Consider the following 57,671-nt stretch of genomic DNA (forward strand, 5'->3'; position numbering starts at 1 on the left):
CAATATTTATATCATAAATTCCAGTTACTGTAAATAATCTTACATATTTTTCTGAAACTTCATAAGGCGCTAATTGTCCATTTACCAATTCACTAGCATCATAAAACAGTTTTAATTTATCGTTTTCAACATAAAATATTTGTCCGTAAATATTAATACACCACAATCGGTTTTTTTTATCTAAAAGTAATTGAAATAAGGAATTTGATTTTTGCTCAGGATGACTAAAACGCTCATAAATAGTACCATTATACCTAAAAAGTCCTTTATCAGCAGCCAACCAAATATATTGCTGGTGGTCTTCAATAATATCATAAAACTCTACATCAGGCAATGGTGACACTGCAGACATGTTTACTGAAACAGGGTTTTGAGCCTTCAATAAAAAGCCAAAACAAAAAAATAATATGTATATAAAATAACGCCACATAGTTACCAATAGGCAAACTTACTATTTATGCACACAAAACATGTTATAATTTTCTGTAACTGCTTTATTTTTTTCTGAATAAAAAAACGCCTACAAAAATTGCAGGCGTTTTAATTATTTATCTCATACTAAATAAACTAACTAATAAAATTAAGAGATAAAGGATATTTTGGAATTTCGCCATTACTTGCTTTTATGGCATTAATAATAGGGAAAATAAATGAAAATATACCTAAAATTAAAAATCCTAAAAGACCTAAACCAAATAGTAAAATTAAAGGAATACAAACAATAAAATACACTATTAAACTCAATTGGAAATTAATAATGCTTTTTCCGTGATTATCCATTTGGTAAACGCGTTCTTTTTGGGTTGCCCATAAAATTAAAGGAACAATTAAACTGCCAAAGCCTGTTACAAAAAGTACCAATTGGCTTAAGTGCGTAATTACAATAAGTTGATTATCTTGTCGCATAATATCTTGTTTTTTTGATTGATACTAATACGACGCTTAAAATTAAAAAATGTTACATTCTTGCTATTTTAAACATCCTCTTTTGTTAAAATTAACAACGGAAATTTGCAGGAATATGCAATTTCTTCTTCAGTAAAATTATTGAGTAAATACTCTAAAAACGAATGATTTTTTTTAATTATTGTTAATAAATCAAATCCATCGTAATTCTTATTGTTTTTTATAGCTTTTAAAAGGCAAGTTTCGTAATCGCTTAATACTTTATGTGTAGCTGCATCAAAATATAAATTAAAAAAAGTTTGGTTGTGCCTGTATTCTTTAGAATTTTTATTGGCCGTAAAATGTAACACCGTTAAACTTGCTTGATGGTTATAAATTATAGTGTTTAAAGCTGCTAAGGTTTCTTGGTTATACAGTGTAATATGGTTGGTTAAAAAGCTAATTTTTTTAGGAACTTTAAACTTACAATCTTTTGGCACCACTAATAATGGTGTTGTACATTGTTTCATTACTCTAACGGTATTACTACCAAATAAAAAACGTTGTAAACCACTAGCGCCTTTAGTACCCATTACAATTAAATCTATATTATGTTTATCTATAATTTGCTTAATAGAATCTATAAAATTATCATAATCAACTATAGCATGAAACGTATGTTTTTCATTCTGTTTAGTTGAAATTATATTCGTTATAATATTTGAAATAGATTTTTTAGCAGCCTTAATAATGGTTGAATATACAGTTGTGGTTGTTGATACTACCATCATATCATCAGAAATAAACGATGAAGCTTTTTGTACATTTAAAACATAAAAATTACAAACCTCATTTTTAAATAGCTCGGTAGCATAATTAATAGCGTTGATAGAATTTTTTGAAAAATCTGTGGGTAAAAGTATAGATTTCATGACTCTAAAGTTTTAAATACACGTAAACTTAACCTTAAAAACGCATAATAACTATGACAATTATCAGTCAAACAAATAGTTACAAACACCTAACAATAAAAATTAGTATAATAATGTAAAGCATTGTATTTTCGGCACAATAAATGTTTATCAATACGTTATAACCATAAACTAATTTTTATGATGCGTTTTTTGCTTCTATCTATTTCGCTTTTATTTATAAACTCTAGTTTAAAAGCGCAAAACAATGCTGTTGCTGCCGGAGAAAAACTGGTTTACACAGCCTCTTACAACATGTCTGGTTTACTTAATGACATTGCTCAGGTAACTTTAGAAACCAGCAACGTACAAACATCTAAAGCCGTTTTATTGCGCCTAAAATGTACCGCCGCCACTTATAGCAAATGGGATAATTTTTTTAAAATTAGAGATTTATATGAAAGCTACGTAAGCCCTAAAACACTTACACCCTATTTATATAAACGTAATATAAATGAAGGCGACTATTTTAAGGCCATGAAGTATACGTATAGCCATAAAACAGGCACTGTAAAATCTGTTCAAACTAAAAAAAATAACAAAGTTGAAAATAAAACCTTTAAAATAAACGCAGGCTCAAAAGATATTGTATCGGCTATTTACAGCCTCAGATTATTAAATTTTGATGCTATGACTAAAGGGCAAAAAAAAACCATTACTATTGTTTTTGATAGAAAAGAAACCAAGGCGTACATAACCTATTTAGGTAAAGAAACTATAGCTACAAATATTGGCACAAAAACATGTCATAAAATTTCAATAGGTAGTCAATCTAACGTATTACAAGGTAGCAATAATAACCAATTATGGTTAACTGCCGATGAAAACAAAATTATGGTTTATGGTAAGTTTAAAATACCTGTTGGTAATGGCGAGCTTAAAATTAAATCGGCTTCAGGCTTAAAACACTAAAATAATTATGAAAAAACTCTTTACAATTTTAGCCGTAATTGCATCTATTTTAGCAATTATTCTTGCTGTTTTACCTGTATCAAAGCTAGCAATAATTCCCTCAGTTTGTGCCTTAATATTTGGTTTATTAGCATTTTATCTTTCAAAAAAAACAGGTGAAGTAAAAAAAATAATTCAGTTTACATTCTTTTTAACCATTATAGCTTTAGCGTTAACAACTTACAAAGCTGTATTTACTAAAACCGAAGTAGCTAATACTGAAGAACTAGAAGCTACTGAAACAAAATCTGAAGAAGATGCTATTGAAGAGTTAGAAGAATTAGAAATTGACGAAGCTGAATTAGAAGACATAGAATTATAACGTCATTTTTAACCAATTACTTAATATTTATAACACTTTAATAATAAATACTTTACTTTTGCAATTATTTTACAAAAAGATATGCAAAAATTATTAGTACTTATGTATACTGCAGCTGTAATTACAGCTTGTAGTTCATCAAAAAACAAAAAAAATATTGAGGTTGAGGCGGCTAATCCTGCTGAGTATGCTAAAACTATTACTTCTGAAGAATTAAAAAACATGCTTTACACCTTTGCCTCCGATGAATTTGAAGGCAGAAAAACAGGCGAACCAGGACAAAAAAAAGCTATAGAATTTATTAAAAACCATTACATAGCTAATAACATAGAGTCTCCAATTGGTGAAGGGGAATATTTTCAAAAAATAACCGCTACTTTTTTTAGAAGCAACATGAAACCATCTGAAAATGTTGTAGCCTACATAAAAGGTGCTGAAAAACCTGATGAAGTTTTAGTAATTTCAGCACATTTAGATCATATTGGAATTTCTAAAAATGGTGAAATTAACAATGGTGCTGATGATGACGGTTCAGGCACAGTAGCTTTATTAGAAATTGCTGAAGCTTTTAAAACAGCTGAAAAAAATGGACATGCGCCTAAACGTTCTATTTTATTTTTACATGTAACTGCCGAAGAAATAGGTTTATTTGGCTCTAGATATTACACAGATTTTGCTCCAATTTTTCCTTTAGAAAATACCATTGCCAATTTAAATATTGATATGGTTGGCCGCATAGACCCAAAGCATGAAAAAAATCCAAATTATTTATATTTAATAGGTGCAGATAAACTAAGTAAAGAGCTCCATAATATTTCTGAAGAAGTAAATAAAAAATACTTTAACATGGAATTTGATTACACGTACAATGACGATAATGATCCTAATAGGTTTTATTACAGATCAGATCATTACAACTTTGCAAAACACAATGTTCCTGTAATATTTTATTTTAATGGTACTCATGCCGATTATCACAGACCTACTGATACACCTGACAAAATTGAATATGATCTTTTAGCAACAAGAGCTCAATTAATTTTTCATACAGCCTGGGAGTTAGCCAACAGAGAAGAACGTGTTAAGCTAGATAAAACAGAGAAAAGCAGTTAGAATTTCTTTTCAAAAAATATCAATAAAAATTGAATACTAAATAAACGCATGTTATTGCGGCTATAAACAAAAGAAGCCCCTCCAAAAAAGGAGAGGCTTTTATTTTGGGTGGAAGATCGGTCTCGAACCGACGACCTCCTGAACCACAATCAGGCGCTCTAACCAACTGAGCTACAACCACCGTGTTGAAAAGCATTTTTGTAATGCGAGTGCAAATGTAATTCATTTCACTTTTACTACAAAGCGTTTTTTAATATTTTAAATAAAATATTTTAAATTATTTTAAATCATATAAACTATTAACCGCTACATAGCGTTCAGTTGTAAAACCTTCAGCATATTCTACACCAATTAATCGGCCTAAATCTCTAGCTCTATATTTTACACTATCGGTAAAGTTTTTACTAGAAATGGGTGTTTCTGGCTCTTTGCTGTTAGCATCAAAAAACTGTGTTTTATAGGCTAAAACAGCTTCCATTTTTTTATCAATAAAACCTGTAACATCAACTACAAAATCTGGTTCTAAATTTTTCCATTGTATATAATGGTAAACATGTTTTGGGCGCCATTGCTTTTGTAAAAGGTTATCAACTTCAGTTTCAATTTTTATTAATCCGCTTAAAAAACAAGCGTCGCTAACTAACTTGCTACCTTTTCCGTGGTCTATATGCCTATCATCAATGGCGTTACATAAAACTACATCGGGTTGATATTTTCGTATTATTTTTATTATTGCTAATTGATGTTCTTTATCATTAGTAAAAAAACCGTCTGCAAATTTTAAATTTTCTCTAACAGCAACTCCTAAAATGTTTTTTGCATCATTTGCTTCGGTAGCTCTGGTTTGTGCTGTACCGCGGGTACCTAATTCGCCTTGCGTTAAATCTAAAATACCAACTTTTTTTCCGTTAGCAATTTCTTTAGCTATAGTAGCACCACAACCTAATTCTACATCATCAGGATGCGCACCAATGGCTAAAATATCTAGTTTCATAACATTAATTTTTGAGCTAAAGAAATAAAATAGTAGCAATAATTACACGTATTTTTCAAAATTTTAAAATTTATTATTAATCTTTATAATTGTATTCTTCTAAATAATTAATAATTACTTAAAAAGTATAATTACGCAAACGTATTCGTTAGTTGTTTCTTCATTTTTTATAAGCTAAATATAACAATAATTAAAAAATTAACAGAATATGCAAAGTATGACTTTAGTCATGATAGATGCCTTATACGGATAGTAATTTTACCTCATAATTAATACTAAAAAAATTCAGGTATGTATTTAATGTTATTCATTTTAGTTGTAACCATCGGGTTATTTGTATGGGGCAAGTTTACGCCAGATATTGTTGCGCTTATATCAATGATTAGTTTGTACTTAACGGGTATTTTAACTGCTTCTGAAACCTTAAGCGGTTTTAGCAACCCAACAGTAATTATGATTGCTGCACTTTTTATTATTGGTGAAGGTATTGCTCAAACCGGTTGGACTGCCATGGCTGGTAAAAAGTTTGTGGAATGGGCAGGTAAAAGTGTTCCAAAATTGTTAGTTATTGTTAGTTTGGGCGCTGGTGTATTATCTGGCTTTGTTAGTAATACTGGTACTGTTGCTACGTTAATGCCTTTAACAATATCATCTGCTTGGAGTATTGGTACATTGCCATCAAAAATGCTAATGCCTGTTGCTTTTGGCTCTAACACTGGTGGTTTATTAACACTTACTGGTACACCACCAAATATTATTGCTAGTAATGCTTTAGTTGAAAATGGTTTTGAAGGATTTTCATTTTTTGAATTTGCACTTATTGGTATACCTCTTTTAATTATTGCTTTGGTGTATTTTAGATATGTTGCTTATAAACTATTACCTAAAAATAAAACTAATAACAAACCTGTCAATATTGATTCTACTTTACACAACTGGATTGAGGCTTACAAAATTAACGACGATTATTACAGATTACGCATCAGGTCTATTTCACCCATGATTAATACAAAACTTAAAAAATGGGATTTAGAAAAAAAATATAATATTACGGTTATTAGACTGAAACGCAGACACCCAAACATGCTTAAAGGTATTCCTCAGTTTGAAGAATTTCCAGATTTAAACACCAAACTTAAATACCATGACATCATTACAGTAAAAGGTAGCACTGAAGCTATTAACAAATTAATGATAGCCTTTAGATTAGGTTTATTACCACTAGAACCCGTTACCGATGAATTAAAACACAACCTTATTAACCAAGAAGTTGGTATGACCGAGGTTATTGTAAACCCTAACTCTATTTTTGTTGGAAGAAAATATAAACTTGGTGATTATTTTAAACGTTTTGGCATTCAATTACTGGCTGCATCTAGAAATAACAAACCACTTTTAGAAAAAGAAATTACAGTTAAAGCTGGTGATGCCTTTTTACTTAGAGGTAGCTGGAGCAGTATTGAAGACTTAAAAAACCAACACGAAAACCTTGTTATTATTGGTAGCCCCGAAGGAATGGCTAAAAATGTTGAAAATTTAAACCATAAATCATACATCGCTTTAGGCTCATTATTACTCATGATTGTTTTTATGGTATTTAAAATAGTTCCGGGCTCTATTGCAGCTTTAATTTCTGCTGGTATTATATTATTAACAGGTTGTATTCCTATGGCTAAAGCCTATAAAGGTATTAGCTGGATAAGCGTTATAATGATAGCCGCAATGATACCAATGGGTATTGCATTACAAAAAACGGGTACTGCCCAAGTAATTGCCAACGCTTTAGTTGATTATTTAGGCTCAATACACCCCATAATGCTGCTAGCTGGTGTGTTTTTATTAACCACAACCTTTAGTCAGGTTATAAATAATTCGGCTACGGCAGTGTTAATGGCTCCTATTGCAATACTTGCTGCAAACTCTTTAAACCTTTCACCCGAACCTTTTATGATTGTAGTAGCTATTAGTGCTTCAACCGCATTTTTAACACCTATTGGTACTACAACAAACGCTATGGTAATGACGGCTGGTGGTTACAAATTTATGGATTACCTAAAAGTTGGCGCACCACTTTTACTCCTATTCTTAATTGTAACGCTTTTATTAGTACCTGTTATTTGGCCATTTTAAATGAATGAATTATGAAAAAATTAAGTTCTATAATTGTTATTATTGTTATTTGTAGTAATGCTTTTTCTCAATCTCCAATTGAAGATAAAATGGGGTCTTGGTTTACTTACGGTGCAAGCTACAGAGTTTCAGATAAAATAAGTATAAGTAACGTTGTTCAATCTTGGCATTATGAAGTGGCAGACAACTTTAATTTCTTATTCACTAGTTTAACATTAAATTACCATGTATCACCAAAATTAACAACATCAGTAGCTTATGGGTGGATGGATATTGATAGTGGATTTAACAAAAATGGTCCGCATACGTTTGAAAACAGAACTTATGAGCAATTGGGGTATAAACACAAATTAGCAAAACTTCCTTTTGATCATAGATTACGCTTAGAGCAGCGTTTTTTAAACAAACCCGCTCCTAAAGACAATATTTTTAATAACCGTATGCGCTACAGATTAGGTACCAAAATTACATTAAACAACACCTTTTTTATACGGTTGAATAATGAGTTTATTTGGACTATTCAAACAAAAGAAAATGATGCCTTTACAGAAAATAGAGCTTACGGGGCTTTGGGTATTAATGTATTTAAAAGCTCCAACATACAGGTAGGTTATTTAAACCGAAAAATTAAAGGTTTAGACCTCCACAGATTGCAACTTGGATTTTTTTACAAATTAGATTTTAGAAAGAAAAATATTTAGTTAGAATTTAGTTTATTCTTGGTAAGACCAGGCAATAAAACGTACTGTTTTATTGCCTGTTTGCATGTTTACAACTTTTACTGTTGTTGCTCCTAATTTTTTTAATGATACTTTTAAACCTCGTATTAAATCTTTTTTTGAAACTAATGATGTATACCAAACACATTGCGTTTTAAACAAAGAACTTTCGTAAATATAATTATGAAGAAATGCTTTTTCACCACCTTCAAACCAAAGTTCGTTATGTGTTCCTGAAAAATTTCTTACAACTTTATCTTCAACAGCAATATCAAGCCCTTTTAACTTTCGTGCGGTAGCTCCAACAGCTTCTTTTTCAGATTTATAAAATGGCGGATTACACATAGAAATCTCAAACTTATCGGTTTCTTTCAAAATTCCTTTTAAAATATGTGTTTTATGTTTTTGAAGTCGCAGTTTAATACACGCATTCAAATTATTTTTATCAATAATTACCTGTGCATTTTTTAAAGATGCTTCATCAATATCTGTGGCCACAAATTGCCAATTATAAACTGCATTTCCAAGTAATGGATAAATACACGTAGCGCCTGTACCAATATCTAAAACTTTAATATCACCGGTAATTTTAGTTTCAAATAACAAATCGTTTAAGTGATGAATATAATCTACTCTACCCGGAATTGGCGGGCATAAATTACCATCAGGAAATTCCCAAAACGTTACATTGTAATGCATAAACAGCAAAGCCGTATTAAGCGCTTTAACCGCCTTAGGGTTTGAAAAATCTAGTGTTTTATTTTGGTATTGATTTTTAAAAACAAACGCACCCAAAGCAGGATACACATTGCATAAAGCCTCTAAATTATAACCATTGTTGTGCTTATTTTGTAAGTGCAATTTCGTTTTCATTTAAATAATTACTTTTTTCAGATACCTCTTTTAAACCAAATACTAGTTTTAATTATCTTGAAATTTTGGCTAGTTAATAGGCATACTCCTCAATATTCCTATAGATGCAAACACCAAATATGGTATTATTAATTGGAAAACACAACACCTTTTTTAGGCTGAAACCAACAATTAAATTATATTCGTTGCTTAAAATTAAAAACATGCTGAAAGCCGTTATTTTTGATATGGATGGCGTTATTATTGATAGCGAACCATTGCACAATAAAGCCTATAACGATATGTTTAATGAAGTTGGTATTGAAGTTTCTAAAGAACTTTATGAATCCTTTACAGGGCAATCTACCATTAATATTTGCAAGCGTTTGGTTGATCATTTTAATTTAAAACAGTCTCCTGAAGCACTTGTTGCATTAAAAAGAAAACATTACAAACAGTTTTTTGAAAACGATTCTGACTTAGAATTAATTGATGGTGTTTTAGATTTAATAAAAGATTACCACAACAATGGTTTAACCTTGGTTTTAGGTTCATCAGCTTCTATGGGTGGCATTAATCAAATTTTTGAACGTTTTAATTTAAACCAATATTTTAAAGCCAAATTAAGTGGTGCCGATTTAAAAGAATCTAAACCCAACCCAGAAATATTTATTAAAGCTGCCGAAGCCGCCGGTGTTAAAAGAAATGAATGCTTTGTTATTGAAGACTCCACAAATGGTGTAAAAGCTGCTCATGCTGCAGGTATTTACTGTGTGGGTTATGATAGTTTCCACTCTAAAAACCAAGATTATTCAAAAGCTAATAAGGTAATTAGCAACTTTAAGGATATTAGTTTTGAAAAGATTAGCAATGAATTAGTATTTGCTAATTCTAATTAGGTTATAATTATGTACTTAACCTTTTCAGACACATGAAACAAAAAAGCAACCTAATCAGGTTGCTTTTTAAATTTATATACAAGTTTGTGTTTTAAACATGCAACGCCCTATCATCAGTTGCAGCTAAAGCCGCTTCTTTAATAGCTTCAGTAAATGTTGGGTGTGCATGAGACATTCTAGAAACATCTTCGGCACTAGCCCTATATTCCATAGCAACAACAGCTTCGGCAATCATATCGGCAGCACGTGCACCAACCATGTGTACACCTAAAATTTCATCGGTGGTTTTATCTGCTAATACTTTCACAAAGCCATCAATATCCATACTTGCTCTACTTCTTCCTAAAGCACGCATTGGAAATTGACCTGTTTTATATGCTACACCAGCTTCTTTTAATTGCTCTTCGGTTTTACCAACAGCTGCAACTTCTGGCCATGTGTAAACTACTCCTGGAATTAAATTATAATCAATATGCGGTTTTTGGCCTGCTAAAGTTTCAGCAACAAACACACCTTCTTCTTCAGCTTTATGGGCTAACATAGCTCCTTTTACAACATCGCCAATAGCATAAATGTTTGAAGCACTAGTTTGTAAATGATCATTTACTTCTACTCTACCTCTATCATCTAATTTAACACCTGCTGCTTCTACATTTAAACCGTCAGTATATGGACGACGTCCAACAGATACTAAACAATAATCTCCTTTAAATTCTACTTCTTCTCCTTTTTTATTATCGGCTTTAACAATAACCTCATCACCAACACGCTCAACAGATTTTACTTTGTGAGAAGCATTAATTTTGAATTTTTGTTTCTTAAGAACTTTATTCAATTCCTTAGAAACACCTGCATCCATAGTTGGTACAATTCTATCAGCATACTCAACTACAGAAACTTCAGCTCCTAAACGTTTGTATACTTGACCAAGCTCTAAACCAATAACACCGCCACCAATAACTATTAAATGCTTTGGAATTTCTTTAAGTTTTAAAGCTTCGGTTGATGTTATGACTCTCTCTTTATCTATACTAATGAAAGGTAAGCTAGATGGCTTACTTCCTGTTGCTATAATGGTGTTTTTAGCTCCAATTTCAGTAGTTTCTTCACCTGAAATTGTAATATGCGTAGCATCTTTAAAGCTTCCTAAGCCTTGATAAACATCAATCTTATTCTTCTTCATTAAAAAGTCTATTCCGCTTGTTGTTTGATCTACAACAGACTGCTTACGCGCAATCATTTTTTCTAAATTTATTTTTACATCACCCGGAATTTCAATACCGTGCTCTTCAAAGTGTTTTATAGCATCTTCATAATGGTGTGAAGAATCTAAAAGTGCTTTACTTGGTATACATCCTACATTTAAACATGTACCACCTAAAGTTGCATATTTTTCAATTATGGCGGTTTTCATTCCTAATTGTGCGCATCTAATAGCAGCAACATATCCACCAGGACCAGAACCAATAACGGCTACATCATATGAATTCATAAACTAATTTTTCTATTTAAAAATTGGTATACCAAAAGTACAAATGTTTTACGGTAAGGCAATGAAAAAGTGCTTTTAAAACACTTTTATGTTTTTTGTTATGTTTGAAACATATAGCAGGCTTGAAAAAAAATTACTCAACTTTTTCTAATTCATTTAAAACCCATTGCAATTCTGCATCTATGTTTTGTTGCCTATGTTGTATGGTTGGTGAAATTTCAACATCGGGCTTAATACCAAAGCCATCGGGTTTTTGTTTGTAAGGTGCCTCAATTTGCATTAATCCCATACGCACTTTTAACTGTGTATTTGGTAGTTTATAATTTTTATAAATGCCGGCTACTGTACCGTTATAGGCGCCTCCAGTTTCTTCGCCAACAAATATTGCTCTTTTTGTGGCTTGCAAATGTGTTGATAGTAATGATGATGCTGAAAACGAATTACCATTAATTAACACATACATATTACCAGTGTAATTAAGCGGATTTGGTTTACCCTTTTTTGCCCACTTAAACTTATAATAAATTTTACCGTTTTCTTTTTTAGTACGTAATAAATTTTGCACCAAAATAACTGGCGATAATAGTCCGCTAAAAACTTTTAACCCAACTGACGATGTATTACTGAATGCATACTTAAAAAAAGGCGTGCGACTTTTTACTTCACTTTTTAAAATAAACTGGTACTCTTTATCAGTTAAATATGAATATAGCTTATTAATTTCTGCAATGCGTCCGCCACCATTATCGCGCAAATCTAAAATGAAATTTTCTGTTTGCAAACTATCCATTTTTGCAAAACTTTCTTGGTAGAATTTTTTATAATTGCCGTTGGTAAAACTTCTAATTTTCATGTATGCTACAGAACTATCTTTACCTATAAAATTAAAATTACGTGTGTATTGTTTTCTCTTTGAAATATAACCATGCTTTTTATTATATTTTTTACGTTTTCTTTTGGCAATTTTTCGTGATTTTTTTTCTGCTTTAGTAAGTTTTGTAGGTGTTTCTTTTTTAAGAGAATCGGTTATTGTTTTTTTATTTTTTTCGTTTTTAGCAATACGTTTTAAGGTTTTAGTAAACACTGAATCGTTTTTTTTAAATGTAACTTGTAAACTATCTAAAAACCCTTTTTCTTTATAATAAAACGTTGTAAAACCTTTACTTACAAACCTGTTATGCAAGGTGGTGTTAAAACCATCGGAAGCAAAACGCGTTTTTAATGTTTTTACTATGTTTTCTGCTGGTTCATTTGCAATACTTAATACTTCGCTACCAACTAATAAGGTGTCTTTTCCGCGGTTTGCCTTTACCCAAAGTTTATTATTTAAATATTCAAAATCTAAATTATAAAACTCAAATTTTTGTTTAAGTAATGCCTTACGCTGTTTTCGTTTAAACCGTTTTGAAACAGAACTCACAGATACATGCCCTTGCTTTACATTAGCCACTACAGGTGCCAATATTTTATAAAACTCACGCGAACTCATAGGTGATTTTATACTGTTTTTTAAGCTATCAAACTTATAACTCAATACTTTTTTGGGCGTATATTGGTATAATCTTGGGTGATGTTTTTGCAGTTGATTGTATAGTTTATCAATATCACTGTGCAAATCTTCAACAGTGTGTAATTTTGTTATTTGTGCGTTATAACTATCAACACTTTTACAAGCATTTAGTTGACAAAAAATAAGGACTAAAAAAAGGAGTTTTCGCATAAATGTATTAATAATATGTGCTAAAAATAATTGTTTAGCTTTTCTTATTAATTATTTTAATAAGATTTTATCATACTTCAAATTAAAAAATTGGTGTATTTTTGTGCCCCATGCAAAAAACGGTAAACATATTAAATAAAAAGGCACGCTTTCAGTATGAAATACTAGATAAGTACACGGCTGGTATTGTACTTAGTGGTACCGAAATTAAATCTATTAGAAACAGTAAAGCATCAATTGCCGAAAGTTTTTGTGAATTTAATGATAGAGGTGAACTTTTTGTAGTTAATATGACTATTGAAGAATACAGTTTTGGCACACATTACAACCATAAACCTAAAGCCACAAGAAAGCTTCTTTTAAACAAAAAAGAATTAAAAAAACTTGAAAAAGAAGTGCAAAATTCTGGTTTAACCATTATTCCTATAAAGCTTTTTATTAATGATAAAGGCTTTGCTAAACTTAACATAGCTCTAGCAAAAGGTAAAAAATTGTATGACAAACGCGAAACTATAAAAGACCGCGACAACAAACGAAACCTAGACCGCATTAAAAAGAGTTTTAAGTAATTATTGGTTAAAATAAAATCAGTATTTTTCGTGTTTGTAATTACAACTTAATACACCATGAAAAATACAGCGTTACTCCTATTATTTTTATTTTCAATTTGTAGTGTAAATGCTCAAAAAAAGGATTCAGAAAAAGAAGGTCCTAAAGTTTTTGGAATTGATACCACAAAGGCGTTTACAATTGATAGTACTATAAAAACATTATATAAAACAATTTCTGGTGAAAAAGGCGAAGCAAGAAACTGGGGCCAATTTAAGTTTTTGTTTTATAAAGATGCCAAGTTAATTCCGTCTGGTAGAAATATAGAACGTGTTTATAAAGCACGCTATTTATCTGCTAATGACTACGTTAAAAACTCAGGAAAATGGTTGGTACAAAACGGATTTATAGAAAAAGAAATAAAACGTGAAGTACAGCAATTTGGAAATTTAGCACACGTTTTTAGCACCTATGAATGCTACAACAGTAAAACTGATGAAAAGCCTTTTATGCGTGGTATTAACAGTATTCAGTTAATGTTTGACGGGAGCCGCTGGTGGATTATAAATATATATTGGACCAACGAAAACAAATTTAACCCTATACCAAGAGCTTATTTGCCAAAACATTAAATTTAATAACCAAAAGCATGTCTAAATTTTACACTGAAATTACTCCTGAACTTCAAACATTTATTGAAAATCAAAAAATATTTTTTGTAGCTACAGCGGCTCATGAAGGTAGAATTAACCTATCACCCAAAGGTTTAGACACGTTTAGAATTACAAATAAAAACACCATTGCATGGTTAAACCTAACCGGTAGTGGTAATGAAACAGCGGCGCATTTACTAAAAAACAACCGCATGACTATTATGTTTTGTGCTTTTGAAGGCAAACCGCTAATTTTAAGATTATATGGCACTGCCAAAATTTACCATGAACGCGATGCGCAATTTAAAAACCATATAACACGTTTTGATAAAATAGCAGGAACACGACAAATTATTGAAATGCATATAGAATCACTACAAACTTCTTGCGGATTTGCAGTACCTTTTATGGATTTTAAAGAAGAACGCCTACAACTAAATAATTGGGCCGAAAAACAAGGTGAAGAAAAAATAAAAAAATACCAAAAAGATAAAAATACTACAAGTATTGACGGTTTTGAAACTGGTCTTTTAAACTAATTTTTTTTGTATTTGAGATATTTAAAACTTCAAACAAAAAACTAATTCTTATCTTCTAGCATTGGTACAAACCTAAACTCGCCAAATTCATGCTGCTCAAACGCTTTAGGGCCTTTTCTTACAAAAAGATTCATAACCTGCACATCATCACCAACAGGAATTACCAAACGTCCGCCAATTTTTAATTGTCCAAGTAAAGGCTTTGGCACAAAAGGTGCGCCAGCAGTTACAATAATACCATCAAATGGGGCTTCATCTGGCAAGCCTTTATAACCATCGCCAAAAATTAGTTTTTTAGCTCTGTAACCTAACTTTGGTAAAAACTTGCTTGTTATTTTAAACAGTTCATTTTGTCTTTCAATACTATAAACTTTGGCTCCTAACTCACACAAAACGGCTGTTTGGTAGCCGCAACCTGTGCCAATTTCTAAAATTTTATCGCCGTTATTAACCTGTAATAATTCTGTTTGAAACGCAACTGTGTATGGCTGAGAAATAGTTTGGTCTGCCGCAATAGGGAACGCTTTATCTTGGTAAGCATGGTCTAAAAAACTAGAATCCATAAATAAATGCCTAGGCACATTACCTATGGCCTTTAAAACGGCTTCATTAACTATTCCTTTGGCTTTTACAACATTAACAAGTTGCTGCCTTAACCCTTTGTGTTTAAAAGTATCTTTCAATATTGTTGGTTGTTTACAAGGCTAAAATTAGTTAAACATTTTAAAGGTTAAAATAATATTATTAATAATTTATTAACGGTAAAAAAATTCTGTATTTAAACTTAAATTTTAACCGCAAATGGTTAAAATCATCTTTTAAATATGTTATTTTTGTTGAAAACGTAATATTATGCTAAACGCTGGTGTACTAGGTGCTGGCCACCTAGGAAAAATACATTTAAGACTTTTAAAACAATCTACTAAATATAATCTTGTTGGCTTTTATGACGCCGATGAAAAAAATGGCAAAAAAGTTGAAAAAGAATTTGGCTATAAGTTCTTTAAATCAATTGATGCGCTTATTGATGCTGTTGATGTTGTTGATATTGTAACACCTACACTATCACACTACGATTGCGCAAAAAAAGCCATTGAAAAAGGGAAACATATTTTTATTGAAAAGCCCATAACCAATACTGTTGAAGAAGCTGAACATATTAGAGAGTTACTTGCCAAACATAATTTAAGAGGTCAAGTAGGCCACGTTGAACGCTTTAACCCTGCGTTTTTAGCTGTAAGAAATGACATAAAATCACCTATGTTTATTGAAACACATAGGCTTGCAGAGTTTAACCCAAGAGGTACCGATGTTCCTGTAGTTTTAGATTTAATGATACATGATATTGATATTATTTTAAGCATTGTACAATCTAAAGTAAAACAAGTATCAGCAAGTGGTGTTTCAGTAATTAGTGACACGCCAGATATTGCCAATGCACGTTTAGAGTTTGAAAACGGTTGCGTTGCCAACCTAACAGCTAGTAGAATTTCGCTTAAAAAAATGCGTAAAGCACGTTTCTTTCAAAAAGACGCTTACATTTCAGTAGATTTTTTAGATAAAAAATGTGAAGTTGTTAAAATGAAAGACGCCCCAGAAAACCCAGGCGATTTTGATATGGTACTTCAAAATGCCGAAGGCGTAAAAAAACAAATATATTTTGATAACCCTAAAATTACTGAAAACAACGCCATTTTAGATGAGTTAGAAGCTTTCGCAAATGCCATTAACACCAACACAACGCCCGTTGTTACACTTCATGATGGCACCGAAGCGCTACGCGTTGCAAACCAAATAATAAATAATTTTTAATTATGAAAAACATTGTTGTTATAGGTGCCGGCACCATGGGTAACGGCATTGCACATACTTTTGCTCAATGTAACTTTAACGTTAAGCTAGTTGATATAAACCAAGTTTCTCTTGATAAAGGCTTAGCTACCATTGCTAAAAATTTAGATAGAATGGTGGCTAAAGAAAAAATTACAGAAGCAGAAAAAACCAAAACACTAAATAATATTACAAGTTTTACTGCTATTGATGACGCTGTAAAAAATGCGCATTTAGTGGTTGAAGCTGCTACCGAAAACATAGACTTAAAACTTAAAATTTTTAAACAATTAGATGGAATTTGTGATGCTGAAACTATTTTAGCAACCAATACATCATCCATTTCAATTACTGAAATTGCAGCAGTAACCAACAGACCAGAAAACGTTATTGGTATGCATTTTATGAATCCGGTACCAATTATGAAATTAGTAGAAGTTATTCGTGGTTACAACACCAGTAACAAAGTAACTAATACCATAATGGCGTTATCAAAAACTTTAGGAAAAGTACCTGTTGAAGTTAATGATTACCCAGGCTTTGTGGCCAACCGTATATTAATGCCAATGCTTAATGAATCTATTGAAACACTTTACAACGGTGTAGCTGGTGTTACAGAAATTGATACGGTTATGAAACTTGGTATGGCACACCCAATGGGCCCATTACAATTAGCAGATTTTATTGGTTTAGATGTGTGTTTATCTATTTTAAACGTTATGTACAACGGCTTTAAAAACCCTAAATACGCTCCTTGCCCACTATTAGTAAATATGGTACGCGCAGGTAAATTAGGTGTAAAATCTGGTGAAGGTTTTTATGATTATTCTGAAAGTAAAAAAGCCGAAAAAATAGCTGCTCAATTTTCAAAATAATGACTATAACACAAAACCTTGAAAATATAAAAGCAACACTACCAAGCCATGTAACCTTGGTAGCCGTTTCAAAAACAAAACCAATTTCTGATATTTTAGAAGCCTACAATGCCAAACAACGCATTTTTGGCGAAAATAAAATACAAGACATGGCCGAAAAACATGAAGCACTACCAAAAGATATACAATGGCATATGATTGGGCATGTGCAACGCAATAAGGTAAAATATATGGCTAGTTTTGTTAGTTTAATTCATGGTGTAGATAATTTTAAATTACTTGCTGAAATTAACAAGCAAGCCCTAAAACACAACCGTGTTATTAATTGTTTGCTTCAAATAAAAATAGCTTCAGAAGATTCTAAATTTGGTATGGCTCCTTCTGAAGCTTCAGAAATATTACAATCTGAAGTCTTTTCAACATTAAAAAACATAAAAATTACGGGTGTTATGGGTATGGCTACATTTACCGATGATACTGTTCAAATTGAAAATGAATTCAAACTATTAAAATCAACATTCAATAATTTAAAAGCTTTTAAAACTGAAAACTGCCAATTAGAAACCATTTCAATGGGTATGAGTGGCGATTATCAATTAGCTATAGCCTGCGGAAGCACTATGGTTAGAGTTGGTAGTAGTATTTTTGGAGCACGTAATTATAGTGAGCAAAATTAAATTTTTAACTTTTAACTTTTAACTTTTAACAAATTTACGCAATACTAGACATAGAAACCACTGGCGGCAAGTATAATGAGGAAGGCATTACTGAAATTGCTATCTACAAATATGACGGTCATGAAGTGGTAGATCAGTTTATAAGTTTAGTGAACCCTGAAAGAGACATACAACCTTTTGTGGTTAATTTAACAGGTATAAACAGTAATATGCTACGCAACGCTCCTAAATTTTATGAAGTTGCTAAACGTATTGTTGAAATTACAACAGACTGTATTATTGTTGCACACAATGCCCAATTTGACTACCGTATTTTACGAACAGAATTTAGCCGATTAGGATTTGAGTTTGAACGAGAATCACTTTGCACCGTAGAGCTTTCAAAAAAGTTAATTCCGGGGCAAAAATCATACAGTTTAGGCAAATTAGTGCGGGCATTAGGCATTCCGGTTTCCGATAGACACAGAGCATCGGGAGATGCGCAAGCTACCGTTAAGCTTTTTAAATTATTACTTGCCAAGGACACCGAAAAGCATATTATTAAAAATTCTGTAAGAGCCAACCCTAAACGTCAGCTTGAACCTAAACATATTGATATTATTGCCAATTTACCATCAATTACAGGTGTTTACTATATTCATAATGCCGAAGGTGAAATAATTTATATTGGCAAGAGTAAAAACATAAAAAAACGTATAAATCAGCATTTTACGGGTACTAATCCAAAATCAAAAAAAATTCAAGCAGCCGTAAGTTCTGTAACTTACGAAGCCACTGGTAGTGAACTTGTAGCACTTTTAAAAGAAAGCGAAGAAATTAAACGTGTTAAACCTATTTTTAACCGTGCTTTACGAAGAACCATTTTTACCCACGCACTATATAGTTTTGTTGATGAAAATAACTATATAAATTTAAAAATTGATAAGGCAGACGGACGTAAAAAACCAATAACCACCTTTAGTAACAGGCAAAGCGGCAAAAGTTTTATCACCAATGCTGTTGAAGAATATAACCTTTGCCAAAAGCTAGCGGGCTTATACAAAACAAAAACCAGCTGTTTTAATTACGAAGTAAAATTATGCAATGGTGCTTGTATTGAAAAAGAACCGCCTGAAAGTTACAACAAACGTGTAAATAATCTAATTACTAAAAACAGCTACGCCAATAAAAATATGGTAATTATAGATCGCGGAAGAGATGTTGATGAGCGTAGTGCCATTGTTATTGAAAATGGTGTTTTTGTTGGTTTAGGCTTTTATAATTTAAATTATCAAATAAATAATATTGACGTTTTAAAATCAATTATTACACCCATGGCAAATAATAGAGATACTCAGCACATAATACAAAGTTATTTAAGACGATATAAAAAAATGAAAATTATACAGTTACCTTAAAGGCAATAATTTTAAAACTGATTTTCTTTACTATTTTTGAATTAATGAACACACAAAAAAAACATTGGAAAGATAAACTTCATGAAATTATTTATGAAGCAGATACCAAAGCAGGTAAGCTTTTTGATGTTATTTTACTTTACACCATAATTGCAAGTATTTTACTTGTAATGCTTGAAAGCGTTGAAAGTATTGATGCCAAATACCACAATATTTTAGACGTTTTAGAATGGATAATTACTATACTTTTCACTATAGAATACATAGCGCGCGTAGTAACCGTAAAAAAACCATTAAAATACATATGTAGTTTTTACGGTGTAATAGACTTATTATCAACCATACCAAAATACATTTCATTAGCCTTTGGTGGCATACAAGCGTTAGTAGCACTTCGTGCATTGCGCTTATTACGCGTTTTCAGAATTTTAAAATTAGTACGCTACCTTGGCGCCTCAAACGCATTAATAAAAGCCTTAAAAGCAAGCAGGGTTAAAATATCCGTATTTCTATTTGCAGTAATAATAATATCAATAATACTAGGCACCATTATGTATTTGGTTGAAGGAAACCAATCTGGTTTTACCTCAATACCAACCAGTGTTTACTGGTGTATTGTTACCTTAACTACTGTTGGTTATGGTGATATTTCTCCCATAACACCTTTAGGGCAATTTATAGCATCATTAGTAATGGTTTTAGGTTATGGCATTATTGCAGTACCAACAGGCATTGTTACGGCCGAATACACCGCCCAAACTAAAAACGAAAAACAAAACTCACAAAACAATGTTAGTTTAAACTCTAAATGTTGTTTAAATTGTCTTGCCGAAAACCATAAAGACAATGCCGATTTTTGCTATAACTGCGGCAAAAAACTACACCGTTAAATTCAAAATAAACCTATCAAAACTAATACTAAATATTTAATTTCTGTTATTGGGCCAACTGCCATTGGCAAAACAGCACTTAGTATAAAACTGGCGCAATATTTTAATACCGAAATAATATCGGCAGATTCTAGGCAATTTTTTAAAGAAATGCACATAGGCACAGCGGCACCAACTGCTACTGAGTTGGCTGCGGCTAAACACCATTTTATTCACCACAAATCAATACATGAAAACTACAATGTTGGTGCTTTTGAAAAAGATGCTATAAACACCTTAAATACACTTTTTAAAACTCACAATGTTGTAATAATGGTTGGTGGCTCTGGGCTTTATGTTGATGCTGTAACAAAGGGATTAGATGATTTTCCTGATGTTGACAGTTCTATAAGAGAAAACCTCAATAAAACATTACAAAATCAAGGTCTTGAAACTTTACAAAATCAATTAAAACAACTAGACGAAAAAGCCTTCAACAGTATTGCTATTCAAAACCCACACCGCGTTATAAGGGCCTTAGAAATTTGTATAGGCACAAGCAAGCCCTATTCATCTTTTTTAAGCAACCCCAAAAAAAACCGACCATTTAAAACCATAACTATTGGCTTAATGGCCCAAAGAGATGTTATTTACAACCGCATTAACCAACGTGTAGATATTATGGTTAAAACCGGTTTATTAAATGAAGTAAAAACACTTTTACCCCATAAAGAATTAAACGCCTTAAATACGGTTGGTTATAAAGAAATTTTTAAATATTTTGAAGGTGAACACACTTTAGATTTTGCAATTTCTGAAATTAAAAAAAACACCCGAAGATTTGCCAAAAGACAACTCACATGGTTTAAAAAAAACCAAAACACCTTTTGGTTTGATTACACAACAAACACTGAAACAATTATAAACACTATAAAAAACAACTTAAACAATGATTAACGTAAATGAGTATTTTAACGGAAACGCAAAATCTTTAGCATTTAATAATACACAAGGTAAATTTACTGCTGGCGTATTATTAAAAGGCGAATACGAGTTTAACACATCTACCAAAGAATGGATGACTTTAACTGCAGGTAGTTGGGAAATTGAATTACCTAATGATGTTAGAAAACCTTATGGTATTTTTGATGTTTGTGAAATTCCTTCTGGTATAACCTTTAAAGTATACGCTTTAGAAGACTCTTCTTATTTATGTAAATATGAGTAGTTTTTAGGGTAATACGTTTAGTATTTTTCAACTTTGGTTAACCGCTCAAATCAACTAAATTTATTTAAAAATTATATCTTTAATATATGAATATAGTTTCTGAAACACCTTTAGATAATCCTGTTTGGAGCACTTTGGTTGACACTCATACAAATTACTGTATTAACTACGGAAACGTAAAGTTTTTTAAACCAGAATATGCGCCTTTTGGTGCTTTCACTAATATTGAAGACACCAAAAGCGCCATTTTTGAACACGCTAAACTAATTGATGAGTTCTTTATTGTAGGCAATAAACCTTTACTGCCTGATGGTTTTAAAATAAAAAAATATGTTGGCTTACAAATGGTAGCGCAACAACCTTTTAATAATCCTATTTCAGAAAATATTATTCAATTAAACGCAACACACCACACAGATTTGTTAGCACTAATAAAAATTGCATATCCGCATTTTTTTAAAAATAAAACAAATGTGCTTGGTCGCTATTTTGGAATTTACAAAAACAACCAGTTAGTAGCCATAACAGGTGAGCGTATGCAAACAAGTAATTTTATCGAAATTAGTGCCGTTGTAACACACCCAGAGCATACAGGTAATGGCTATGCTAAACAGCTAATAACACATACCGCTAAAAAAATAATTGAAAGCAAAAAAATACCGTTTTTACACGTAGATGAAAACAATGTAGGACCTATAAATTTGTATAAGAAATTAGGCTTTGTTGAAAGAAGAAAAATGCATTATTGGTTAATTAGTAGGGCGTAAAGTAATTTTATTCCATAACAACCGTACTATATTTTGCGTTAACAACTATACTTTTACCACTACCTAAACTACCTGCAGTAAAGGTTGAAACATTGCCGCTTTCCTTTTTGGGGTGCGCTAACCTAGACCTATTACCTTTATATTGCAAATTACAACTTGCTTTAGGTAATGCTATTAGGGCATTACTGTTTTGAAGTATTATGTTTAAGTTGGTAAAAGTATCATCTATTTTAAAAATATTTACATCGCCAATATTACAATCTATTATAGCATTTCCTTGCAAACTATCAATAGTAATATTTGATGAATTTGCATTTAACACTACATGCTTAACATTACCAATTTCAACAGCTTTAGAATGGTTTAAGTTTAGTTCACCTAAATTCCAGTTGGTTACATAAACAGGCGAATACGAAGCATTAATGGAAGTAGAACCTCCATTAACGCTTTGTGCTATAAATTTTGTGTGTGATAAGTTTGCCTTTAAATTTTCGGCCGATGCAAACTCTACTTCACCATGCCTAACATTCACCTTTAATTTGGCTCCTTTTGGTAGTTTAATTTTAATTGTTTTTTTAACAGGTATACTACCTTCTTTGTTTGCTAATTTTTCAACTATTATACGTCTTTTTTCAATAAGCTGATCGCGTTTTTCACGTTGTATTTCACGTTGTTCCATGGCTTTTACTCTAGCCTTTTCACGTAATTCTTGTGCTTTTTCTCTAGCTTTTGCTGCTTCTTCTCTTGCTTTATGCTGTTGTTCCATTTGTTTTCCAAAGCGTTCTCCCCATGCTTCCATTTGCTTTTCAAAGTCTTCGCTATTCCAATTTTTTTCAAAATTTTTGGCCCAAGCCTCCATACGCTCTCCAAATTGTTCGCCCCATTCTTTTCCAAATTTTTCACCCCAAGCTTCCATTTTTTTAGCGTATTCTTCACCATAAACAGATTCAAACTTTTTTGAGTATTCTTCTAAATATTTTTCACCATCTTTTTTATAAGCATCATAATCAAAAGCTACATGGTCTGCGCCTTTTGGTAATTTTGGCAATTTAGGCATCTTTGGCATTTCGGGTAATGCTGGTATTTCTGGTACTTCAGGTATTTGTATGCTACTAATACTTTCACAAATAACATCGGGCAAATCTGCCAATTCATATTTTAATTCATCTAAAATTATATTTACCAAACCATCGTCATCTGTATAAGTATTTGGTGTTGCGTACCAAACCTTTGTTGGTTTGCCTGAGCTTTTGGCATTAATACTTACGTGGTTATTTGTAGCATCAACATCTACATGCCAATTGTTTAAAACTTCTTGCAGTGCATTATCACTAATATTATCACCTTCAATATAGGCCTCAATGCTTACTTCGTTTCTGTTCCAAGTATCAAAAACTATGTTACAATAGCTGGTATTCAAATCTATATTTACATCTTTATTTACTTTTATAGATTGTGATACTTTTGTTTGTTTGTTTTGCGCTTGCAAGCTACCAAGCGCAAAACATGCTATAACTATTATTGCTAGTTGTATAATTGATTTGTTCATTTTTTGATTTTTTTAGATTGATTGTGCTTCTGCCTCTGTACCAGCTTGAGAGGGCGAAAGTGTTTTTAATTGTGATTTTAAACGATACAATAGGTTTAAACGTAATTTTAAATTATCTATTAAAGCATTTATGGTAAGCTCTGTTGGACCAGATTCTGTGAGTTCTTCCGAGAGTGTTTTATACTCATTATCAAGTTCTGCCAATTGTTCAATATAACCATCAAAAAGGTCTTTGGTTTCTGGGGTATATTTAATTTTAGATAGTTCTAAATTTATACTTGCCAAATAATAATCTTCAACCTTTTTTAATCCTGGTGAAATATCTCCCAAAGTTTTTGTTTCAATAGTTAGTGTATTAACAACATTATTAGTGTTTATGGGCTGTGGCTGTGGACTGTAAATTATTTTATAGGCCGAAAAACTTAACCCCATTACCAATACAATACTTGCAGCTATACGTAACCAACCAGTGTTTTTAGTTTTGGTTACAGGTAAAGCCTCATCTAACTTTTTAATAAATCGCAATTCATGATTATCGGGCATCGTTTCATGCGTTATTTTGTTATTTTCAAATAACTCTCTAATATCTTTTGCCATGATTTTTAAGTGTTAATAATTCTTGCAATTTTGTTTTTCCTCTAGATAATTGTGTTCTTGATGCTACTTCAGATATGTTTAAAATATCTGCTATTTCTTGATGGTCATACCCTTCAATTAAATAAAGCATAACCACATACTGGTACTTATCTGGCAGTTTATTTATTGCTAGTTTTACATCGTTTAGTGTTATAGCATCATCTACTAACCATTTGTTGTCTATTGGTGCATCAACAACTTTTAAATGCACATCATTTAACTCTACGAGCTCTTGTTTTTTGGCTTTTAAAAAATCGATACTCTTATTAACAACAATACGTTTTAACCATGCCCCAAAAGTAACTTCGGCTTTGTACTGATCTAGTTTTGAAAACGCTTTAATAAAGGCCTCTTGTACTACATCTTCAGCATCATTTGCATCTTTCAAAAACCGTTTAGCAACAATATACATACCATTGCAGTACTGGTTGTATAACTGCAGTTGTGCTTTACGGTTGTTCTGTTTACATTGTTCAATAATGTTAACTTGAAACATGTTATTTTTTTACTTTTGGTTTGCGTTAGTTTATTTGAAAGACGATACAAAAACTAAAGTGTTGCAAAACATCATATTTTTTTTTGAAATTAATAACAAAACACAATAATTATACGTTAGCAGTTTAGCAGTTAATAGTTTTAAATTATATTTGCTGCTTAAAAAACACTGCTACATGAATACCTTTTTAAAACGAATATTAATACTGCTTTCTATAATTGCTTTAGGCTTGTTATTATATTCTGTTTTTGTTGAAAATATTTTTGATAAACGCCTGAGTCCTAAAGATACTGTAAAATTTGAATTGAATGATTTAAGGCTAAAAGTGTTTTATAACAGACCCTTTAAAAAAGAGCGTGAAATTTTTGGTGCCTTAGTACCTTTTAATAAAGTTTGGAGAACCGGAGCCAACGAAGCTACTACGTTTGAAACCAACAAACCGCTTGAAATTAATGGCGTAAATTTACCCGTTGGTAAATACACGTTATGGACCGTACCAAAAGATTCTGTATGGACCGTTATGTTTAACACCAAACAATATGATTGGGGTGTAGACTCTGAAATGAATCCGCTTTGGGACCCCAATTACGATGTTGTAAACGTTAATGTGCCAGTACAAAAAATTAATGGCACCGTTGAACAATTCACCATTGCTTTTGATAATTCTACTGATAAGCTTTACCTAACCATGGCTTGGGATGACACAAAAATTGCCGTTCCTTTAAAAAATTAAGGGGTTTATTTTGCGTATCTTAGCGTATAAACCTTTATACTAAGTGACAACGCCCAAAAAAACAGCTTTACAAGAAACTGATGGAATTTCAGCAACTGAAATCACCAACAAAAACGCTATAAAAAAACTAAAAGCTAAACGCAACCAACAGCTTGATAATAACGCTCTTGTTTTGGCTATTTTAAACAAAGATATAACCGCTTTAAGTAGAGCCATAACATTGGTTGAAAGCCAAAACCCAAACCACATACAAAAAGCCAAAAACATTATTAAAGCTTGCTTACCACACGCCAATAAATCTATTAGAATTGGTATTACAGGCGTTCCTGGTGTAGGCAAAAGCACTTTTATTGAAACCTTTGGAAAATATTTAACTAACCAAGGAAAACGCGTTGCTGTTTTAGCCATAGACCCAAGTAGTAGCGTTACTAAAGGTAGCATTTTAGGCGATAAAACCCGAATGGAAGCCTTAGTTAAAGATGAAAACGCATACATAAGGCCATCAGCATCTGGTGAAACACTTGGTGGTGTAGCCAGAAAAACAAGAGAAACCATTACATTATGTGAAGCCGCAGGTTTTGATGTTATAATTATTGAAACTGTTGGTGTTGGACAAAGCGAAACAACCGTGCACAGTATGGTAGATTTCTTTTTACTATTAAAATTAGCGGGTGCAGGTGATGAGTTGCAAGGTATAAAACGTGGTATTATTGAAATGGCCGATGCCATAGCCGTTAATAAAGCCGATGGCAACAACCTACAAGCCGCAAAAAATGCCAAAGTAGAATTTGCAAGAGCACTTCACTTCTACCCTACAAAAGCATCAGGTTGGCAACCAACAGTTACTATTTGTAGTGCTTTAAAAAACGAAGGTATTGATACTATTTGGAATAATATTTCAGCATATATTAAAACCACAAAAGCCAACAATTATTTTAATTTAAAACGAAACGAACAAAACAAGTACTGGCTTATTCAAACCATAGAAGCACAATTAAAGTCAGACTTTTTTAATACACCAAAAATAAAAGCCGCATTAAAAAAACAGCTACACCTTATTGAAACCAACCAAACAACACCATTTGCAGCAGCCGATGTTTTGTTAAACCTCACCTAAGTTGTAATGTATTTTTTAATTAAAAATTGCCCAAGTTTGTAGAATAAAAACCCAGAAATAGCTCCAAAGGTTAAACCGCAAATAATATCTGTTGGGTAGTGCACACCTACATAAATACGGCTATAAGCCACCACAGCACTCCAAAATAACAAAATAAAAATTAAGTTTTTATAATATGGCTTTAAAGTTAAACCTGCAAAAACTGCCGCCGCCATTGAGTTTGAAGAATGCCCAGAAAAGAACCCATATTTGCCACAACGCACAGCAATAAAGCGTATTTTATCAAATAAACCAGCCTCATCTCTACAAGGTCTTGGCCTTTCAAAACCACGTTTAAACACGTTGGTAATTTGGTCTGTAAAGGTAATCATTAGTGCCACTACTACTATAAAAATAAGCAATGCTTTCCAACCAAACTTTTTATAAAGTAAAAACAATAAAATAGCATAAAGCGGTGCAAATGTTAATTTATCTGTAATAATTAACCATAAACTATCCCAACGTTGAGAACCAAGGTTGTTTAAAAAAATAAATAATTCCGTATCGTACTTTAATATGCTTTCTAACATAAAATAAAATTTGGGCGTTCCCCTTTGGGTCGGGCTTTACGCGTTACACGGTAACTTGCTTCAATCCCTAACGCGGTTACTCGCTGTATTTTTCAATTTCGGCATCATACCATTCAGTAGCTAACGTAATGGCATTTTCGGTTTCGGTTTCAAGTTCTTTTTGGTCTTCAGCATCAAAATCTTCAAACCATTCAACTTCATCATCTTCAAGATTAATAATAAACCTAGGAAACTCTGTATGAATTACATAAATAGCTGTTGGAAATTCAGAATTATCACCTAAAATAAATTTTGGTAGTGCCATTGTTGTTAAGTTAATTTACAAACATGTATTAAAACAGTGTAAAAATAGCCAATACTATGTTAGCATTGCATTTTTTGCTATGTAAATTTACAAATTACTGTGCTTCTACAATTAATTTTTTAGTTAAGTAATTAAACCTAATATAAAGCAAAACTGCGGCGGTAGATAAACCAGCCAATAAGCCCAACCAAATACCAAAACTACCATACATATGGGCTTTACCAAAAAACCAACTTATAGGAAACCCCACCAACCAATAAGAAACAAAGGTAATTATTGTAGGTATTTTAACATCTTGCAAGCCACGTAAAGCACCTAAAACTATAACCTGTATACTATCACTTATTTGAAAAATAGCCGATGCAATTAATAACTTTGCAGCTATTGTAATTACTTCTGTGTTATCTATTAGGTTTTCGGCATCATTTAAATCTACATACAATTTGGGCAGTTGTTTGTGTAAAGCAAAAAATAATAATGCAAAACACACAGCAAACATGGTACCCATTAAAAATAGAGAAAAGGCTATACGCCTAAGCTCAAAATAATTTTTAAGTCCTTTTTGGTTTCCAACTCTAATCATTGAAGCCACACTTAACCCCATGGCTATCATAAACGTCATTGATGATAAGTTTAAAGCAATTTGGTTTGCCGCTTGCGGATTTTTACCTAACAAACCACTTAACCAAATGGCTGCGGTAAAAATGGCCACTTCAAAAAACATTTGCATGGCGCTTGGTGCTCCTAAATTTATTATTTTAGTTAGCATTAACTTATCTAAAACAAAAAACTTAATGCTGGTTACATAGTTTTTAGATTTTTCTTTTCCTTTTAATAAATACCATAAATAGGCTACCATTACAAATCTTGAAACTAAGGTACCATAGGCAGCACCAACAATACCCATAGCCGGAAAACCAAACTTACCAAAAATTAAAATATAATTTAAAAGTACATTTATTACGTTAGCAATTATGGTGGCATACATAGGATACTTTGTCATAGACAAGCCATCACTAAATTGTTTAAACGCCTGAAAAACTATTAACGGAATTAAAGAAAAAGCCACCAAATCTAGATATGGAATAGCCAACTCAACAACCTCTTTGGGTTGTTGCATCAAATACATTAAAGGTTTTGCAAAAAACACTACTAAAAATAACAACACACCTAAAACAGTACATAAAAAAAGACCATGTTTAAAAGATGATTTTCCTTTTAAAAAATTATTTTCGGCATCTGCTTCAGCAATTAAAGGTGTAATTGCTGTAGAAAAGCCAATACCTAAAGACATGGCTATAAACATAAAGCTGTTACCTAATGAAACCGCGGCAAGTTCTGCTGTACCTAATTGGCCAACCATTATATTATCAACAAAACTCACAAAGGTATGCCCAAGCATACCTAACATAACTGGTGCCGCTAATTGCCAATTGTATTTAAACTCTTTTGTGTAGTGTTTTAATTGCATTTTGCAAAAGTAAAGTATCCCTTTGTTACAGGCTAGTAATTATAGAAACAAGATTTGAAAATAGCACTATAATGAAGTTATTTCTTTTTTAGCTAATTCAAATTCAGAAATTAGATCTTGAAAAATTTCATTTACTGGTTTAATGGTATCAATTAAACTTGATATTTGACCAATTTCTAGTTCGCCATTATCTAAATCGCCTTCAAACATACCTTTTTTGGCGCGAGCTCTTCCTAACAAAGATTTTAAATCTTCTACCGTTGGCGATGTTTTATAAAGATCTTGTATGTCATTGTAAAATTTATTTTTAATAAGTCTTACAGGCGCTAATTCTTTGAGTGTTAAATGTGTATCACCTTCTTTAGCATTAACAACAGATTGTTTAAAATTAAGGTGCGCAGAACTTTCTGTGCTTGCAACAAACCTGCTTCCCATTTGAACACCATTGGCCCCTAAAACCATGGTGGCTAACATGGCTCTACCAGTTGCAATACCACCTGCTGCAATTAAAGGTACTGTAATTTCTTTTTTAACCATTGGTATTAAAGCTAGGGTTGTTGTTTCATCACGCCCATTGTGGCCACCTGCTTCAAAGCCTTCGGCTACAATGGCATCTACACCGGCCTCTTGTGCTTTTAGTGCAAATTTTACACTGCTAACTACGTGTACTACGGTTATACCTCTTTCTTGCAACCAAGCTGTATATGTTTTAGGGTTTCCGGCAGAAGTAAAAACTATTTTAACACCTTCTTCAACAATTATTTGCATAATATCTTGAAGATTTGGATACAACATAGGCACATTAACACCAAAAGGTTTATTAGTGGCTTTTTTACATTTTTGAATATGCTCTCTTAAAACGTCTGGATACATTGAACCTGCGCCTAAAAGGCCCAAACCTCCTGCATTACTTACAGCTGATGCTAAACGCCAACCGCTATTCCAAATCATTCCGCCTTGGATGATTGGATATTTAATTTTAAAAAGTTCTGTTATTTTGTTTTTCATTTTTTATTAAAGAAAATAGGAACTGAATAGCTGTAGGGCCACTTTATATTTAAAAATTCTGCTGGTTGCCAGCCTTCAATACTTTCAAAATATTTAATGATATTATTTTTGACTTTTATGGGTAACTGATTTTGTTCAACCTCTACATCTTTAATATTTCCATTAATATCAATTGTAAAATTGACATAAATTACGCCGTGTAATGTATAGTCTATATTACTAACAATACCCTGTATTTTTCTTTTAAATTTTTTATTCCCTCCACTGAAACTTGGTTTTTTGTAAAGGGTTTTATGTGTAAATTCTAGACTTTTACCTTCTTCATTAAAGTAATTTCCGGATAAAATAGAATCGTTTTTATAAACTAGTCTAGCTCCTAGTTTACCATTGTAATGGTAGTACTTCCAAATGCCTTCTTTTTTATCTTCTATATATATGCCTTCATTCTTTAAATACCTATTATCAAACCAAGTTCTAACTTTCCCATGCTTTAACCCTTTTGAATTGTAATGTAAAATATTTGAAATACTATCTTTTCTATTGTAAGTTATAAATTGACCTATTGGTATTTTAAAATCTTTAGTTTTGAAATGCCCAAAATTTAATATTTTACCATTTCTGCGATACCTTTTCACTTGCCATAACGAATCATCTATTTTTTTTACAACTTGAACTATTCTTGCATGATCACTTATATCTTTTTCATTCTCTAATTTCTTATTGTTTATATCTAAATATGATATTATTGAGTCAGTTTGAGCTAAATTTAAACTTGTAAAGAATAAGAGTATGATTGAAAGATAAGTCTTGTTCATATTATTTGCATATTTAAATGCAATTTATGAAATAACCCCCGAACCTAAAAGCTCTTCACCATTATACCATGCTACAAATTGACCTTCGGTAATGGCAGATTGATAATTTTCAAAAGCAACATAAATACCTGCTTCAACTTTGTGAAGCACTGCTTTTTCTAAGGGCTGCCTGTATCTAATTCTGGCTTCAACTTGCATAGTTTCACCATTGTTTAGCGCTAAATCTTCACGAATCCAATGCAATTCATCATTACTTACAAATAAGGCTTTTTTTAATAATCCTGGGTGTGTTTTGCCTTGTCCGGTATAAATTATGTTTGTATCAACATCAGTATCAATAACAAACAATGGCTCTACAGTTCCGCCAACAGCGAGTCCTTTTCTTTGGCCTTTAGTAAAGTAATGGGCACCTTGGTGTTTACCAACGGTTTTACCATAGGTTTCTTTATACTCTATTTTTTTTGACTGGTATTGAAGTTTTTCTTCTTCGGTATTAAAACTGGGCGTTTTTTGGTTATAAACTTCGTGTTCTTTAGGTATTTCTACAATAACACCTTCTTTTGGTTTTAATTGTTGTTGTAAAAATTCAGGTAATTTTACTTTTCCTATAAAACACAAACCTTGTGAATCTTTTTTATCTGCGGTTACTAAACCTATTTCATTGGCTATTTTTCTAACTTCCGGTTTGGTTAATTCACCTATAGGGAATAATGATTTTGATAATTGCTCTTGTGATAATTGACATAAAAAATACGATTGATCTTTATTACCGTCTACACCAGCCAATAATTGATACACGTTTTCACCTTCTTTATTTATGGTACCTTTTCTGCAATAATGCCCGGTTGCAACATAATCTGCCCCAAGATCTAATGCTATTTTCATGAATACATCAAACTTAATTTCACGATTACAAAGCACATCGGGGTTTGGGGTTCTTCCTTTTTCATATTCATTAAACATATAATCAACAATACGTTCTTTATATTGCTCACTTAAATCAACTGTTTGAAAAGGAATACCTAATTTTTCGGCCACTAACATAGCATCATTACTATCATCTAACCAAGGGCATTCATTTGAAATTGTAACAGAATCATCATGCCAATTTTTCATAAAAAGTCCAATAACCTCATAGCCTTGTTGTTGCAATAAATATGCTGCAACACTAGAATCTACACCGCCTGAAAGCCCAATAATAACACGTTTCATTTCAATAAAATTAGTCTGCAAAGATACATATATTTAAAGGAATACTAAACATTTTACATATAACTGAAACATCATTTTGTTCATCTATTTTTATTTTTTTTTGAACAAAATTTGTTTTTTTGTTTAATTATTTTATACTTTTGTTAAACAATTAATCGTAAATATCATAAACATGAAAACATTAACAGCATTAAAAAAGGTTTCATTGATGTTATTTGTTGCTATATTATCTATTGGATGTAGCGATGATGATGACAACAATATGCCTATTGAAAAAGCCCCTGAAACCATTACTGAGTTAGCGGTTGCTACACCAGATTTAAGCATTTTAGTACAAGCTTTATTGGCTGCAGACGGTAATCTTGCAGCTGTTTTAGATGATCCAACTGGAGACTACACAGTATTTGCACCTACAAATGCTGCCTTTGAGAAATTTTTAACAGATAACAATTTCTCAAGTTTAGCCGATGTACCAAAAGACGTTTTAACACAAGTACTATTAAACCACGTTGTTGCTGGTGAACTACAATCTACTGCCTTAAGTACTGGTTATGGAAAAACTTTAGCCACAGAAGCTACAACAGGAGCTAATTTGAGTATTTATATCAATACTAGTAATGGTGTTACTTTAAACGGCATGTCTTCAGTAACTACACCAGATGTTGATGCTACAAACGGTATCATTCACATTGTAGATGAAGTTATTGGCTTGCCAACAATAGTAGATTTTGCTACTACAAACGATGACTTTTCGGTGCTTGTATCAGCATTAACTGGAAGTGATTTAACATTTGATTATGTAACAGCACTTTCTACACCTAACGGTACAGACCCTGCTCCATTCACAATATTTGCACCAACAAATCAAGCTTTTATTGATGTATTAGCTGAATTAGGTGCTAATGATTTAAGTGATATAGACGAACCAACTTTAAAAGCTACTTTAGATTTACATGCAGTGGCAGGAGCCAATGTGCTTTCTAGCGCTTTAACCGATGATATGCCTGTTTCAACACTTGGTGGGGAAATTACTGCAAATGTAACTGGTGGTGCAACTTTAACAGATTCTAACGGTCGTGTTAGTGACATACTTGTTGTAGATGTACAAGCTGCCAATGGTGTAATTCACGTAATAGACAAAGTTATTTTACCAACCATACCTAACACTATTGCTGGTAAAGTAGCTGCCAACGAAAGCTTAAGTAGCTTATTAGCTGCGTTACAAGCAGCCGATGGTGATTTGGTTTCAATTTTAAATGGTATGACAGATTACACAGTATTAGCACCAAGTAATGATGCTTTTGCTGCATTTTTAAATGACAATAACTTTGCTTCATTAGGAGATGTTCCTACTGATGTTTTAGCACAAGTGTTGTTAAACCACGTAATAACTGGAGAAGTAATGTCTACAGATTTAGTTAGCGCTGGTTCCGGATACGCTAAAACTAACGCTACTGGCGCTGGAAACATGAATATGAGTATTTTTTATGATACTTCAAACGGCGTAATGTTTAATGGTATTTCTACCGTTACTAAAGCCGATATTAAAGCTACAAACGGAGTTATACACATTGTTGATAAAGTAATAGGTTTACCAAGTGTTGTAGATCATGCTATTGCAAACCCTTCATTTAGCAACTTAGTAGCTGCTTTACAAGCAGCCGATGGTGACTTAGTAAACACATTAAGTGGTGATGGCCCTTTTACAGTACTTGCACCGGTGAACGATGGTTTTACAAGCTTTTTAAGTGACAATAATTTTGCTGCTTTAGCTGATGTTCCTACTGATGCTTTAGCGCAAGTATTGTTAAATCACGTTATGAGTGGCACAACTTTTTCTACAGATTTAGTTTCTGCTGGTGCTGGGTATTCTACAACAAGTGCTACCGGAGCTGGAGATAATGCTATGAGTATTTACTACAACACATCAAATGGTGTAATGTTTAATGGTGTATCTACTGTAGCGGTTGCTGATGTTGTGGCTAGCAACGGTGTAATTCATGCAGTTGATAAAGTTATAGGCTTACCAACTGTAGTTGATTTTGCTTTAGCCGATCCTAATTTTAGTACGTTAGTAGCAGCATTAACTAGAGATGATTTAACTACAGATTATGTAACATTATTGTCTACACCCAACGGTACAGATCCTGCGCCTTTTACAGTATTTGCACCAACAAACGATGCTTTTACAGATTTATTAACTGAACTAAACGCCAATAGTTTAGCAGACATAGACGAGCCTACATTAAATGCTACATTAAGTTACCACGCAGTGGCTGGTGCTAATGTAAGAGATACAGATTTAATGGATAATATGACAATAGCAACTCAAGGTGGAAATATTACAGCAAATATTACAGGTGGTGCAACTTTAACTGATGCTAACAATAGAGTGAGCAACATAATTGCTGTTAATGTGCAAGCTTCTAATGGTGTAATACATGCTATAGATAAGGTTGTTTTACCACCTCTACCTTAATTTTAAAAAATACGAATAAGTCTTTATTTTGATTTATTGGTTATGTTTGGTTAGAAAGTCATGGACAATATTTACTCCATTTACTCTTGAAAATTGTCTATGAAAAAGAGGCGCCCTGAGATTTCAGGGCGTTTCTTTTTTTAATTATTTTGAAGAAAAATTAATAGTTTCTTTTAATGCTCCAGCTTCATAATATTTCCAAAGGCCGTGTTTTTTTCCGTTTTTATAAGCGCCTTCAACTTTTAAATGTCCATGAGAGTCATATACTTTTGATGGCCCATGTAATTGCTTGTTTTCATACATAAACTCTTTTAAAACAACATTTTTTATTGAATACCAAACAGATGCTCCGTGGCGTTTTCCATTGATATAATTTTGGCTTTCGGCTATTTGCCCATTATTGTAATACACAAAACGCTCACCATGTAATTGCCCTTGTTGGTTATAATGCTCTAAAGTCATTAACTTATCAGAGTTTTTATGATAATACGCCCATTCACCAATATAATATTTCCCGTCCATGGCACCCTTGCTTATAATTTTTCCGTTAGAAGCATAGAAAAACACTTGAGCAATATTATTGCGATTATTAAAAATTTTAGTTGCCGTTAACACCGCTTTGCCTCTAATATTTTTATAAAAATTGAATGTATCAATTTCTTTACCATGTTTAAATTTACCTTGGTATCTTAGCACTTTTGTGCCATCAAAATTCTTTTTCCAAATACCATGACGCTTACCGTTATCATCAAACTGATTAAATGTTTGGGCTGATATTGACGTGAATATTACTAAAAATACAATTGTTAAAATACTGCTTAATTTCATAATTTAAATTGACTATTTTTTTGTTTCACTTTCACTTTAAAAAATAAAAACAACACATAATTAAACGATAAATAAAACTTCAAATTGTATAAAAAAAGCTGCCAAATACATATAATTTAAGCAGCTTTTTAATTTATACTTCAGTTAAACTGAAAATATTTTTTAGATTATTTTTTTCTTTTTTGTTGTGCCTGTCTTTGTTGTTCGGCTTGCTCCATCATTTCTTGCATACGTGCCTGAAATTTGTTCTGCTTTTTAGGTTTCTTTTTATTTTCTTGAATTTGTGCATGAATTTTATCTTCATCAAGAATATAATTTTTAATAACTAAAATAATACCAATACTAATTAAGTTTGAAATAAAGTAATACAAACTTAAACCAGATGCATAGTTATTAAAGAAGAACAGCATCATTATTGGAGAAAAATACATCATGTACTTCATCATTTTTGCCATATCTGGCATACCTTCTTGCTGTGGCTGTTGCATTTGCACATTTTGCCCCGTTGTTAAACGCATGTAAAAGAAAATAGCTATAGATGCCAATATTGGAAATAAACTAACGTGATCTCCATAAAATGGAATATTAAAAGGTAAGTTAGCCACTGTATCATATGACGATAAATCTTCGGCCCAAAGGAAACTTTCTTGTCTTAATTGAAATGCCGATGGGAAAAACTGGAATAACGCATAAAACACTGGCAACTGTATTAAAGCTGGTAAACACCCTGATAATGGGCTAGCACCTGCTTTTGTTTGTAAGGCCATAGTTTCTTGTTGCGCTTTCATTTTATTGTCTTTGTATTTCTCGCGGATAGCATCTAACTCTGGCTTTAAAATTTTCATTTTTGCCTGCGATAAAAACTGTTTATACTGTACAAAAGACAAACATATTTTAACCAAAATTGTCATTACCACAATGGCAATACCATAAGGCATAAAACCACCAAGAAAACCAAATAAAGGCATAAAAATATAGCGGTTAATCCAGCCAAAAATACCCCAACCAAGTGGTACTAACTCATCTAAATTTCTATTATATGCATTTAATGTTTTAAACTCACTTGGCCCGTAGTACCAATTCATGTTATAATTAAGCTCGCCACCTTTTAACTCTAATGGTATTTTTGATGTGAAATTTTTTGTAAAAACGGTGTCAACAGCTTCATCTTCAACCAAGTTAGTTGATGCTATTTTAGCTGTTTTAAATGGCGTATCTGTTAATAATATAGATGAGAAAAAGTGCTGCTTATACCCTATCCAACTAACATCATCTAGTGTTTCTTCGGCATCACGCATACCGGTATAATCATCTTTTCCATCTTCGTATTCATAATGAATATCTGTATATCGGTTTTCATATGAAATACTTTTTGCATGACGGTAACCTTTTTGTTTCCAATCTAAATTAATGTCTTGCGAACCATTAATTACATCACTTAAACCTTGTGAACGAATGGTGAAATCCATCATATAATCACCATCAACTAAATCATATCTATACTCTAAAAATTTGGTTTCAGAAACCTTAAGTTTCATTGAAACTATGGTTTTGTTACCATTTTTTGTGATAGAAGGTTCAAAAAATAAATCGTTAGTATTTAAAATTCTACTATCTGTAGTTCCAAAATTTATATTGAAAGAAGCGTTGTTATCTTTAACAAGGTAAATGGGTTGTTTTTTAAAATCTACAAACTTTTTTAATCTAACTTCTGATAAGTAACCGCCTTTGTTATTAAACTTTAAAGCTAATAAATCGGTTTCAACAAGTGTTTCTTTATCAGATGCTTTCATTGCTGAATAAGCAAAAGCACCTAATTTATTTTTTAAAGCAATTTGTTGAAGTGAATCTGCCTGTGTACCAACTGCGTAGTCTGCTTGTGTGGTAGTGTATGTGCCTTGTTTTTCTTCTTGTTTTTTTTGTTTGGCTGCTGCTTGTTCTTGTTTTGCTTTTTCTTGAGCTTCTAATTCTTCAGGTGACGGCTGGTTTTGCCATAACATGTAAGCTAAAATTCCAAAAATAAGTACAAAACCTATTATTGAATTTATATCTAACTTTTTTTCTTCCATATTGTAGTTGTTGTCATTTTGAATAAAATAAGAGCCAATTAAAGTTGATGTAATTTTGCTTTATTTTTTTTGACAAATATTAATGTGTTATATATTTTCGTTGATAATCAAAAAGCTATCCATTTTAATTTTTATGCCATAGTGGCACTTTTTTGTTTGCTTTTGTACTTTAAAGCTGCTTTTACAAAAGCCACGAATAATGGGTGCGGATTTGCAACTGTACTTTTATATTCTGGGTGATATTGCACACCAACAAACCATGGATGTGCTGGCACTTCAACTATTTCAACTAACCCTGTATCTGGGTTTAAGCCTGTAGCTTTCATGCCTGCTTCTTCAATTTGCTCTTTATAATTACTATTAAACTCATAACGGTGTCTGTGGCGCTCTGTAATAGTTTCAGCTTTATAAATGTCTCTTACTAAGCTACCCATTTTTAAATTACATGCCCAAGCACCTAAACGCATTGTACCTCCTTTGTCTGTAATAGTTTTTTGTTCTTCCATTAAATTTATTACAGGGTTTTTAGTTTCAGGATTCATTTCAATAGAATCTGCTCCTTCAATGTTTAAAACATTTCTAGCATATTCTATAACTGCCATTTGCATGCCTAAACAAATACCTAAAAACGGAATATTGTTTTCGCGTACAAATTTAACGGCATCAATTTTTCCTTCAATACCACGTTCACCAAAACCTGGTGCTACTAAAACACCATCTAAATGCGCTAGTTTTAGTTTTATATTATCACTATTTAAATACTCAGAATGTACAGATTCTATGGTTACTTTAACTTCATTTTCTGCACCTGCATGAATAAATGCTTCTAAAATAGATTTGTATGAATCTTGTAATTCTACGTATTTACCAATTAAACCAATGGTTACTTCGGTTTTTGGGTTTTTATGTCGGCTTAAAAATTCATTCCAACGGTTAATATTAGGTTCAGTGCTTTGTAATGCTAGTTTTTTAAGTACTACTTTATCTAAACCTTCATCAAGCATTAAATTAGGTACATCATAAATGGTTGAAGCATCAATAGATTGTATCACAGCTTCTTCTTTTACATTACAAAATAATGCTAATTTTCTTCTTAAATCACTTGGTAAATCGTGCTCTGTTCTACATACTAAAATATCGGCTTGAATACCACTTTCCATAAGTGTTTTTACACTGTGTTGTGTTGGTTTCGTTTTAAGCTCGCCAGCTGCCGATAAATATGGTACTAAAGTTAAATGTACTACAATACCATTATTTTCACCTAAATCCCAACGCAATTGGCGTACTGCTTCAATGTATGGCAACGATTCAATATCACCAACGGTTCCTCCTATTTCGGTAATTACAATATCATAATCGCCAGAGTTACCTAAAATTTGAATACGTTCTTTAATTTCATCTGTAATATGCGGTACAACTTGTACAGTTTTACCCAAAAATTCGCCACGGCGTTCTTTTTCAATAACACTTTGGTAAATACGACCAGTGGTTACGTTGTTAGCCTGACTTGTTGGTACGTTTAAAAAACGCTCGTAGTGCCCTAAATCTAAATCGGTTTCAGCACCGTCTTCAGTCACATAACATTCACCGTGTTCATACGGGTTTAGTGTTCCTGGGTCTACGTTAATATACGGGTCTAATTTTTGAATGGTTACTCTGTAACCTTGGGCTTGTAGTAGTTTTGCCAAAGATGCGGCTATAATACCTTTTCCTAATGATGATGTAACTCCTCCGGTTACAAAAATGTATTTTGTACTTGTCATTGTGCGCTTATAAACGCAGGCAAATTTACAAAATTAAAATAGTTAATACCGAATAACTTTTTAGTTATTTGAATCTACTTTTTAACAACACATTTTAAACGCCTGACATATTTTGACATAAGCTTATATAATTTTGCAGTATTAAACACAAAAGCATATAATTTTTTAATAATGTGTGATACATTTTTACATATGAATCGTCATTTAAAAAAGCTTAATGCAAAAATTACATCAATCAACAAAAAACAACAAACAAATGATTAGTCCGTTTTACCACAAAAGAAAGAGAAATATTAGTATTCACATACTTAAAACAAACATTAATAGTAAAGCAATAAACATTTTAAAATTACTTTTTAATACGCATCCTGATGTTATAAAATGGACCATAGACCTTGAAGATATTGATAAAGTGTTACGCTTAGAAACCACACAAACACTAAAAACAGAAGAGATTATACAACAAATTACTAGCAGAGGATTTTACTGTGAAGCCTTGGTTTAAATTAATTTATTTGGGGTATTGTTTTCTAATGTTTCTTACCAAACCCTCTAGCCCATTAACTTTAAGCTCATAAACAGTGGTTAGCATATCACCTAACTGCCCTTTTGGAAAACCTTTTCTATGATACCATACCACATAATGCTCTGGCAAATCAATTAAATAACGGTCTTTGTATTTACCATAGGGCATTTTGGTGTGGGCCAATTTTAGTAAAAACTCTTTATTTGGTAGCATTAATTATTTTTGTAAGTATTGTACTTTTTAAGTTCTTTAGCTATAAATGTTTCCCATTTTTTTTGTGCATCAAAATTTCTAGAATAATTTGTTTCGGCATCATAAGCATTCTGCATATTTTTTAATTCTGAATTTATTGTATTCTGAAGTGTGTTTAGCTGTTTTTTTATGTTATTTGAAACTGTTAGCTTACTAATTTCAAACCTAAATTTCCGGGCATAAAGTTCGGTGATATCAAAATGAAGTTGCTCATGCCCTAAAATATGATGATTAGCATCGGTTGGTTTTACCCATGATTGATTAGGGTAAAAATGAGCATGAACTTCGGTAGAAAAATCTACTACATTTTGGTTTTTAAGCTGTATTGAAAACCCAAACGAAATGCCTGATGCTGTAATGGCCGATGCTCTTACCTCATTATTAGGCGTGCCTTTAAAATTTTGCCAGGTTAATTTTTGTGTTTCATACCATGTAATTACTGGCTCATCTTGCACCAATAAAAAACAACACGCTATAATAAAAAACTTAATCACAAACTGTTAAACGCCGTTTTTATTTTTATTATTGTTTAACTTCAACAATATCTAAATCTTGATATTTAACCAGGTAAACAGCTTCATTGTAGAAACCACCAAACATTTTCTTTTTGTATGAAAACTTATTTTCTGTATACTCTGTAACAGGTGCTTTGGTAACAGACATGAATAAATCATTTGCCGATGCTATACGCAGCACAACATCCATAGTTAAATCAAAACCTTTAACGGCTCTTTTATTTGGTGTTATGTTGTATTGGCGTTTATAGTTTTTAACAAAACTGTTATCTTCACTGTAACTTTTTGAGGTGCTAGCGTAATGAAATTGAAGTTTTGAAAGATGCTCATTTGACACCTCATCACCTGTAAAAGCTTTATTAAAATTAGTAGTTACCAATGTAATATTGCGAGCTTTAGTTTTTAATTGCAAGTCATCTTTTTGAATAAGAGAAGCCAAAATACTTGTTACGTTTGAAGCAAAACCTTCGTCTTCGGTTTCTAAAAACACAATATTTTCACCATCTTTTAAAGCATCTTCAATATCTTGTTTGCCTACATAAAACTTATCTTTTCCTTCTTTATCTTTTCTAGAAAACACTTGTTTTGCAGCTATAAATTGATTTTTTAATGTGTTTGAAATGGCTACATTTTTAGAATCTGCTATTATAATAATGTTGCTTGCTAACGTATCGGCCTTTACAAAATTTATAATTTTTTCTTTTAATACTTCATCTGATGTTCTAGACTGAAAAACGTTATCATAGAGTTGTAAATTTGACCCAATTGGAGACACAACTGGCACATGATAACTTTTTAATGATAATGCTGCTTTTTGAAAGTTTTTTGATGTTAACGGCCCAATAACGGCATCAACATTTTCAAAATTATTGTTTTTAATAATGCTTTCAACTTCACTTACTTGGTTTTTGGTATCGTAAACATCAACTTTTAATGATATCCCTAATTTTTTAAGCGAATCTACTGCCATTAAAACTCCCGAATGAAAATCTAAAGAAGCATCTAAATACGGATCTTTTTCAATGTTATTTTTTAAAGACCCTGTAAAATCTATTCTATTCAACCTAAAAGGCAACATTATTGCAATATGCTTAGTATCAAAATTTGTAATGCTATCTAATAGATTCACTTTGCCTTCTTCAGTGCTATTTGCTAGTGCTTCATTAAAAGGAATTTTTAAAATCATTCCTGCTTTTAATCCACTTTCTTTTAATTCTGGGTTTAGTTTTTCTAAATCTGCTTGTTCTAAACCAAGCTTTAATTTTAAGCGGTAAAAGCCTTCTTTTGGTAAAACTTTGTAGTAGCTATATTGTTCGTCAATTACATTTTGGGCTTCTTTTTCTAAATTAGGTACTTTAATTTCTTGTCCTTCTTTTAAACCATTTTCTTTTAATTCTGGATTTAAAGCTTCTAACTCAGATATTGTTATGCCAAATTTATATGCAATACGCCATTTGCCTTCTTTTGGTTTCACTACATAGGTTTTATATTGCGGCACATCTTCAACAACTTCAGTAATTTTAAAAACTGGTATTTTAAGTTTATCGCCTTTTCTTAAAGGGTTTGCATATAAAAACGTATTATGTTTTTTTAGTTCTTCTTCTGTAATATTATATGTTTTAGCTAAACTATAAAGTGTTTCTTTACGTTTTGTTTTATGGTTTTTAAAGCCTTGTAATTCTTTAACAACTGTTACCTTTGGTGTTGTTTTTGCTTTTGGTATAATTAAAATGGTGTTAGGCTTTAATGCTTTTTTTGCTTCTGGGTTCAGTTTATAAATATCAAAAGGTGTTACATAGTAACGTTTAGCAATACCCTCAATAGTCTCACCTTTTTTAACTTTATGAATACTATGATTTTGAGCATTAACAATTTGAAAACCAAAAAGGAAAACAAAACAAAAAACAGATAAAATTTTAAACATACGTGTTGTTTTTATAAACAGTAAAACGTTTTTACTGATTTTAGAATATAAATGAGTATTTAATTTTAAAATCATATAACATGCCAAAATAAAAATACTTACTAATAATTTTAAATAATTTATATACGTTACCAAAAACATTTAAGACGTTGATATTTTTTTAAATGTAGTTAAAAAAACATTGCAACGCCTAAATTTTATTATAGGTTTAAGACACTTAAGCCTTTATAAAGTCACCAATCTATTCCCATTCAATGGTTGCTGGCGGTTTAGAGCTAATATCATACACTACTCTATTAACGCCTTTAACTTTATTTATTATTTCGTTTGATGTTTTTTGAAGAAATTCATAGGGTAAATTAACCCAATCGGCCGTCATACCATCAGTACTTTCAACAGCTCTAAGCGCTACACATTTTTCATACGTACGCTCATCGCCCATAACACCAACGCTATTAACAGGTAATAACATAGCGCCTGCTTGCCAAACTTTATCATACAAACCCCATGCTTTTAAACCATTGATAAAAATAGCATCAACCTCTTGAAGTATACGTACTTTTTCGGCAGTAATATCACCCAAAATACGAATACCTAAACCAGGACCTGGAAATGGATGACGCCCAAGTAATTCTGGATCTATGCCTAATGATGCGCCCACTCTTCTTACTTCATCTTTAAAAATAGCACGAAGTGGCTCAACAATTTTAAGTTTCATAAAATCTGGTAATCCGCCTACGTTATGATGACTTTTTATAGTTGCTGAAGGCCCACCTGTTGCCGATACACTTTCAATAACATCAGGGTAAATGGTGCCTTGTGCTAACCAAGTAACATCTTCAATCTTATGAGCTTCATCATCAAAAACCTCAATAAACGCATTACCAATGGCTTTACGTTTTTTCTCAGGATCTTCAATACCTTTTAGTGCATCTAAAAATCTAGCTGAAGCATCAACGCCTTTAACATTAAGCCCCATACCTTCGTATTGGTTTAGTACGCTTTCAAACTCATTTTTTCGTAATAAACCGTTATTAACAAAAATACAATACAGATTTTTGCCTATGGCTTTATTTAGTAATACAGCAGCCACTGTAGAGTCTACACCGCCTGATAAACCTAATACTACTTTATCATCACCAACTTTTTCTCTTAATTGTGCTACGGTTTCTTCAATAAACGAATCGGGTGTCCAATCTTGTTCTACACCAGCAATATTCACCAAAAAGTTTTCTAATACTTGTTTACCATCTGTTGAATGGTATACTTCTGGGTGAAATTGAATTGCATAAGTTGCTTCGCCATCAATTCTGTAAGCTGCATTTTCAACATCGTGTGTGCTTGCTATTAAAACACCATTTGTTGGTAATGTTTTTATAGTATCAGAATGACTCATCCATACTTGGCTACCGGTTTTTATGTTAGCAAAAAAAGCTTCATCATCTTTGATGAAAGATAAATTTGCACGCCCATATTCTCTAGTGTTTGAAGGCGCTACTTCGCCACCTGAAAAATGTGCCAAATATTGTGCTCCGTAACATACAGCCAGTAATGGTTTTTTACCACGAATGTTTGATAAATCTGGATGTAAAACATCTTCACCCCTAACTGAGTTTGGACTACCAGAAAGTATAATGGCTTTATACTCTTGAATGTTTGACGGAATTTTGTTAAATGGATGAATTTCGGAATAAATGTTGAGTTCCCTAACTCTACGCGCAATAAGTTGTGTGTATTGCGAACCGAAGTCTAAAATAAGTACCTTGTCATGTTGCATGCGCAAAAATAAAAAGGTTTTTATAAATACATTTATTAATTTATTTTTTTTTAAAAAAGGTTATTAACGGGTTTTAAACCATAGACTCTAAAATAGCCTCAATATCTGCCTGGGTAGTATCTGGATTTATAAAACAAAAACGTGAAACGGTTTCAAAACCATTTGGTGTACGCCATTTGGTTGGTGTTACTAATGCAAAACCTTTTCGGTGGTTTTCATAAGTCCACTCTCTGTAATCTTCGGGTTTCCAACCAATTCTTCTATATAATACACAAGACAAACTAGGGTCTCTAACCAATTCTACATGCGGTTTGTTTGTAATTAATTTACCTGCAATTTGTGCAAGTTCTAAGCCGCGTTCTACAGCTTCCTTATACCTATCTGTACCATGTGTAGCTAAAGAAAACCATAAGGGTAACCCACGAACACGACGTGTTAATTGTATTTGATAATCGGTTGGGTTAAAGCCGTGAGCACCTTCGTCTTTAAAAATTTCTAAATACGAACCTTCTTGAGCATGTGCATTTTTTGCCAATTCAGGATTTCGGTAAATAACAGCGCCGCAATCATAGGGAGAAAACATCCATTTATGCGGATCTATGGTTATACTATCGGCCTTTTCAATGCCATTAAACAAATGCCTAACAGAATCTGCTACTAATGCGCCACCACCATAAGCAGCATCTACATGAAACCATAGGTTTTGGGTATTACAAATAGTACCAATACTGCTTAAATCGTCAATAATGCCTGCATTGGTTGTACCACCCGTTGCTACAACTGCAAACAAACGTTTACGTTGGCTTTCGGTTAAATTATCTATACAATTTTGAAGTTCTTCACCTGTTAAAACATCTTCAGTATCAACCAAAAGAATATCAACATCGGCTACTTTAGCCATGGCTTTAATTGATGAATGAGCCCCAATTGAGGTAATTATGAGTCCTTTTTCGTTTTTAAACGCTTCATTTTCTCGCCAATGTTCTCGAGCTGTTACAATAGCCGATAAGTTTGCTGCTGTACCTCCACTGGTAAACACACCAAAAGCACCTTCTGGTAAACCGGTTAAAGAAACAATCCAGCTCATGGCCTCGTTTTCACAAAAAATACCGCCAGCGCCTTCCATCCAGTAAGCACCGTGAATACTTGAAGCCGATGTAATTAAATCAAACATTATGGCTGCTCTTGTGGGTGATGCTGGTACAAAAGCCAAATGCCTTGGGTGGTCTATTGGCACAGTAGCTTTTGCTAAATGTTTGCGCCACATTTTAAATGCATATTCTCCGCCAACGCCTTTTGGTGTTACAGTATCGCCAACTAGTTTTTTTAGCGCTTCGGCTTTTTGTGGTTTTCCTATTTTACTTTTTGTTGCTGAAACTCTATCTATGGTGTATTTCATAACATCCATAGTCATTTCTACTAAATCTATATCTATTTTATGCATTGACATTTTTAAATATTAGACCGTAAAATTACCATTATTTCATTAAAAAAGATGATTTACTAACAATCTTTCACAAAAATTACCTAAAAAAAATAATTAACGTTATAATGTTAAAACAACAAACTCACTTTCTAAAGGGTTTAAATGAGTCATTAATTTAGGTATTAATGTTTTTCCGTATTCTAAATAAAATTCAGAAAAATTAGCATTACGCTCTTGTAAACTTCCGTTTGGAAATAATTCATTTTGAATATCTGTCATTCTAGAAACCTGATCAGACAATTTATATTTTTGAGCCTTAAGCAATCTTCTTTCTAATTTATTTAACCCTTTAAGTTGCTTTTTTTCTTGTGCTTTTACCGCACCAAGAAAGGTTTTATCTGTTTGTTCAGCCAGTTCATAAAGTGCCGTAAACTGCTGTTTTAAATGCTTTTTTTGTTCAGAAAAATCAATATTGATATTTGATATTTCTCTAACTTTTTTATTTATGAATGTATGGCGTTTTAAAAAAATATCTTCAGTAGAAATTTGCAATTTTTTAAGCTTATCCTCCTGATTTTCAGTTTGAATTAACACCGAATTACGCAGCAATAACACCGGAAACGGCACAGAAAGCGCATTAAACATTTGCTTTAATTGAAACCAATAGGCCAGCTCGCCACCGCCACCTATGTAACATAAATTAGGTAAAATAACTTCTTGGTATAAAGGGCGCATTATTACATTAGGCGAAAACCTTTCTGGGTGCATTTCTAACTCAGTTTCTAAATCATTAGCGCTCCAACTAATATTGGTATTTAGTACTTTGTAAACACCACCTTCAAAAACTATACGCTCTCTTAAATTACTTGTTAAATAAAATAAATTTATTTCGCGCGGATTTACCTGTAATTTATATTGCTTTTCGTCTAAATTGTTTAATTGCGCATTGGTATTAGTTACTTCTTTAAATGACGTTTGCTCAAACAATTCTTGCTTAACATAGGGTGTAAAAAGCGCTTTTAGGCTTTTATCATTACCATCTATAATAACCAAACCATAATTTTTAAAAAGCGCATTGGCTAAATATTGCGTGGCTTGTGTTAAATTATCGTGTTTTAAGTACGCGTTTTCAAAAAGTAATTTTAAATCTTCCGCATTTTTTCCTATACCAAATTCACTATTTATTAACTGTGAAATAGCCTCTAAACCATCTGTTGATAATTCGCCAACAGCACCATTGGCATTTTTGTTCCACTGTATTTTTTTTCCTTTAAAATTGAAAAAGTTTATTTCATCAAAATCATGATCTTCAGTAGCCATCCAATAAATAGGCACAAAATTAAAATCTGGATATGCTTCTTTTAACTGTGTAGTTAAATTTATGGTTGAAATTATTTTATAAAGAAAATATAATGGCCCCGTAAATAAATTTAACTGATGCCCTGTGGTTATAGTAAAGGTGTTTTGTTGCTGTAAATTTTCAATATTTTGAAGTGTTTCATTTGAAGCTTCAACCAATTTATATTGGTTTTTTAAAGCTTTTACTAACACATTTCTAGTGGTTTGCTTGTAAAATTGTTGCTTTTCTTCAATCTGTCCTTTAAAGTTTTCAAGACTAGGAAACCTATTGTAAAAAGGCTTAAGCGCTTGTTTTTCTTCTAAATAATCACAAATTAATGAAGAAAAAAAACCTGTTTTATTAAATGGTAATGTTGAAATTTTTGTCACAAAAAAAAGATTTAAACAAATGTAAATGTTTAGTAACAACACATGCAAAATACTAACACATTTTTAACTAATTAAAACAATTAACATAATATTTACACACATAAACTAAGACTAAAACCTATAGAAACCAAGGTTTTACATTACAAAAAAACACAATTGGTTATTTAGAATAATTACAAATATTAAAGCTATCATAAATTAGCTAACACACAGAAAACAAAAAGTTAATACAAGCTAATTATTGACTTAACAACACTTAAATAAGCTAATAATACTTTTGAAACCATAAACAATAACTAATATTTAACAGAAAAAATGAAAAAATTATTAAATCCAATTTATGTTTTAATGGTATTAGCCGCAGTTGCTTTTACAGGTTGTGACATTGAAGACGGAAAAGATGGTGTTGATGGTGTAGACGGACAAGATGGTACCGATGGTGTTGACGGTGTTAATGGACAAGACGGTGAAGATTTAACCGTAACTCCTACAATGTTTGAAAACAAATCTAACTTAAAACCACTTGTTGCTATGAGCTCTCAATTCAACTTTGTTGAAGCTTACTCGGTAGTAAGTTCTAGTGATGTTTTAGATTTTGGAAATGGCGAATTTAGAATTGGTGGTGGTGCCGATGGTGCTGGTTTCTTAAAAAACCCAAATGGTGGTTATGAGTACGTTGTAAACTTTGAAGACCATTTTGCAGTTGCAAGATTATCTTTAGATGAAAACTTTGAAATTACTGATGCTACTTACCTACTAAACTCTAGTGTTGCAGATTATGCACGCCAATGTTCTGGTACAATGTGGGAAAAAGACATTCACGGTGGAGATAAAGATTTATTCTTATCTGCTTCTGAGGCTTTTAACTTTGATGTAAAAGGTATAGACCCATGGGTAGAAACACCTACTCCTACTGCCGATTTTGGTTTAGATGCTTTAGGTGAATTTGCTTGGGAAAACGCTACTCCACTTCCTAAAGATACTTACTCTGGTAAAACTGTAATTATTGGTGGTGATGATGATTCTGATGGTTCTGAAGGTCAAGTAATAATGTATTATTCTGATGCTGGTGATGCAGACTTAACTGGTGGTAAAATTTACGTTTTAAGATTAAAGCAAATTTCTGATGGTGCTGGTGGTGTTCAAGCTGTTGCTGCAAATACACAATACAACGAAGGTGATTTAGATTTCCAAAAGGAATACGAAGTTGAGTTTGTTGAAATAGCTAATGGTGCTGCTATGACTAAAGATGAAATGGAAACTGCTTGTAATGATGTTTACGCATCTCAATTTATGCGTGTTGAAGACGTAGATTACCAAAAAGGTAGTGATGCCAATGCATTAAATGTTTTCTTTGCTGTAACTGGTCGTGGCCCAGGAAGAGGAACTTATAACGATTGGGGTACTGTTTACAAATTAGTTTTAGATGCTAACAACCCATTAGAAGGTAAATTAACACAAGTTATTAGTGGTAACACAAACACTAATAATATGGATGGTAACTTAGCTGAATTACAAAGTCCTGATAACATCTGTGTAACAGAACACTACATATACACACAAGAAGATCCTAACTCTTTTGACAGAGGGCACTCTGCTTACATTTACCAATCAGATTTAGATGGTAACAACCCTAAAGTAGTTATGGAATTAATTGTAAGAAGTGATTTAGCTCCTAACAAAAGTACTGGTTTAAGTGGTGAGTATGGTGCATTAACTGATATCTCTGATAAAGTTGGTGAGCCAGATACTTTCATGCTAGCATTACAACCTCATTACTGGAAAAGTGATGACCACGCTGGTGTTGATGGTGGTACAAAATCATTAGATCACCCTTGGATTGGTGGACCTTACCTTGAAGGTTCTCAAATAGTGCTTATAAAAGGTCTTCCTAGGTAGTAAGTAGCCTTTATAAAATAAAACATATTGAAAAGTTACCCTACAATTTATTTGTAGGGTCTTTTCTATTTAACACAGTTCTTATTACAATGCGTTTAAAACTAGCTTCACTTGTTATTATTTTAATGTTTATTTTTTCTTGTATAACAGAAAATAATACAACTAAACAAAATACTGTAAACACCGTAAACTGGGAAAATGCCCAAAAATATTACTTAGAAAATATCACAAAAGCAATATCATTATTAGATTCTTTAGAAAAACAAGATGCTAATGAAGAAATTTCTAAAACCCTATTTTTTGAGGTAAGAAAAGCATTTAAAAAAGCCGAACCTATTGCAGGTGCTTTAAATCCAGAAACTACACACAGAGCCAACGGTCCTGCTCTACCAATTTACAATGATGATAGCGGAAGAATTGTTGAACCCATTGGCTTACAAAAACTTGAAGAAACCTTATTTTCTGATGAAGTTTCAGAAAAAGAGTTTAAAAGAGACGTATATTTTTTAAAAGGTTTTTTTAAAAATTTAGAAAGCAACATTACCAAAAGAGATGTAACACCTAAACGCTTTTTTGTTGGCACACATGAACAACTAATGAGGTTAGTTAGCCTATCTATGGCTGGTTTTGATACCCCTATAACAGGTAAAAGCATAGGTGAAACATCGGTATCATTACAAAGTTTGCACGATGTTTATAGCCTAACATTTCAAAAATTAATACAACAAACAAACCCAACTTTAGATGAAGAATTTTCTTCCAACATAAAAAAAGCTATAAATTTTATTGGAAATACACCAAATTTTGAAACATTTGACCGTTTTACATTCATAAAAAATCACTTAAACCCAATAACCAGAAATTGGGTTAAACTAAGGCAAACATCAAACTTATGGGATGCTGCAACAAACGCCTACCCTTTAAACTTTAATGCACCAACATTTTTTGAGAAAAATAGTTTTAATACTAACTTCTTTTTAGATGTTAATGATAGAAATCCTTCTGAAGAAAAAATAGCACTTGGTAAAAAGTTGTTTTTTGATAAAAACCTATCCGAAAAAGGCAATATGGCCTGTGCAACATGCCACCTACCTGAAAAAGCCTACGCAGATGGTATAAGGTTTAGCAAAGATAATAATGGTAATCCATTAAATAGAAATACACCAACATTGGTTAACAGCATTTATCAAAAAGCATTTTTTTGGGATGGAAGAGCCAATACCATTGAAAGCCAAATAAACTCTGTTTTTAATAATGATAAAGAGTTTAACACCAATGTGCATAAATTTTCAGGAAACATATTAAAAGATTCTACATACATTTCATTATTCAAAAATGCATTTGGTTACGTACCAAAAACTAACAAAGAAACGGTTAGAGCTATATCTGTATTTGTATCTACTCTAAATGGTTTAAACTCAAAATTTGATAAAAATATTAGAGGTGAAGAAAATACATTTACCGCACAAGAAAAACAAGGTTTTAATCTATACATGGGTAAAGCATTATGTGCAACTTGTCATTTTATACCGTTAACAAACGGTTCTGTGCCTCCATTTTATAAAGAAACCGAAAAGGAAGTTATTGGTGTACCTAAAACTGCTGAAAATAAAACTATAGATGCAGATAAAGGTTTTTATTGGGTTTATGAAGAGCCTTTACATGATAAAATGTTTAAAACACCAACCATTAGAAATATTGAGTTAACAGCGCCATACATGCACAATGGTGTTTATAATACTTTAGAAGAAGTTATAACTTTTTACAACCAAGGCGGTGGTGCTGGTCTTGGTTTTGATGTACCACACCAAACACTACCTTTTGATAATTTAGATTTATCTACCGAAGAACAAAGTGCCATAATTGCTTTTATGCGCACACTTACTGATAGTTAATATATTTTAAATAACAATAATAAGCTAATAAGCTAAATCCCAATTACCTAATTGGATTTTAGCTTATTTTTTTGTAACTTACTATCAACTAAACCCTTAAACATCAATAGTCATGAAAAGCAAGCATACGTTTATGCCTTCATTTATATTAGTTTGCTTATTTGTTATTTGTGGCAACTTCACAATTTATGCACAAAACACATCAAACTTTATTGAAATAAAAGGTATTGTTACAGATGAAAACTCTAATGACAGATTGGTGTTTTCAGATATTATTATAAAAAACACCAACATTAGTACCGTAACCAATATTGATGGTGAATTTGCCCTAAAAATACCTATTCAACATAAAAACAGCTTTATAATTATTACGCATTTAGGATATGAAAAAAAGGAAATTAGCATACCTAGTTCAAATACAAAATTAAAAGTTAAGCTTACACCCGCCATAACTTCTTTAGAAACCATTGAACTTGTTGCAAAAACAGGTGATGCCAAATCTTTAGTTTTAGAAACCCTGCAGAAAAAAGGCGCGCTTTACAATAACAACAACACTTTAATGACAGCTTTTTATAGAGAAACCATAAAAAAAAGGCGTAAAAATGCATCATTATCTGAAGCTGTAGTTAAAATTCATAAACAACCCTACGCAAATTACAGAAAAGACAATATTGAATTAATAAAAGCCAGAAAAAACACAAATTATGATAGATTAGATACACTTGCACTAAAATTACAAGGTGGTCCTTTTAGTAACCTTTATACAGATTTAGTTAAATATCCTGAATTTATTTTTACCAATGAAGATATTGATAATTATGAATTTACCTTCGGAAAGTCTACTAATATAAACAGTAAATTAGTGTATGTAGTTAACTTTAAACAAACACCTTTTATAAAAACACCATTATACTACGGTAAATTATATATTGATGCAGAAACATCGGCACTTATTAATGCTATTTACAGTTTAAATGTTGAAAACAAAGAGTTGTCTAGCCAAATGTTTGTGCGTAAAAAACCAAGACGTGTAGATGTACACCCAACAAAAGCAACATACCGCGTAAATTATAGAATACAAAATAGCAAATGGCATTATGCCTACAGTAATATTTTACTAAGTTTTAAAGTTAACTGGAAAGGTAAATTATTTAATAGTATTTACACCTTAAATAGTGAAATGGCAGTAACAGATTGGGAGATTAAAGATACTAAAATAGCTACTTTAAAAAACCAAATGTTACGTCCTTCAACCATATTAACAGATCAGGCCTCTGGTTTTTCAGATCCAGAATTTTGGGGTGAATATAATATTATAGAACCCGAAAAATCTATTGAAAACGCCATAGAAAAAATTAAAAAGCAATTAAAGAAAACTTAATTATAATTCAAATTAAGTTAGTTACTCGGCAATCTCAATGAAGATTTTTAAATTTTCATTGAGATTTTTTGTTTTCACTTTACGCTATAAAACTTTTAAAACAAAGTGGTTTGCCCTTCATCATCGTTATCTTCTGCATCTGTATTTTTTGAAGAAGAAGTAGGTTTTGAAACATCTGTTTCATCAACCACCTCAATATCATCAGCATGCACTTCATCGGGCGCTTGGTATGGTAAAGGTTCTAGTAAATTTATCTGGTTTACTTTATCTTTTGTTAATTGGTTTCCAAGCGCTGTAATACCTTTTATAGAAATAAATTCTTCTAAGTTTACTTCTAAATTATCCTTTCTGTCTTTGCCACGTTCTTTAGCAAACACTACTTCGGCCATTGGTTTCCAATCTGTTGAAACAATTTCTAAATGCGAGTTTGGAGTATCAGAAATGAAATACTCTTCTTTATTTTCATTTTCTATTAAAAAGCGTTTTACATAGTAAATATCTTTTTCACCGTGATAATAAATGGCTGATATTGGTTTTTTGGGCACCCATTTTTCCATAACAATCATATCATCATCAAAATGCATAGTTACCTCTGGTGTTACTGTTTTAACAATGCCAGATTGGTTTATTATTAGTAATTTATCTTCGCCCCTAAATTCACCTATTAACTCGCCTCTTCCATCAACATTTAAACGTTGTACGGTTTCATCAAACCAAATTTTTCTGGGCTTTAATGTTGAAACTCCTTTTTCTTTTAATTCAATACGTTTAACGGAATATTTTGTAACTAGATTTCCTTTTGAGGCGCGCCCTTTTATTAAAATATCGGCAAAATCAATATCCCACTTTAGTTTTTTAATACTACCTGCTTGTCTTAAATTTATGGTTATAACCTCAGCTTCACCATTTGGATTTGCAGAAAAATATAAAACTACAGAACCTTTGTTTCCATTAGTTAAATCGTATTCTCTATCGCGGGTAATACTTGTAACCGCAAAACGTTTTATATATGAAGGCCCTTTAGCTCCATCTTTGTAAACCATATTATAAATGGTACGCTTGTCTTTCTTTTTAAATACAGCAACATGGATAATGTCTTTACCAATAAAAGTTTTGGTATCTACTTTTGTAACCATCATTTTACCTGCTTTGGTAAATACAATAATGTCATCAATATCACTACAATCTCCTACATACTCATCGCGTCTTAATGATGTACCTATAAAGCCTTCTTCTCTATTTACGTAAAGTTTGGTGTTTCTAATAACAACTTTAGTGGCATCAACATCATCAAAAACTCTAATTTCAGTTTTACGTTCACGTCCTTCACCATAATCATTTTTCAATCTAGTAAAATAAGCTATAGCGTATTCAATTAAATGCTCTAAATGATGTTTTACCTCAGCTATTTGCTCTTCTAAAGCGTCAATTTTTTGTTGTGCTTTATCAATATCAAATTTTGAAATTCGTTTAATTCTAATTTCAGTTAAACGTACAATATCATCTTCAGTAATGGCACGTTTTAAATGTTTTATATGAGGTTGAAGCCCTGTATCAATGGCTTTTATTACGCCTTCCCAAGTTTCTTCTTCTTCAATATCACGATAAATTCTATTTTCAATAAAAATACGTTCAAGTGAAGCAAAGTGCCACTGTTCTTCTAACTCACCAAGCTTTATTTCTAATTCTTGTTTTAAGAGTTGAACGGTGTTATCTGTTGAGCGACGCAACATTTCAGAAACCCCAATAAACAGTGGTTTGTTATCTTCAATCACACAACCTAATGGTGATATTGAGCTCTCGCAACTTGTGAAAGCGTAAAGCGCATCAATAGTTTTATCGGGTGATAAGCCTGATGGTAAATGTACCAGAATTTCAACTTCGGCAGCTGTGTTATCTTCAATCTTTTTTATTTTGATTTTGCCTTTATCATTGGCTTTCAAAATAGAGTCTATTAAAGATGAAGTGGTTGTGCCATAAGGCAATTCTGTTATAACAAGAGTGTTTTTATCTAATTGCGAAATTTTAGCACGTACGCGTACTTTACCGCCTCTGTTACCATCGTTATAATTTGAAAAATCGGCTATTCCTGCGGTTGGAAAATCGGGTAACAAAGTAAACTTTTTACCTTTTAAGTGTTTTATTGAAGCATCTATTAGCTCAATAAAATTATGTGGTAATATTTTTGTTGATAAGCCTACTGCAATACCCTCGCCGCCTTGTGCCAACAATAACGGAAACATTACTGGTAGGTTTACAGGTTCTTTTCTTCTGCCATCGTAACTGGCTTGCCATTCGGTAATTTTAGGGTTATAAACAACATCTAAAGCAAATTTAGATAAACGCGCTTCAATGTAACGAGAGGCTGCTGCTCTATCTCCGGTTAAGATGTTTCCCCAGTTTCCTTGAGTATCAATTAACAAATCTTTTTGGCCAATTTGCACCATGGCATCGGCTATACTTGCATCTCCGTGCGGATGGTATTGCATGGTGTGCCCAACAATGTTTGCTACTTTGTTGTAACGCCCATCATCAAGGTCTTTCATAGAATGCATAATACGACGCTGTACAGGTTTAAAGCCATCTTCAATGGCTGGTACTGCACGTTCTAAAATTACATACGAAGCATAATCTAAAAACCAATCTTTGTACATGCCCGTTACACGGGTAATGGTTTCTTGTGGTTCGTCGTTTTCTTGATTTGTTAAATCGTCGTTTTCTTCTTCTATCATACTTTGTTATTCCTTTAAAAGCAGGAATCTATTTAATTTGTTAAATAATATTCTACATTTAATAACTCAATAGAATTTATAATACCTAAATCATGAGAATCTTCGGCTTCAAAACTAATTATACAACTTGAATTGGCGGCTATTTCATTACAACTTGAAATGCCGTAATTAGTTGAGAACTGTAAATCATCAGACTTAATGGTTAAATACGGAACCCCTTTAACTACAAAATTGTTCAAATTATTTAATTGAATTTGAAATTCAAGTTTAGATGTATTATTTCCGGTATCCTTAGTGTATTTAAATAATAACACATTATAAGTAAAGTTTTCAAGCACAGGAGGTTCTATTTCTTGTACTTCATCTGGTTCAGGAAAATTGCAAGGTACTTCAATTACTGAATCGTAATAATGTGATTGATTGTTTACAAAATATACGTTTTGTATGGTTATATTTTTTACACATTCCTCATTATCTTTAGAAGAACAACCAACCAATAGTATTACAACTATAATGCAATTTAACTTCTTCAACATAAACTTTTATATCTTATTTCTCTTCAATTAAATCCAATTCCACCTTTAAATTATCAATAATAAATTCTTGTCTAGATGGTGTGTTTTTGCCCATGTAAAAGGCTAACAACTCTTCTATTGACATATTATCATCTAACATCACAGGATCTAATCTTATATCTTCGCCTATAAAATGTTTAAACTCATCGGGTGATATTTCACCAAGCCCTTTAAATCGGGTAATTTCTGGTTTTGGTTTTAATTTTTCAATGGCATTAACGCGCTCTTCTTCTGTGTAACAGTAAATGGTTTCTTTTTTATTTCTTACCCTAAAAAGCGGTGTTTGTAATATGTACAAATGGCCTTCTTTTATAACTTCTGGAAAAAATTGTAAAAAGAATGTTATTAATAAAAGGCGAATATGCATACCATCAACATCGGCATCAGTAGCAATTACCACATTGTTATAGCGCAAATCTTCTAAAGATTCTTCAATATTTAAAGCCGCTTGCAGTAAGTTAAACTCTTCGTTTTCGTAAACTATTTTTTTAGTTAGCCCATAGCAGTTTAAAGGCTTTCCTTTTAAGCTGAAAACCGCCTGCGTGTTTACATCGCGAGATTTTGTGATGCTTCCTGAAGCCGAATCTCCCTCTGTTATAAACAAAGTGGTTTCTAGATTTCTTTCGTTTTTAGTATCGCCAAAATGCACACGACAATCGCGTAATTTTTTATTATGAAGACTGGCTTTTTTAGCGCGGTCTCTGGCTAATTTTCTAATTCCTGAAAGTTCTTTGCGTTCACGCTCTGCTTGTAATATTTTCTTTTGAAGTTTATCTGCTACTTCAGGGTTTTTATGCAGAAAGTTATCTAGCTTGGTTTTTACAAAATCGTTTATGTAAGTACGTACGGTTGGGTAATCGCCACCCATTTCGGTTGAGCCCAATTTGGTTTTTGTTTGACTTTCAAAAACAGGCTCCATTACTTTTATGGCAATGGCTGAAATTATAGATTTTCTAACATCGGAAGCATCATATGTTTTACCGTAAAATTCTCTGATAGTTTTAACCACTGCTTCTCTAAAAGCATTTAAGTGTGTACCACCTTGGGTTGTATTTTGTCCATTTACAAATGAGTGGTATTCTTCACTATATTGCGTTTTACTGTGCGTTATAGCTACTTCAATATCATCACCACGCAAGTGAATTATTGGGTATAATAAATCTTCTGCTTTTGTACTTTCGGTTAATAAATCTTTTAATCCGTTTTCACTATAAAACTTTTCACCGTTAAAAACTATGGTTAATCCTGGGTTTAGGTAAACATAGTTTTTAAGCATTTTAACTATGTATTCATTTCTAAATTTATAGTTTTTAAAAATAGATTCATCTGGCACGAATGATACTTTGGTACCCTTACGGCGCGATGTATCATCTAACATTTCTTTGCCGGTAAGCTCGCCTTTTTCAAATTCGGCTGAGGCCGATTTACCATCGCGTGTAGATTCTACTCTAAAATAATTTGATAGTGCATTTACGGCTTTTGTACCAACACCGTTTAATCCTACAGATTTTTTAAAGGCTTTAGAATCATATTTTCCACCGGTATTCATTTTAGAAACCA

Annotated in this window: 53 protein-coding genes and 1 tRNA gene (2 of these 54 cut by a window edge); 24 read left to right on the forward strand and 30 right to left on the reverse strand. The window is 32.1% G+C overall.

All coding sequences use genetic code 11. The annotated features are described in order from the left end of the window. The 3 genes from ACXAG4_RS13660 to ACXAG4_RS13670 all read right to left on the reverse strand — a co-directional run. Positions 1 to 352 carry the start of a sensor histidine kinase gene (locus tag ACXAG4_RS13660; RefSeq protein WP_475296642.1) on the reverse strand. It extends 2,474 nt beyond the left edge of the window, so the window shows 352 of its 2,826 coding nt (coding positions 1–352); it begins with the start codon at positions 350 to 352; the stop codon falls past the left edge of the window. A 215-nt stretch (positions 353 to 567) separates the two neighbouring features. After that, complete coding sequence (locus tag ACXAG4_RS13665; protein WP_475296643.1) at positions 568 to 906, reverse strand: DUF4870 domain-containing protein; 339 nt, start codon at positions 904 to 906, stop codon at positions 568 to 570. 68 nt (positions 907 to 974) lie between these two features. Further along, on the reverse strand, positions 975 to 1,817 hold the full coding sequence (locus tag ACXAG4_RS13670; protein ID WP_475296644.1) for a universal stress protein: 843 nt from the start codon (positions 1,815 to 1,817) through the stop codon (positions 975 to 977). Between the two features lie 180 nt (positions 1,818 to 1,997). Here ACXAG4_RS13670 and ACXAG4_RS13675 point away from each other — a divergent pair, with 180 nt between their 5' ends. The 3 genes from ACXAG4_RS13675 to ACXAG4_RS13685 all read left to right on the forward strand — a co-directional run bounded on the left by ACXAG4_RS13675 (position 1,998) and on the right by ACXAG4_RS13685 (position 4,242). Beyond that, positions 1,998 to 2,768: a DUF3108 domain-containing protein gene (locus ACXAG4_RS13675; protein WP_475296645.1), complete on the forward strand. Its 771-nt coding sequence runs from the start codon at positions 1,998 to 2,000 to the stop codon at positions 2,766 to 2,768. A gap of 7 nt (positions 2,769 to 2,775) precedes the next feature. Beyond that, entirely contained in the window at positions 2,776 to 3,129 is a 354-nt protein-coding gene (locus tag ACXAG4_RS13680; protein ID WP_475296646.1) for an FUSC family protein, read from the forward strand. Between the two features lie 81 nt (positions 3,130 to 3,210). Then, a complete protein-coding gene (locus ACXAG4_RS13685; RefSeq protein ID WP_475296647.1) occupies positions 3,211 to 4,242 on the forward strand; it encodes a M28 family metallopeptidase in 1,032 nt (343 codons plus the stop codon). A 106-nt stretch (positions 4,243 to 4,348) separates the two neighbouring features. Here the strand turns inward: ACXAG4_RS13685 and ACXAG4_RS13690 are convergent. Beyond that, positions 4,349 to 4,424: transfer RNA gene (locus ACXAG4_RS13690), tRNA-His, on the reverse strand. 95 nt (positions 4,425 to 4,519) lie between these two features. Beyond that, positions 4,520 to 5,236: a bacillithiol biosynthesis deacetylase BshB1 gene (bshB1, locus tag ACXAG4_RS13695; RefSeq protein ID WP_475296648.1), complete on the reverse strand. Its 717-nt coding sequence runs from the start codon at positions 5,234 to 5,236 to the stop codon at positions 4,520 to 4,522. Positions 5,237 to 5,527: 291 nt separating this feature from the next. Here bshB1 and ACXAG4_RS13700 point away from each other — a divergent pair, with 291 nt between their 5' ends. Together ACXAG4_RS13700 and ACXAG4_RS13705 are read left to right on the forward strand one after the other, a co-directional pair. After that, complete coding sequence (locus ACXAG4_RS13700) at positions 5,528 to 7,366, forward strand: SLC13 family permease (protein ID WP_475296649.1); 1,839 nt, start codon at positions 5,528 to 5,530, stop codon at positions 7,364 to 7,366. Between the two features lie 11 nt (positions 7,367 to 7,377). Continuing rightward, the gene (locus tag ACXAG4_RS13705; protein WP_475296650.1) at positions 7,378 to 8,067 is read left to right on the forward strand and encodes a DUF2490 domain-containing protein; all 690 of its coding nucleotides are present in this window, start codon (positions 7,378 to 7,380) and stop codon (positions 8,065 to 8,067) included. Between the two features lie 12 nt (positions 8,068 to 8,079). Here the strand turns inward: ACXAG4_RS13705 and rlmF are convergent, their stop codons facing one another. Further along, entirely contained in the window at positions 8,080 to 8,958 is an 879-nt protein-coding gene (gene rlmF, locus ACXAG4_RS13710; RefSeq protein ID WP_475296651.1) for a 23S rRNA (adenine(1618)-N(6))-methyltransferase RlmF, read from the reverse strand. A gap of 203 nt (positions 8,959 to 9,161) precedes the next feature. Between rlmF and ACXAG4_RS13715 the strand changes: the two genes are divergently transcribed. Further along, positions 9,162 to 9,836: an HAD family hydrolase gene (locus tag ACXAG4_RS13715; RefSeq protein WP_475296863.1), complete on the forward strand. Its 675-nt coding sequence runs from the start codon at positions 9,162 to 9,164 to the stop codon at positions 9,834 to 9,836. A 91-nt stretch (positions 9,837 to 9,927) separates the two neighbouring features. On the opposite strand, the gene lpdA is transcribed toward ACXAG4_RS13715, so the two are convergent. Both lpdA and ACXAG4_RS13725 read right to left on the reverse strand, forming a co-directional pair. Beyond that, positions 9,928 to 11,328 carry a dihydrolipoyl dehydrogenase gene (lpdA, locus tag ACXAG4_RS13720; RefSeq protein WP_475296652.1) on the reverse strand — a complete coding sequence of 467 codons (1,401 nt, stop codon included), beginning with the start codon at positions 11,326 to 11,328 and terminating at the stop codon, positions 9,928 to 9,930. Positions 11,329 to 11,461: 133 nt separating this feature from the next. Beyond that, positions 11,462 to 13,048 (reverse strand): S41 family peptidase, encoded by a 1,587-nt coding sequence (locus ACXAG4_RS13725; RefSeq protein ID WP_475296653.1) that lies wholly within the window; start codon positions 13,046 to 13,048, stop codon positions 11,462 to 11,464. Positions 13,049 to 13,158: 110 nt separating this feature from the next. Here ACXAG4_RS13725 and smpB point away from each other — a divergent pair, with 110 nt between their 5' ends. Genes smpB through ACXAG4_RS13740 form a run of 3 tightly spaced genes read left to right on the forward strand, consistent with a single transcriptional unit; the run spans position 13,159 to position 14,789 of the window. Continuing rightward, entirely contained in the window at positions 13,159 to 13,617 is a 459-nt protein-coding gene (gene smpB / locus ACXAG4_RS13730) for an SsrA-binding protein SmpB (protein ID WP_475296654.1), read from the forward strand. 57 nt (positions 13,618 to 13,674) lie between these two features. Beyond that, a complete protein-coding gene (locus ACXAG4_RS13735) occupies positions 13,675 to 14,229 on the forward strand; it encodes a hypothetical protein (RefSeq protein WP_475296655.1) in 555 nt (184 codons plus the stop codon). A 17-nt stretch (positions 14,230 to 14,246) separates the two neighbouring features. Beyond that, the gene (locus tag ACXAG4_RS13740) at positions 14,247 to 14,789 is read left to right on the forward strand and encodes a pyridoxamine 5'-phosphate oxidase family protein (RefSeq protein ID WP_475296656.1); all 543 of its coding nucleotides are present in this window, start codon (positions 14,247 to 14,249) and stop codon (positions 14,787 to 14,789) included. A gap of 41 nt (positions 14,790 to 14,830) precedes the next feature. Here the strand turns inward: ACXAG4_RS13740 and ACXAG4_RS13745 are convergent, their stop codons facing one another. Further along, positions 14,831 to 15,472: a protein-L-isoaspartate(D-aspartate) O-methyltransferase gene (locus tag ACXAG4_RS13745; protein ID WP_475296657.1), complete on the reverse strand. Its 642-nt coding sequence runs from the start codon at positions 15,470 to 15,472 to the stop codon at positions 14,831 to 14,833. A gap of 169 nt (positions 15,473 to 15,641) precedes the next feature. Between ACXAG4_RS13745 and ACXAG4_RS13750 the strand changes: the two genes are divergently transcribed. The 8 genes from ACXAG4_RS13750 to ACXAG4_RS13785 all read left to right on the forward strand — a co-directional run bounded on the left by ACXAG4_RS13750 (position 15,642) and on the right by ACXAG4_RS13785 (position 22,432). Continuing rightward, complete coding sequence (locus ACXAG4_RS13750) at positions 15,642 to 16,601, forward strand: Gfo/Idh/MocA family protein (protein WP_475296658.1); 960 nt, start codon at positions 15,642 to 15,644, stop codon at positions 16,599 to 16,601. Positions 16,602 to 16,603: 2 nt separating this feature from the next. Further along, positions 16,604 to 17,494, forward strand: coding sequence for a 3-hydroxybutyryl-CoA dehydrogenase (locus tag ACXAG4_RS13755; RefSeq protein WP_475296659.1), 891 nt, complete (start codon positions 16,604 to 16,606; stop codon positions 17,492 to 17,494). Then, positions 17,494 to 18,171: a YggS family pyridoxal phosphate-dependent enzyme gene (locus ACXAG4_RS13760; protein ID WP_475296660.1), complete on the forward strand. Its 678-nt coding sequence runs from the start codon at positions 17,494 to 17,496 to the stop codon at positions 18,169 to 18,171. Before ACXAG4_RS13755 ends, ACXAG4_RS13760 begins: the two co-directional genes overlap by 1 nt. Positions 18,172 to 18,203: 32 nt before the next feature. Beyond that, on the forward strand, positions 18,204 to 19,568 hold the full coding sequence (locus ACXAG4_RS13765) for an exonuclease domain-containing protein (protein ID WP_475296864.1): 1,365 nt from the start codon (positions 18,204 to 18,206) through the stop codon (positions 19,566 to 19,568). A gap of 44 nt (positions 19,569 to 19,612) precedes the next feature. After that, positions 19,613 to 20,458, forward strand: coding sequence for an ion transporter (locus tag ACXAG4_RS13770; protein WP_475296661.1), 846 nt, complete (start codon positions 19,613 to 19,615; stop codon positions 20,456 to 20,458). Positions 20,459 to 20,473: 15 nt separating this feature from the next. Beyond that, positions 20,474 to 21,394, forward strand: coding sequence for a tRNA (adenosine(37)-N6)-dimethylallyltransferase MiaA (gene miaA, locus ACXAG4_RS13775; RefSeq protein ID WP_475296865.1), 921 nt, complete (start codon positions 20,474 to 20,476; stop codon positions 21,392 to 21,394). Beyond that, complete coding sequence (locus tag ACXAG4_RS13780; RefSeq protein ID WP_475296662.1) at positions 21,387 to 21,665, forward strand: pyrimidine/purine nucleoside phosphorylase; 279 nt, start codon at positions 21,387 to 21,389, stop codon at positions 21,663 to 21,665. Before miaA ends, ACXAG4_RS13780 begins: the two co-directional genes overlap by 8 nt. A gap of 86 nt (positions 21,666 to 21,751) precedes the next feature. Further along, positions 21,752 to 22,432 (forward strand): GNAT family N-acetyltransferase, encoded by a 681-nt coding sequence (locus ACXAG4_RS13785; RefSeq protein WP_475296663.1) that lies wholly within the window; start codon positions 21,752 to 21,754, stop codon positions 22,430 to 22,432. A gap of 7 nt (positions 22,433 to 22,439) precedes the next feature. Here ACXAG4_RS13785 and ACXAG4_RS13790 read toward each other — a convergent pair whose 3' ends face one another. Genes ACXAG4_RS13790 through ACXAG4_RS13800 form a run of 3 tightly spaced genes read right to left on the reverse strand, consistent with a single transcriptional unit; the run spans position 22,440 to position 25,113 of the window. Further along, entirely contained in the window at positions 22,440 to 23,981 is a 1,542-nt protein-coding gene (locus tag ACXAG4_RS13790; RefSeq protein ID WP_475296664.1) for a hypothetical protein, read from the reverse strand. A gap of 12 nt (positions 23,982 to 23,993) precedes the next feature. Next, a complete protein-coding gene (locus ACXAG4_RS13795) occupies positions 23,994 to 24,578 on the reverse strand; it encodes a hypothetical protein (protein WP_475296665.1) in 585 nt (194 codons plus the stop codon). Then, a complete protein-coding gene (locus tag ACXAG4_RS13800) occupies positions 24,562 to 25,113 on the reverse strand; it encodes an RNA polymerase sigma factor (protein WP_475296666.1) in 552 nt (183 codons plus the stop codon). Before ACXAG4_RS13800 ends, ACXAG4_RS13795 begins: the two co-directional genes overlap by 17 nt. Before the next feature lie 175 nt (positions 25,114 to 25,288). Here ACXAG4_RS13800 and ACXAG4_RS13805 point away from each other — a divergent pair, with 175 nt between their 5' ends. Together ACXAG4_RS13805 and meaB are read left to right on the forward strand one after the other, a co-directional pair. Next, complete coding sequence (locus tag ACXAG4_RS13805) at positions 25,289 to 25,846, forward strand: DUF2911 domain-containing protein (protein WP_475296667.1); 558 nt, start codon at positions 25,289 to 25,291, stop codon at positions 25,844 to 25,846. A gap of 43 nt (positions 25,847 to 25,889) precedes the next feature. After that, entirely contained in the window at positions 25,890 to 26,963 is a 1,074-nt protein-coding gene (gene meaB / locus ACXAG4_RS13810; protein WP_475296668.1) for a methylmalonyl Co-A mutase-associated GTPase MeaB, read from the forward strand. Here meaB and ACXAG4_RS13815 read toward each other — a convergent pair. The 6 genes from ACXAG4_RS13815 to mnmA all read right to left on the reverse strand — a co-directional run bounded on the left by ACXAG4_RS13815 (position 26,960) and on the right by mnmA (position 32,342). Further along, complete coding sequence (locus tag ACXAG4_RS13815; RefSeq protein WP_475296669.1) at positions 26,960 to 27,532, reverse strand: phosphatase PAP2 family protein; 573 nt, start codon at positions 27,530 to 27,532, stop codon at positions 26,960 to 26,962. The two genes, meaB and ACXAG4_RS13815, sit on opposite strands and share 4 nt — an antisense overlap. A gap of 76 nt (positions 27,533 to 27,608) precedes the next feature. After that, positions 27,609 to 27,836, reverse strand: a complete 228-nt coding sequence (locus ACXAG4_RS13820; protein WP_475296670.1) for a hypothetical protein — start codon at positions 27,834 to 27,836, stop codon at positions 27,609 to 27,611. A gap of 94 nt (positions 27,837 to 27,930) precedes the next feature. Next, a complete protein-coding gene (locus ACXAG4_RS13825; protein WP_475296671.1) occupies positions 27,931 to 29,307 on the reverse strand; it encodes an MATE family efflux transporter in 1,377 nt (458 codons plus the stop codon). A 66-nt stretch (positions 29,308 to 29,373) separates the two neighbouring features. Then, a complete protein-coding gene (locus ACXAG4_RS13830) occupies positions 29,374 to 30,315 on the reverse strand; it encodes an NAD(P)H-dependent flavin oxidoreductase (RefSeq protein WP_475296672.1) in 942 nt (313 codons plus the stop codon). Continuing rightward, positions 30,312 to 31,130: a toxin-antitoxin system YwqK family antitoxin gene (locus ACXAG4_RS13835; RefSeq protein WP_475296673.1), complete on the reverse strand. Its 819-nt coding sequence runs from the start codon at positions 31,128 to 31,130 to the stop codon at positions 30,312 to 30,314. The genes ACXAG4_RS13830 and ACXAG4_RS13835 overlap by 4 nt, the downstream gene beginning before the upstream one ends. A gap of 24 nt (positions 31,131 to 31,154) precedes the next feature. Further along, on the reverse strand, positions 31,155 to 32,342 hold the full coding sequence (gene mnmA, locus ACXAG4_RS13840) for a tRNA 2-thiouridine(34) synthase MnmA (RefSeq protein WP_475296674.1): 1,188 nt from the start codon (positions 32,340 to 32,342) through the stop codon (positions 31,155 to 31,157). Positions 32,343 to 32,514: 172 nt separating this feature from the next. On the opposite strand from mnmA, the gene ACXAG4_RS13845 reads away from it, so the two are divergent. Beyond that, the gene (locus ACXAG4_RS13845; protein ID WP_475296675.1) at positions 32,515 to 34,821 is read left to right on the forward strand and encodes a fasciclin domain-containing protein; all 2,307 of its coding nucleotides are present in this window, start codon (positions 32,515 to 32,517) and stop codon (positions 34,819 to 34,821) included. Positions 34,822 to 34,965: 144 nt separating this feature from the next. Here the strand turns inward: ACXAG4_RS13845 and ACXAG4_RS13850 are convergent, their stop codons facing one another. The 3 genes from ACXAG4_RS13850 to ACXAG4_RS13860 all read right to left on the reverse strand — a co-directional run bounded on the left by ACXAG4_RS13850 (position 34,966) and on the right by ACXAG4_RS13860 (position 39,481). Beyond that, positions 34,966 to 35,649, reverse strand: a complete 684-nt coding sequence (locus tag ACXAG4_RS13850; protein ID WP_475296676.1) for a toxin-antitoxin system YwqK family antitoxin — start codon at positions 35,647 to 35,649, stop codon at positions 34,966 to 34,968. A gap of 167 nt (positions 35,650 to 35,816) precedes the next feature. Further along, positions 35,817 to 37,718, reverse strand: a complete 1,902-nt coding sequence (yidC, locus tag ACXAG4_RS13855) for a membrane protein insertase YidC (protein ID WP_475296677.1) — start codon at positions 37,716 to 37,718, stop codon at positions 35,817 to 35,819. 131 nt (positions 37,719 to 37,849) lie between these two features. Then, positions 37,850 to 39,481 (reverse strand): CTP synthase, encoded by a 1,632-nt coding sequence (locus tag ACXAG4_RS13860; protein ID WP_475296678.1) that lies wholly within the window; start codon positions 39,479 to 39,481, stop codon positions 37,850 to 37,852. 217 nt (positions 39,482 to 39,698) lie between these two features. Between ACXAG4_RS13860 and ACXAG4_RS13865 the strand changes: the two genes are divergently transcribed. Then, entirely contained in the window at positions 39,699 to 39,986 is a 288-nt protein-coding gene (locus tag ACXAG4_RS13865) for a hypothetical protein (protein ID WP_475296679.1), read from the forward strand. A 6-nt stretch (positions 39,987 to 39,992) separates the two neighbouring features. On the opposite strand, the gene ACXAG4_RS13870 is transcribed toward ACXAG4_RS13865, so the two are convergent. From ACXAG4_RS13870 to bshC, 6 genes are all read right to left on the reverse strand, one after another. After that, positions 39,993 to 40,220 (reverse strand): DUF3820 family protein, encoded by a 228-nt coding sequence (locus tag ACXAG4_RS13870; protein ID WP_475296680.1) that lies wholly within the window; start codon positions 40,218 to 40,220, stop codon positions 39,993 to 39,995. Continuing rightward, positions 40,220 to 40,753: a DUF922 domain-containing protein gene (locus ACXAG4_RS13875; protein WP_475296681.1), complete on the reverse strand. Its 534-nt coding sequence runs from the start codon at positions 40,751 to 40,753 to the stop codon at positions 40,220 to 40,222. Before ACXAG4_RS13875 ends, ACXAG4_RS13870 begins: the two co-directional genes overlap by 1 nt. 28 nt (positions 40,754 to 40,781) lie before the next feature. Then, positions 40,782 to 42,698 carry a PBP1 and LysM peptidoglycan-binding domain-containing protein gene (locus ACXAG4_RS13880; RefSeq protein WP_475296682.1) on the reverse strand — a complete coding sequence of 639 codons (1,917 nt, stop codon included), beginning with the start codon at positions 42,696 to 42,698 and terminating at the stop codon, positions 40,782 to 40,784. Between the two features lie 241 nt (positions 42,699 to 42,939). Next, entirely contained in the window at positions 42,940 to 44,475 is a 1,536-nt protein-coding gene (gene guaA, locus ACXAG4_RS13885) for a glutamine-hydrolyzing GMP synthase (protein ID WP_475296683.1), read from the reverse strand. Between the two features lie 73 nt (positions 44,476 to 44,548). Next, positions 44,549 to 45,919, reverse strand: coding sequence for a pyridoxal phosphate-dependent decarboxylase family protein (locus ACXAG4_RS13890; protein WP_475296684.1), 1,371 nt, complete (start codon positions 45,917 to 45,919; stop codon positions 44,549 to 44,551). A 102-nt stretch (positions 45,920 to 46,021) separates the two neighbouring features. Further along, positions 46,022 to 47,629 carry a bacillithiol biosynthesis cysteine-adding enzyme BshC gene (bshC, locus tag ACXAG4_RS13895; protein ID WP_475296685.1) on the reverse strand — a complete coding sequence of 536 codons (1,608 nt, stop codon included), beginning with the start codon at positions 47,627 to 47,629 and terminating at the stop codon, positions 46,022 to 46,024. Positions 47,630 to 47,944: 315 nt separating this feature from the next. Between bshC and ACXAG4_RS13900 the strand changes: the two genes are divergently transcribed. From ACXAG4_RS13900 to ACXAG4_RS13910, 3 genes are all read left to right on the forward strand, one after another. Next, entirely contained in the window at positions 47,945 to 49,528 is a 1,584-nt protein-coding gene (locus ACXAG4_RS13900) for a PhoX family protein (RefSeq protein WP_475296686.1), read from the forward strand. Between the two features lie 89 nt (positions 49,529 to 49,617). Further along, entirely contained in the window at positions 49,618 to 51,423 is a 1,806-nt protein-coding gene (locus ACXAG4_RS13905; protein WP_475296687.1) for a cytochrome-c peroxidase, read from the forward strand. Between the two features lie 112 nt (positions 51,424 to 51,535). Continuing rightward, the gene (locus tag ACXAG4_RS13910) at positions 51,536 to 52,804 is read left to right on the forward strand and encodes a carboxypeptidase-like regulatory domain-containing protein (protein ID WP_475296688.1); all 1,269 of its coding nucleotides are present in this window, start codon (positions 51,536 to 51,538) and stop codon (positions 52,802 to 52,804) included. A gap of 95 nt (positions 52,805 to 52,899) precedes the next feature. Here ACXAG4_RS13910 and ACXAG4_RS13915 read toward each other — a convergent pair whose 3' ends face one another. The 3 genes in view from ACXAG4_RS13915 to ACXAG4_RS13925 are tightly spaced (at most 32 nt apart) and all read right to left on the reverse strand, a layout consistent with a single transcriptional unit that may run on beyond the window. Further along, positions 52,900 to 55,536 (reverse strand): DNA gyrase/topoisomerase IV subunit A, encoded by a 2,637-nt coding sequence (locus tag ACXAG4_RS13915; protein WP_475296689.1) that lies wholly within the window; start codon positions 55,534 to 55,536, stop codon positions 52,900 to 52,902. A gap of 32 nt (positions 55,537 to 55,568) precedes the next feature. Further along, a complete protein-coding gene (locus ACXAG4_RS13920) occupies positions 55,569 to 56,072 on the reverse strand; it encodes a hypothetical protein (protein WP_475296690.1) in 504 nt (167 codons plus the stop codon). Between the two features lie 13 nt (positions 56,073 to 56,085). Beyond that, positions 56,086 to 57,671, reverse strand: partial view of a DNA topoisomerase IV subunit B gene (locus ACXAG4_RS13925; protein ID WP_475296691.1) — the 3' portion only. The gene runs 271 nt beyond the window's last position; only the last 1,586 of its 1,857 coding nucleotides appear in the window; its start codon lies off the right edge, out of view; it ends in the stop codon at positions 56,086 to 56,088.

It is taken from the genome of Seonamhaeicola sp. ABD4_175 (assembly GCF_056160885.1).

Excerpts from the sequence above, each read along its gene's own strand:
- ACXAG4_RS13870 (WP_475296680.1), bottom strand. The coding sequence starts at position 40,220 with ATGCTACCAAATAAAGAGTTTTTACTAAAATTGGCCCACACCAAAATG.
- ACXAG4_RS13890 (WP_475296684.1), bottom strand. The coding sequence starts at position 45,919 with ATGCATAAAATAGATATAGATTTAGTAGAAATGACTATGGATGTTATG.
- ACXAG4_RS13800 (WP_475296666.1), bottom strand. The coding sequence starts at position 25,113 with ATGTTTCAAGTTAACATTATTGAACAATGTAAACAGAACAACCGTAAA.
- ACXAG4_RS13880 (WP_475296682.1), bottom strand. The coding sequence starts at position 42,698 with ATGTTTAAAATTTTATCTGTTTTTTGTTTTGTTTTCCTTTTTGGTTTT.
- ACXAG4_RS13860 (WP_475296678.1), bottom strand. The coding sequence starts at position 39,481 with ATGACAAGTACAAAATACATTTTTGTAACCGGAGGAGTTACATCATCA.
- ACXAG4_RS13715 (WP_475296863.1), top strand. The coding sequence starts at position 9,162 with ATGCTGAAAGCCGTTATTTTTGATATGGATGGCGTTATTATTGATAGC.
- ACXAG4_RS13920 (WP_475296690.1), bottom strand. The coding sequence starts at position 56,072 with ATGTTGAAGAAGTTAAATTGCATTATAGTTGTAATACTATTGGTTGGT.
- ACXAG4_RS13780 (WP_475296662.1), top strand. The coding sequence starts at position 21,387 with ATGATTAACGTAAATGAGTATTTTAACGGAAACGCAAAATCTTTAGCA.
- ACXAG4_RS13740 (WP_475296656.1), top strand. The coding sequence starts at position 14,247 with ATGTCTAAATTTTACACTGAAATTACTCCTGAACTTCAAACATTTATT.
- ACXAG4_RS13910 (WP_475296688.1), top strand. The coding sequence starts at position 51,536 with ATGAAAAGCAAGCATACGTTTATGCCTTCATTTATATTAGTTTGCTTA.
- bshB1 (WP_475296648.1), bottom strand. The coding sequence starts at position 5,236 with ATGAAACTAGATATTTTAGCCATTGGTGCGCATCCTGATGATGTAGAA.
- ACXAG4_RS13680 (WP_475296646.1), top strand. The coding sequence starts at position 2,776 with ATGAAAAAACTCTTTACAATTTTAGCCGTAATTGCATCTATTTTAGCA.
- ACXAG4_RS13685 (WP_475296647.1), top strand. The coding sequence starts at position 3,211 with ATGCAAAAATTATTAGTACTTATGTATACTGCAGCTGTAATTACAGCT.
- rlmF (WP_475296651.1), bottom strand. The coding sequence starts at position 8,958 with ATGAAAACGAAATTGCACTTACAAAATAAGCACAACAATGGTTATAAT.
- ACXAG4_RS13760 (WP_475296660.1), top strand. The coding sequence starts at position 17,494 with ATGACTATAACACAAAACCTTGAAAATATAAAAGCAACACTACCAAGC.
- ACXAG4_RS13825 (WP_475296671.1), bottom strand. The coding sequence starts at position 29,307 with ATGCAATTAAAACACTACACAAAAGAGTTTAAATACAATTGGCAATTA.
- ACXAG4_RS13795 (WP_475296665.1), bottom strand. The coding sequence starts at position 24,578 with ATGGCAAAAGATATTAGAGAGTTATTTGAAAATAACAAAATAACGCAT.
- ACXAG4_RS13850 (WP_475296676.1), bottom strand. The coding sequence starts at position 35,649 with ATGAAATTAAGCAGTATTTTAACAATTGTATTTTTAGTAATATTCACG.
- yidC (WP_475296677.1), bottom strand. The coding sequence starts at position 37,718 with ATGGAAGAAAAAAAGTTAGATATAAATTCAATAATAGGTTTTGTACTT.
- ACXAG4_RS13785 (WP_475296663.1), top strand. The coding sequence starts at position 21,752 with ATGAATATAGTTTCTGAAACACCTTTAGATAATCCTGTTTGGAGCACT.
- ACXAG4_RS13915 (WP_475296689.1), bottom strand. The coding sequence starts at position 55,536 with ATGATAGAAGAAGAAAACGACGATTTAACAAATCAAGAAAACGACGAA.
- ACXAG4_RS13830 (WP_475296672.1), bottom strand. The coding sequence starts at position 30,315 with ATGAAAAACAAAATAACAGAACTTTTTAAAATTAAATATCCAATCATC.
- ACXAG4_RS13805 (WP_475296667.1), top strand. The coding sequence starts at position 25,289 with ATGAATACCTTTTTAAAACGAATATTAATACTGCTTTCTATAATTGCT.
- mnmA (WP_475296674.1), bottom strand. The coding sequence starts at position 32,342 with ATGAAACGTGTTATTATTGGGCTTTCAGGCGGTGTAGATTCTAGTGTT.
- ACXAG4_RS13820 (WP_475296670.1), bottom strand. The coding sequence starts at position 27,836 with ATGGCACTACCAAAATTTATTTTAGGTGATAATTCTGAATTTCCAACA.
- ACXAG4_RS13835 (WP_475296673.1), bottom strand. The coding sequence starts at position 31,130 with ATGAACAAGACTTATCTTTCAATCATACTCTTATTCTTTACAAGTTTA.
- guaA (WP_475296683.1), bottom strand. The coding sequence starts at position 44,475 with ATGCAACATGACAAGGTACTTATTTTAGACTTCGGTTCGCAATACACA.
- ACXAG4_RS13865 (WP_475296679.1), top strand. The coding sequence starts at position 39,699 with ATGCAAAAATTACATCAATCAACAAAAAACAACAAACAAATGATTAGT.
- ACXAG4_RS13665 (WP_475296643.1), bottom strand. The coding sequence starts at position 906 with ATGCGACAAGATAATCAACTTATTGTAATTACGCACTTAAGCCAATTG.
- ACXAG4_RS13845 (WP_475296675.1), top strand. The coding sequence starts at position 32,515 with ATGAAAACATTAACAGCATTAAAAAAGGTTTCATTGATGTTATTTGTT.
- lpdA (WP_475296652.1), bottom strand. The coding sequence starts at position 11,328 with ATGAATTCATATGATGTAGCCGTTATTGGTTCTGGTCCTGGTGGATAT.
- ACXAG4_RS13670 (WP_475296644.1), bottom strand. The coding sequence starts at position 1,817 with ATGAAATCTATACTTTTACCCACAGATTTTTCAAAAAATTCTATCAAC.
- smpB (WP_475296654.1), top strand. The coding sequence starts at position 13,159 with ATGCAAAAAACGGTAAACATATTAAATAAAAAGGCACGCTTTCAGTAT.
- ACXAG4_RS13815 (WP_475296669.1), bottom strand. The coding sequence starts at position 27,532 with ATGTTAGAAAGCATATTAAAGTACGATACGGAATTATTTATTTTTTTA.
- ACXAG4_RS13700 (WP_475296649.1), top strand. The coding sequence starts at position 5,528 with ATGTATTTAATGTTATTCATTTTAGTTGTAACCATCGGGTTATTTGTA.
- ACXAG4_RS13735 (WP_475296655.1), top strand. The coding sequence starts at position 13,675 with ATGAAAAATACAGCGTTACTCCTATTATTTTTATTTTCAATTTGTAGT.
- ACXAG4_RS13900 (WP_475296686.1), top strand. The coding sequence starts at position 47,945 with ATGAAAAAATTATTAAATCCAATTTATGTTTTAATGGTATTAGCCGCA.
- ACXAG4_RS13725 (WP_475296653.1), bottom strand. The coding sequence starts at position 13,048 with ATGCGAAAACTCCTTTTTTTAGTCCTTATTTTTTGTCAACTAAATGCT.
- ACXAG4_RS13675 (WP_475296645.1), top strand. The coding sequence starts at position 1,998 with ATGATGCGTTTTTTGCTTCTATCTATTTCGCTTTTATTTATAAACTCT.
- ACXAG4_RS13755 (WP_475296659.1), top strand. The coding sequence starts at position 16,604 with ATGAAAAACATTGTTGTTATAGGTGCCGGCACCATGGGTAACGGCATT.
- ACXAG4_RS13790 (WP_475296664.1), bottom strand. The coding sequence starts at position 23,981 with ATGAACAAATCAATTATACAACTAGCAATAATAGTTATAGCATGTTTT.
- ACXAG4_RS13705 (WP_475296650.1), top strand. The coding sequence starts at position 7,378 with ATGAAAAAATTAAGTTCTATAATTGTTATTATTGTTATTTGTAGTAAT.
- ACXAG4_RS13770 (WP_475296661.1), top strand. The coding sequence starts at position 19,613 with ATGAACACACAAAAAAAACATTGGAAAGATAAACTTCATGAAATTATT.
- ACXAG4_RS13905 (WP_475296687.1), top strand. The coding sequence starts at position 49,618 with ATGCGTTTAAAACTAGCTTCACTTGTTATTATTTTAATGTTTATTTTT.
- ACXAG4_RS13750 (WP_475296658.1), top strand. The coding sequence starts at position 15,642 with ATGCTAAACGCTGGTGTACTAGGTGCTGGCCACCTAGGAAAAATACAT.